We start from the raw sequence: 57,671 nt of genomic DNA on the forward strand, positions 1-57,671 counted from the left end.
TATACTTTCATATGGTGTTACAAGCGTAAACGTAGTTCCACCACTCGTCATAACGATATCTTTAGCCATAATATCACTTGTTGTATCAATTCCATACGTTACAACAGTTGCTGCAGTACTTCTCATATATTCCTCTGTTACAACATCATCATTATTCAGTACCGCGTACTTTTCACGATTATGATTATAACTATTGCCAAGTTGTGCAAATAACAACCCTTTTGCATGTTTATATTCTTCCATCGTTTTATGATAGTCTAAATGATCTTGTGTTAAATTTGTAAACACTGCTACATCGTAATCACATCCGTGTACACGACCAAGATCTAAAGCATGCGATGAGACTTCCATTACTGTGCTATCCACACCATGTTCAACCATTTTTGAAAACGTCTGTTGAAGTGTTAGTGCATCTGGCGTTGTATTTTTCACCTCAAATGTTTCATCACCGATTTTCATATTAATCGTTCCAATTAGCCCTGTTTTATGACCATGTGCGCGCATAATCTCATCCATAATATGCGATGTTGTTGTCTTTCCATTTGTACCTGTAATTCCGATTAAATGTAACTTGTGCGTTGGTTGACCATAAAAATAATCAGCTAAAACCGCTAACGAACGAAAAGTATTTTTCACAAGTACAACTGGAACGTCAACATCAATTGGTCTTTCCGCAACAATAGCAGCCGCTCCTTGTGCCGCTGCTTGCTTAGCAAAATCATGGCTATCAACCGTATATCCTTTCATACATACAAATAAGCTTCCTTCTTTCACTTTACGTGAATCAGCTTCTATAGATGTGATTTCTGGATTTTCTTTTGGAACAACTGGAAAATCATGCAAACATGATACAAGTGTATGCAACTTCATTTCACTAAACCCTCTCTACATTGTGTATTTATCTCTTTTTTTAATAAGCAACACGCTACCTCCTAATTATGTGAAATAGGAGGTAGGTGCTACTGTGTCTAATAAATAGACCTATTTATAACTGAAACCCTTACGGCCTCAAGTTAAGTAACTCTTCTATAAAGAACTCACTTCCACCAATTGTACCATAAAACGTACTAGGTTACCTTTAATTACCGAAGTAAATTCTAATTTTTGAGCCTTCTTTCACTTTAGCTCCTGCTTCTGGGGATTGTTTAATGACTTTCTCTCCATCTCCACTTATATCAAGCTTCAAATCGACGAGTTGCGTCTGTAAGTCTTTCTTTTTCATACCAATTAAATTCGGAACTTCCACAGTTGGTATATCGCCCCATTTATATTCTCTCTCAACTTGTTCTTTTCTCGGTTTCACTCCCATAACAGGAAGTGCATCCCGAAGAATATTCCCAACAATTGGAGCTGCTACTACTCCACCAAATTGCGTTACACCTTTCGGGTTATCAACAGCAACATAGACAACAATCTCCGGATCATCTGCTGGAGCAAATCCGATAAAAGATACTATATAATTATTCTCTAAATATTTACCATCTTTCACCTTTTGAGCCGTACCTGTTTTCCCACCTACACGATACCCATCAATGAAAGCACCTTTACCAGATCCCTTTGCTACAACATTCTCTAATGCATACCGAACTTTTTCTGAAGTTTCCTTGGAAATAACTTTTCTTTTTTCCACAGGTGTCTTTTTACTTACAACTTGATTATTTTTCGGATCAATAAATTCTTTAGCTATATACGGTTGATACAATGTTCCACCATTTACAGCCGCTGCTACTGCTGCTACTTGTTGAATTGGTGTTACAGAAACGCCTTGACCGAATGAAGTGGTTGCTTGTTCGACTGGACCGACTTTATCTAAATTAAATAAAATCCCACTACCTTCACCTTGCAAATCGATTCCGGTTTTCTGCCCAAAACCGAAATTACGAATGTATTTAAACAATCGGTCTTTACCAAGACGATCACCCAGTTCAATAAATCCCGGGTTACAAGAGTTTTGAACTACTTCTAAAAACGTTTGGCTACCATGGCCTCCCGCTTTCCAGCATTTCAATCTAGCTCCACCAACTTCAGCTGCTCCATCATCATAAAACGTATCTTTCTCTAAGTCTACTAAATTTTCATTCAAGGCTGCGGCTAACGTAATGATCTTAAATGTTGAACCAGGTTCATACGTACTCCATACCGGTAAATTTCTATTATACACTTCTGGAGAAACACTTTGAAAATCCGCTGGATCAAAGCTCGGCCGACTCGACATACCTAAAATTTCACCATTTTTCGGATTCATTGCGATTGCAATCATACCATCTGGATTATATGTCGACTCTGCAATATTCATTTCTCTTTCCATAATTCTATTAATACGTGCATCAATTGTTAAGCCTAAATTCAAACCAGCTTCTGGTTTTTTGAAATCATCGCCAACATTAGGCATCCTTTGTCCTTTTGCATCTGCAAAAAAACGCACATGACCATCATCACCATTTAGCTCTTTATCATAATATTTTTCTAGTCCCATAAGACCTTGGTTATCACTACCTGCAAACCCTAATACGTGTGATAAAAAGTTTCCAAATGGATAGTACCGGATAGAGTCCTCTGCGATATAAACACCTTTCAAACTTAATCCTCGTACCTCTTTCGCTTTATCATGTGATATTTTCCTGCCACCCTTATCTAATCTTACAATTGATTCCTTTTTTGTAACCCTCTTATAAATCTCGTCTTTTTCCACACCTAATACTGCAGCTAACTTCTCTGCAGTCTCTGCTGGTTTTTCAATTTGCCTCGGTACAACAAAGACAGTTGGGGCACTTTTATTCGTGGCAAGTTCCACACCATTTCGGTCTAAAATTTTCCCACGTTCAGGTTCAAAAGTAATATTACGACTCCATGAATCCTTCGCACGATCCGTTAACATATTGCCAAGAAAAAATTGCACATATCCAAGACGAATATCGATGATAGTGAAAATAAGTATACCTGATATGAGTATAAAAATAAGTCGTTTTCTAACTGTTACATTTGATACACGCATATTGGAACAAGCCTCCCTTACGCCTAGCTTGTTCCAAATATATGCTTGTACTTATTTAATTAGAACTTCTTCCCTTTTACCATTACGGTTTTTCTGCTTCTTGTTGTGGTTCAAGTGGCGGTACAAGTGTTACACCTAACTCTGTACCAGGTTGCAACAATGTTCCTTCTGCCACACTTTGTTCGGTTACATATCCGGTACCAGTAGGTTTTAAGTTAAGCTTTAATGTTTTTGCTAAATTCATAACATCACGCAATGCCCAGCCTTGTATATTTGGCATTGTAGGTTTATCTCCTACCAAAAAGACTCGGTCACCCTTCAATGTTTGCTCTGTCGCTTTCGGTACTTGTTGCTGTACTTTCCCTTCACCTAATACGATTGGACGAAGTTTTGCTTTATCAATGGCTTTTTTCGCTTCTTCCATCGTTTTTTCAGTTACATCTGGAACAGCAGTTTGTTGCTCTTTCACATATTTCTTCGGATCTTTCACTTCATTAGGCTTAATCTTTAAATACTCTAAACTATTCTTCGTTACATATTTAAAAATATCAGCTAAAGGTTGTGCACCGCTCTCATCATCTTTCAATTTCGGCTTTTTAACAGCTACATACACAACAAGTTGCGGATCGTCCATAGGTGCCATTCCTAAGAATGAGAATATATAATTCTCTCTTCCCGTCATATAGCCACCTTTTCCATCCGGAATTTGCGCTGTCCCTGTTTTACCACCAACTGAATATCCATCGACTTTATAAGCAGTTCCTGTTCCTTTCGGTGATGTAACAACACGCTCTAATAACTGTCTTACTTGCGCTGCTGTCTCTTTTGTAACAGGTTTTCCCACTTCTTCTGGTTTATGTTCTAATTTTACTTCCTCTGTTATCGGATCTACAATTTTATCAATTGTATAAGGTTTCATCATTTTCCCATCATTTGCTATAGCAGTTGCAGCTTGTACAAGCTGAATTGGTGTTACAGTAGAACCTTGTCCAAAAGCTGTTGTTACTTGCTGTATTTGCTGATCGAATACAATGGTATTTGAACCTTCACCAGGTAAATCAATATTCGTTTTTTCATCTAATCCGAAAGCGTGAATATACTTTCGGAAACGGTCTGGACCAAGTTTTTGATCCCCTAAAATTGCAAACGCTACGTTGGAAGATCTCTCTACCCCTTCATCAAAAGTAATAGATCCCCATCCAGCGCCGCCATTATGATCTTTTATTTTTCGATTCCCGACTGGATATGTACCAGACTGATAATAATCTTGTCCCTTATACACACCTTCATTAATAGCTGCCGCTAGTGTGAAAATTTTCATTGTTGATCCAGGTTCAAATGCATTCGCAATTGCGTCATTATAAAAATAATTATTATTCTCTTGGTTCGGATCATAACTAGGCTTACTAGACATCGCTAATATTTTCCCTGTTTTTGGATCCGCAACAATTCCTATTAAGCTTTCTGGCTCATAATGTTTACTCGCTTCTTTCATTGCATCTTCTAAATAACTTTGAATACGCTGGTCAAGTGTTAAATATACATTATCTCCATTTTTAGGTGCCTTCACATTCACTTTTCCACCGTCAAGAGATACGCCTCTACGATCGCCTGTATAAGCTACCTCTCCATTGGAAGCACCTAAATACTTATTCAAACTCTTTTCTAAACCAAATTGACCTACAGCGATTCCCTTTTCATCAGGTCTCGCATGACCTACAACATAAGATGCAAAATCACCGTTCGGATACACTCTTGCATTTTCAGTAATAAAAGATATACCTGGTAATTTCAATGCTTCTATTTGTTCTTTCTGTTCTTTCGTCAAGCCTTTACCTAATTTCCCAAACTCTACTTGACTTCTACCCTCTTTATTTAAAGTAGCTAAAATCTTCTCTTCTTCTGTTCCGAGTACTCCCGCAATTTTCTTAGCAGTATCCTCTTTATTCTCAACAGGCTTCGCACCTTTTAATTCCGCTACAAGTTTATAAGAGTTTGCATCTTGCGCTAACACATGGGAATTTTGATCATAAATCGTCCCACGATTCGCTTCCAGAACTCCTGTTTTACTATGTTTTTGCTTAGCAAGTGTATCTAAATCCTGATTATGCACTGTTCCTGTCGCTTGTATGTAAAAAAATCGGGCTAATAACAGCAAAAAGAGCAGGAGGAATAAAATCATAAAATACCCTGCTCCCTTATTGGTATGAAATTTAGTCATATTTCTCTTCATTTTCCCTTCACACCTATTGCCTTATTTGAGGCCTTTCACATTATTCGCATTAATTTCTAGCCCGTGTTTTTTTGCAACTTCAGAGATTCGTTCATAACGACTTAACTTCTCTACTTCAGCCTGTAACTCTTGATTTTCTTTTTGCTGCTGTACAATTTTTTGTTCTATTGTCGCAGCTTCTACATTAACTTGATAAAGACCTGCTTTATTTCCAATAAACGCTACACAGGCATACAATAAAAAGCCAATAAACGCTACATACAACAGTTTTTCGATTCTTGTAATCTTCGCTTTAGCTTTTGGCTGAACCATCTGCTGTGGGGGCGTTTGAATCTGAACCTCTTCTTGCGCTTGTTGCTTGTACTTTACAGCTAAGTTACTCATACCTCTCTCCCCTTTTTATCGTTTTTCAGCGATTCTCAATTTCGCAGAACGCGCTCGATTATTTTCTTCTAACTCTATATCAGAAGGTAAAATCGGTTTTCTTGTAATAAGCTTTAATTTCGGCTTAAATTCATCAGGAATAATCGGTAATCCTGGCGGCAATTGTGGCGTTGTACTATTTCGCTTAAACGTCGTTTTGCAAATACGGTCTTCTAAAGAATGGAATGTTATAACACTAACTCTTCCGCCTGGCTTGACCATCTCAATTGCAGATTCCAACGCTTCTTCAAATACTTTCAATTCATCATTTACCGCAATACGGATTGCCTGGAACACTCGCTTCGCAGGATGCCCACCCGTTCTACGAGCAGGAGCTGGAATACCCTCTTTAATTAGTTCTACTAATTCTGCTGTCGTTTCAATAGCTTTATTCTCACGATACGCTTCAATTTTCCTAGCTATTTGTTTTGAAAATTTCTCTTCACCATACTGGAAGAAAATCCTTACAAGTTGTTCATATGACCAGCTATTTACAACATCATATGCTGTTAAAGGGGCGTCTTGATCCATCCGCATATCTAACGGTGCATCATGATGATAACTAAAGCCACGCTCTGGTGTATCTAATTGCGGGGATGAAACACCTAAATCAAATAAAATGCCGTCTACTTCTGTTATGCCTAATTCGTGTAGTTTCTCAGATAAATAACGGAAATTACTTTTTACTGTTATGAACTGCTCACCGTATGAAGAGAATTTTTCTTTCGCATTTTGAATCGCTATTTCATCTTGATCAAACGCGATTAACTTTCCGCCTTCAGTTAATTGGGATAATAAATAAGAACTATGTCCTCCTCCCCCCAGTGTACAATCTACATATGTACCATCTGGCTTTATATCTAAGCCGTCTACTGTTTCCTTCAAAAGCACTGTTACGTGTTTAAACATTGTTGCACCTACTCTTTTTCCAATTAATTATGTTGAATGCATCTCCTCCCCTAAACGTACATTTCACGATTAGAGAACGAAATACTATGAAAGAACGACTCATTTAACTTGCCTACAAAGGCAGCATACTATACAAATCGCTATTTTCTTTTATTATATACTAAATTTTATCATCTTTTGCGGGAATTTAAATAAAAAACTGTCGAAAAAGATAATAATACGTTTACATTTTGTGCTATTTTGTCATATATTTAAGTATCCTGCATAATTACGATATCCATTGTTTTAAAATTAATAATTCAGAAAAAAATTCACTTCACAGTAAATTCAACGGGACAAAAATAAAATCCTGCTCCTAAGAGCAAGATTCTATAGTTTTATAACATGATGTTTTCCGTCCCAAGAAAACGGGTTTTCCATTACACGATCAACGAAATCCAAACCAAACTGATTTAAATAGTAACATACATTCCACACACGCTCTTGCGGCGCTCCTAATGGACGAAGTGCAAATTGTATGCGACGGAATTTATTTAGCTGCACTTCATGTTTTTTCTCAATATTTCTTTTCAACATTCTTTCCAACAGTTCTATTTGTTCATTAATTTTGAATTCATTTTTCCCTGCAAACCCACTTAACCCCGGATCTATTTTCTTCACAAACTGTTGTAATGACGTATGAATATCAATTATTTCTTTTTTCGCCTCTACAAATCGTTCATCTATCGGTTCCTCTATTTGATTAGATAACCAGTTTTCACGCAACTTATCTACGTTATTTACAAACGGATCACTCTCTTGCAATTGTAAATCATGTAAATCTGTCGCTATATCTCTCTCTATATAAGTGATTGTAATACGTGGAACGACAGGTGGCATTCGGAAACCGATAGTATGGAAGACTTGTTGCAATTCACTCCAATAAGCTAATTCCCCCGGACCTCCAATAAACGCCAGCGTAGGGAATACATACTCTTGCATAAGAGGGCGCGTTACAACATTATTACTAAAACGTTCCGGGCTTCTTTCCATCTCTTCAATCAATTCTTCATACGAAAAGGAATACGCTCCATCTTTCCCAACAAACTTCCCTTGATCGTCTTCAAGTAACACTCGCTCGTTATCAATTTCCATGAATATATGCACTGCATTAGACTTCGTTTCAATAATCGGTTTATATCCTAATTCTTTAATTACTTCCTGTTGGTTATGAAGCCCCTCTTGCACTTCTTTATACTTACCTACAATTTGTTTGAAAAACGGCAATTCTAGTTTTCTTAATTCTGGATGATGCGAATCGACAAGAATTAAACCAGAATTCACGAACATTTGCATAATAAGATGAGCAAAGAAATCTACATACGTATTCGATTTCCCCAAAGAATCATCAATAAATTGCAGTACATCCTTTGTAAAATTCGTTTCAGGGTATGTTTTGAAAATTTCTTCAATCCACTTTCTACAGTCTTCCAGAGAAAGATCGGACTCTGAAGCACTCGCTTTTTTCGGATTACGATCATGAAAAATAGTCTTTTTTATTTTTTTATTCTTCGTTACAAAAGTATGATTAATTTCATCCATATCATGGTCTTCACCAGCAATCCAGAAAACAGGAACAACTTTAACACCTAAACTTTCTTCCTTTTCCCTCGCAAGCTGTAAAACCGAAATAATTTTATGAATCGTATAAAGCGGTCCAGTTAATAACCCAGCTTGTTGTCCAGCTATAACAACATATGTATTTTCATCTCCAAGCGCTTTTACATTTTGAATTGTAGCTTCTCCCGCTTGTAATTTTGTATTATATTCTAATAAATGCGCTACTAAATCTTGGCGGAAAAACTCCCTCTCACGCAAATCTTGTACACGCTGTTTAAAAGCATCTTCTGTTAACATATAATCAAAACACGACTGTATCTCTTTTTTACCGTTCATATAGTCCGCTACAACACCTTGTTGCGGAACAGAGATTTCTTTTATCTCCATATAATTCTTCCTTTCGTATCCTGTTCTCTCACCAATCCACATTGTAGTCAATGTTTCACGTAAAAGCAAAGAATTACACTTATACTTTTACTTCCAATCCTTTTATTGCATCGAATAAAAATTGAAGTGTCGGAACGGATTGTTGTTGTTTCTTAGCTTCTTCTAATACATATCCAACAATCGCACCAATCTCTGTTTGTCTATTCGCTCTTACATCTGCCAGCATAGATGATGTATTATGAGACGTTTTTTCACATACATGACGTACCATTTCCCATACCATTTCTTTTTCTTCTTTAACGAGAAAAACGACTTCGTGGAATACTTGCTCCATCATCTGATAAAAAAACGGGTTCGTAATCAATTCTCCGTTCTTGACTTGTAATAATGCCGTCAATGGATTGATACATACATTAACTACTAATTTCTTGTGCATAACATCCTTCCAATCATCTTCTATTCGAATCGGAAAATGAGGAAAAGGAAAGCAATTAAATATTTTTTCAAAATGTATAGACCGGCCGTGCACGATTCCAAACTTTGTTACACCTATCCCTGTATGATAAACGGTATGTCTTTCTTCTTTTTTTGCACCATGCTCCACAATTCCAACTGCAATATTTTCATTCTCTATTTTCTGCATAGCATGAAGGTGTGACATCCCGTTTTGCAAAAAGATTAATGAGGATTTCCCTCGCACAAAAGGTAGTATGTCAGTTATATGATATTGCTTAACAGCAATAAATATATAATCTAGCTGCTGGTCTAGCATACTTTCTATCGGCAATACCTGCGGGAATACCGTTTCACGTTTCCCCTCCCTAATACAAGTTACACCCGTTATATTTAATTCTTCAGCCTGCTTAGCTGTCCTTGTAAACAACGTAACATCTTGATTACTTTTTTGTAAATAAAATGTATACAATAGACCGATAGCTCCTGGTCCCACAACTCCGATTTTCATTTTCACACAAGGAACTCATTTGAACACGATACATGAGTCCCTTTTCCCCTCCCCTTTTATTCCGCTATCACCCGATTCGTGCGGAATCATATTTAACTAAAGATGAACAAACGACACCAATTACAGTTTCACTTTATCCTCTTCAATTACATTAACACAGTTTATAACTTCCTTACTTTTTGACAAACAAATGCCACCTCTTCTTCCAATATGTATATACTACTTATTCATATGCTCCTACTCTTAGTTTAGCAAATCCTCAAAAAAATAATAAAAGAAATATACTATCATCTTCATAAAAATAAAAAAATGAGTTATAATATTATTATAAATATTTTTACTTTTCTGCATTCAACAAGATAAGAAAAGGATGTGATGTTATGGGATTCCCAAAAGTTGAGCGCTTGCTCATCAATTATAAAACATTAGACGAGTTTAAAAAATTTAAAGGTTGTGGAGCTCAAGAGCTATCCATGTTAGAAGAATTACAAGCAAATATTATTGAAAACGACAGTGAATCTCCATTTTACGGTATTTATTATGGCGGATCACTAATTGCACGTATGAGTCTATATATGAAAAGGAACGGCGGAGAACCATTCGAAATTACAGGTACTTACCTAGAACTCTATAAACTTGAAGTGTTGCCAACTTTCCAAAAACAAGGATTCGGAGAAATGCTTGTAAATTATGCGAAGGGACTACAGTTCCCAATTAAAACGATCGCACGTATTCATTCAGCTGGTTTTTGGGATAAATTAAATTTCCAACCTATATCAGTGCCTGATGGTGATTTTTATGTTTGGCAACCAGAAACAAATTTGAATGCGGTTACAAATGAAGAATCTGCATAAGAAATAAAAAAAACAGCTACATCGCAGCTGTTTTTTTATTTCTTTAACTTCTCTAATTTCCCATTCGACCGAGCGCTATTTCTTTCTGCTACTATTACACTTCTTTTTTGATCAATATAATCAAGCAATGTTCTATATTCTTCCTCATATACTGATAATCGCTCCAAAAGACGTTCTTTCTCTGTTTGTAACGATTCAATTTGCTGTTGCAACACCATCAAAGAATTTTCATCTTTATAATTTTGCAAGAAATCAATAACATCATTCAATGTAATTGACGCAGGCTCCAATACCTTCGTCTCTTTCACTTCATAATTTTCTACTTTACGCAGTTGCTTCGCTTCTTCAATACGTTCTTTGTATTGCTTTCTAACATAAGAATTCCACCTAAAGCCGCATGCTGCTGGTGTACGAGATAAATGTCTTCCTACTTCTTTAAAGGCAGATAATTGCGTTCCACCTTCTTGAATATGCCGGAGTACTACTTCTGCCAGAAGCAAATCTTCATCATCAGTCCAAGCATCTTGTCTTGTTGTCGCCATATCTCTAGTCCTCCCTATGCATTTTTTATTAAACATATGCAGTTACTAGAAAAGATAGAATACAACAAATAAAGAATAAGACAAAAAAAATAAACGTAGAAGATATCTTCTACGTTTATTTTCCCGCAATTACTTGCTGATTACTTCTTTACCTTTGTAAGTACCGCATGCTTTACATACACGGTGAGCTAATTTCGCTTCACCACAGCTTGGGCACTCTACCATACCAGGTACTGATAATTTGAAATGCGTACGACGCTTTCTTTTTACTGTTTTAGAAGTTCTTCTAAAAGGTACAGCCATTCTTCCCACCTCCTTAAAAGAAATAGTTATTTTCATATGAAGGCCTGAACCAGTCTTCCGATTATTTGTCAAAAAACTTTGCAAGTCCTGCCAACCTTGGATCAACAGGCTTTTCTTTGTTTTCTTCCGAAATCACTTGCCAGTCTTGACCTTGCATCGGTGCTCCACCAGAAACATCATCACTGAAAATTTGCATTGGAATCTCCAAAAGTATATTTTCCTTGATTACGGGCAGTAAGTCAAGTACTTCTCCTTCTAAACAATGAATTTCAGCTTCAGTTTCAAATTCTTCTTGTGAAGTTTGGAACACCTCAGTTGTTTTAATGTCAAATGGTAATGTCACATCTACTAAAGAGCGAGAACATGGTAAAACCATGCTTCCAGTTATATGTAGATGGAACGTAAACTTACCGGAGCCAAAATCAACTCTTCCTGTTACATGAACAGGATTAATTTCACGAATATCTTTCTCGACCTCTTTTAGCTCACTTACATCTACCATCTCATCCAATGTCAATCCTTTATTTCTCAATTTATTCAATTGATGGATGGACCATTTCATATCATATCACCTCAAGGCAACAAACAAAATTATAGCTAGCCATTTTATATTTGTCAATGTTTTTTCTTTACACTATAATGAAGTCATCATAGTAAATAATATATAGAGTATCACGTTTTCCAAAAAGATGCTACATCGAAAGGAGAGATTCCCATAAAAGCCAGTGGTATTGTTGTTGAATATAACCCTTTTCATAACGGTCATGATTATCATGTGCAACAAACAAAAAAGTTAACACACTCTGATATTACAATCGCTGTTATGAGTGGCCCTTTTTTACAACGTGGTGAGCCGGCACTCGTATCCAAATGGTATCGCACCAAAATGGCCTTAGCATGCGGTGTAGACCTCGTTGTAGAGCTTCCGTATGCCTTTTCAACGCAAAAGGCTGAAACCTTTGCAAATGGCGCTATTTCTATTTTAAATGCCCTACACGTTTCTGAAATTTGTTTCGGCAGTGAAGATGGACAAATCGAAAATTTTTATAACACCATCTCTGTGCAAAAAAATGAAGAAGAGACTTTTAATCGTCTTGTAAAGCAATTTATGAACGCAGGTAATAGTTACGCAAAAGCTACATCTGAAGCTTTCCTACACATCTTATCTTCTGAAAAAAATATAGACATTTCACAACCAAATAACATTTTAGGCTTCCAATACATAAAAGCAATACTGACGCAAAATAGTTCTATGCAAGCACAAACGATAAAAAGATTCGCATCTCATTATCATGATGAAACATTTAATGACCAACATATTGCAAGCGCAACAAGTATTCGCAAACAACTTTTTAGCGAAAATAGTTCCTTTACAGAAATTGAGCCTTTTATCCCAACAGCGACTGCTTCTCTTTTAGCAAGTTATAAACAAAACTACGGGACATTACATAATTGGGAACAATACTTTTCATTTTTTAAATACAAACTCATGACGATGTCTCCACAGGACTTACGACATATATATGAAATTGAGGAGGGTTTAGAGCATCGTATTTTATCAAAAATACAAACCAGTTCCTCCTTCCATTCATTCATGGAATCATTAAAAACGAAGCGTTATACGTGGACTAGATTACAAAGAGCTTGTACACATATTTTAACAAATACAACAAAAGAAGAAATACATAGCGCAAATATAGAGCAACATGCACCGTACATCCGTCTACTAGGCATGTCACAAAAAGGACAAACTTACCTTTCAAAAAACAAGAAACAAATAGAGCTTCCAATCCTTACCCATACAAAAACATTTGACCATCCTACTTTACACATAGAGCGAAAAGCCAATTCTGTATATTTCTCCATCATGCAAGAACCATTACGAACACAACTACTAAAACAAGATGCAACACACCATCCAATTCGTTATGATGAAACAACTGCAAAATTCCTATAAAAAAACCTCTCTTTTTCAGAGAGGTTTATTTTTTCTCACCCATTTTTTCCAAATACATTAATGCATCATCCAGTGTATCAACTGGCACAACTTTCATTTTTGTTTTAATATCTTTCGCAGCCTCAAGTGCATCTTTATAATTCGATTTCTCCGCACCTTTTTCATTTGGTGCAAAGAACACTTCAGCACCAGCATCACTTGCAGCAACTACTTTTTGTTGAATACCACCAATCGGGCCAATTTCTCCTTTTTCATTAATCGTACCTGTTCCAGCTATTTCATGCCCTTTTGTTAAATCCTCTTCCACAAGTTGATTATATATTTCTAATGTAAACATTAGACCTGCCGATGGTCCACCTATTTCATGAGAATCAATTTTCACTTTCGGATCTACCACTAATTCTCTTTCCGTAACGATAGAAACACCTATACCAACACGTCCATTTCCATTCGGAATGGTCTTTACATTTAAACTTTCTTTTAATTGTTTTCCATTCCTCTTGTACTCAATATTTACTGTGTCTCCTTCTTTTTTCCCTGTCATATATTCAATAAATTGCTCCGTCTTTTCAAATGTTTTTCCATCGACAGCTATGATGACATCTCCAAGTTTAAGCTTCCCTTCTGACGGCATTCCTTTCGCTACACCAGCAACCAATACACCTTGATTTTCAAAAGAAACCGTACGATTTGCACGTTTATAAGCATTATAGATTGCTGCATTTTGCGAATCTTTCATCGCATAATTTTGGCGAAATTGATATTCTTCATCACTCTCACCTTTTTGCAATATTTCTTCCGCTTTCGAAATATGTGTATATTTATTAAACTGTGCCGCTATTAAATTCACTACATTTGCCGGTCCCATCGAAACCGTAACAAGCATAAAATCACCAGATTCTTTTGTTCCCCCCTCAACTTGAACGTAAGGCTCTAATTTGGCAGCCATTCCTGGTTTTGTTACATAATACGGTAAACGTACATAAACAAGTAACATCGCCAATATAACCCCTATTAAAATTGCATATATAAACCGAAAACGTTTAAACATTATGTTTCTCCTTCCACTGCTCAATTAATAAATAGATATTTGCAACATGTTTTTCCGCTTCTACCTCTCCAACTCGAATAATGTCTTCAATGTTTGTAAAAGCACGCGAACTAAATTGTTCTACAGCTGGTCGCATCATTAAATCAGATGCAATTTGTCGATTCATCACAAGCTCATGTTGCATAATTTCAATACTCTGCATAATCACGTCATAAATAGACGTAACCTCTCCATTTACTTCAATCGGTGATACATCAACAGCAATGACAATATCGGCACCTAACTCTTTCACAACCGATACCGGAATGCGATCAATCACTCCGCCATCCACCAATAACCGTCCATCTATTTTCTCTGGTACAAACACTCCAGGAACAGATATGCTAGCCCTCACCGCATCTGCAACTGGCCCACTTGTAAAAACCACTTTTTCCCCCTTCAATATGTCAGTAGCCACAACAGCCGTCGGGATATCTAACTCTTCTAAATTTTTATTATATGTAAACATTTTAATCATATCTTTGACACGTTTTCCAGCTATAAATCCCATTTTCGGAACCGTAAAATCTAAATAATATTTCCTCTTAAAAACATTTGCCAGTTTATACAATCTTTCAACGTTTGAGCTCGCTGCATAAAATGTACCTACTAAAGCCCCCATACTACTTCCTGCAATCATATGAATCGGTATACCATTTTCCCTTAAAACTTTTATAACACCAATATGAGCAAACCCTTTTGCGCCCCCAGATCCAAGAGCTAAGCCAATTTTCGGTTCTGTCATTTTTCTCACCCTTTAATTTTTTTCATTCCTTTTTCATACTTATGGTCTAAATTCACTACGTATCCACGTATACTGAAATGAACGTTTTTTGGGACAAAGGGGGATTTACTTACATGTATGAAAAATGGAAAACGGCTTTCCTTACCATATCAACACTTTTTTTAACCTTTTCTCTTGTACTTCACCCCCAAGCTGCTTTACAAGCTTCCATTCGAGGGTTAAATATATGGTGGGAAGTTGTATTCCCTTCACTTTTACCTTTTTTCATCATTGCGGAACTTCTTATTAGTATTGGTGTTGTAAAATTTATAGGCGTTATATTAGAACCACTCATGCGGCCACTGTTTCGCGTTCCAGGGATAGGTGGATTCGTTTGGGCAATGGGAATGGCTTCAGGATTCCCTGCTGGCGCCAAATTAAGCGCTAGACTACGCAAAAGCAATCAACTAACACAAATCGAAGCAGAGCGTCTCGTATCTTTTACAAACTCATCTAATCCACTTTTTATTTTCGGAGCTGTTTCTATCGGTTTTTTCAATAATCCGAAATTAGGAATCGTATTAGCTGCTGCACATTATTTAAGTAATTTTGCCGTCGGGTTACTAATGCGTTTTTACGGCAGTAAAAACATTCCCAAGAATGATCAACATACTACTAAAAAACGCCCTTTTCAAAACCCTTTTTCAATCCTACACGAGACGCGCATGCTAGAAAAGAGACCAATAGGAAAATTACTGGGGGACGCTATCGTTTCTTCTATTCAAACACTACTTATGATTGGTGGATTTATTATTTTATTCTCTGTTTTAAATAAAATGATTACTGTATTTCATATTACAGCAGCCCTCTCTTTTATTATGCAACATATTTTATCATTCTTCCAACTAACTACCGAATTTAGTATTCCGATATTATCTGGCATTTTTGAAATGACTCTCGGAAGCCAAATGATTAGTCAAATAAATGCAATACCCCTCCTGCATCAAGCTATGGTAACAAGCTTTATTTTAGCATTTAGCGGCCTTTCTATTCAGGCACAAGTTGCTAGCATATTAGCTGAAACAGACATCAGATTTAAGCCCTATTTTTTCGCACGAATTATCCAAAGTATTCTTGCCCCTATTTTTACTTTTATATTTTGGAAACCATTTTATGAAAAAGTAAGCTCTTTTTCACCTATGCAAAAAGATATCCCCGTCTTTTTATCGAATCACTCTTCTATACTGCATGAAATTTGGACATCTTTTGTACACTATGGACCGATATTTACATTATTTTGTTTATATGTATATGTTATCTTATTATTTTTTCGGAGCCACAAAGAAAAACCCCGTTCACTTTAACGGGGTTTGAAACTTTTCTTTTAAAGCACGTTCTACAACAGGAGGCACAAGATCTACCACGCTTCCTCCATATCTCGCAACTTCTTTCACAATGCTTGAGCTTAAAAATGAATATTGGTTGTTTGTCATAATAAAGAAGGTTTCAATGTTTTCATCTAATTTTCGATTCATAGAAGTAATCTGCATCTCATATTCAAAATCAGAAACCGCTCGTAAACCACGTAAAATTGCATTGGCATTACGCATTTTTGCATACTCCACTAATAATCCGCTATGCGAATCCACTTTTACATTTGGGATATCCTTTGTTGCTTCACGAATTAAATCTAGGCGTTCTTCAACTGAAAAGAACGGTTTTTTTGATGAATTGTTTAAAACGACTACGTACACTTCATCAAACACTTTCGCTCCCCTTTTAATAATATCCAGATGCCCAAGGGTAATTGGATCAAAACTCCCTGAAGAAATAGCTATACTTGTCATTCTGTCTCCTCACCTTCATACTTATAAATCGATATTGCTGTAATCCCATAGTTTTCAGCTCTTACTTTTACAAGATCCCCTATAGAATCAGGTAAAACCACATCATTACCATGCTCTGACATAATTAATCCATCTCTATGTAGCAATCCATGTTGATCTATAACACTAATTAAAGATACAATTTTTTGATCTTTATATGGAGGATCTATTAGTATAAGGTCGAATGACATTTCACGCTTTATGAGTGCTTTGACCGCACGCTCAGCATCATTTCGATATACTTCAGCTTGTTCCTTTATTCTGCAACTTTCTAAATTTTGATGAATGACTTTTATTGCTTTATTATCTCGATCAACAAAAATTGCTTTATCAATCCCTCTACTTATAGCCTCGATTCCAAGACCACCACTACCGCCAAATAAATCAAGAGCAATACCACCATCAAAATAAGGACCTATCATATTAAAAATTGATTCTTTTACTTTATCTGTCGTTGGACGTGTTGTATTACCTGGCACCGCTTTAAGTGGGTGCCCTTTACATTTTCCTGAAACTACTCTCATCTGTTGTCACTACCTTTATTTCAATCTAACGAGCAATTATAGAAAACCCTTCTCTATTCAGTAACCGCTACCAAACTATACTAGTCTGTTCATCTTTCAACGAACACTAAGAGAACTTAGCTTAAAATAACCACTCTGCATTTTTATGTATTCATCTCACCATTCGCTAACACGAATCCATTATGTATATTCGTTTCACTTTATCCCGCGTTAACGCCCAATTGGTGAAGGCTAATAATCAGCAAGGAATACCCCGTCGATTAAAGTTTCACTTTACCTTTTTTATCCTATCATAAAATAAAAAAAAGAAAAATAAAAAGCCCAACATAAAATTTAATTTCATAATGTATATCTTTATTTAGATTGGACATAAATAATTATAACAACATCACCTTCGATGTTGTTGCCAACCGCGGAGAAGACTTACGTTTCCCCATAAGTTCTTCCTCCGGTTTCTCCTCTCCCTTTGCCTTCTTACTAGTATATGCTAGTATAAGAAGGGCCCTGCTTTGCAGGGTTTTTTTTATTTGTCTACTTTTCATTTAAAAAGCGAGATGATACAGTAAAAGAAAGAGGAGGAAAAAATATGATTCAACGCTTTATAGAACTCGGAGAAGGCTACTCTGATTTATATGAATTACTTGAAATTGCCAAAGCAAATCAAGAACGTATAGCACATATGTTACAATTTGAAACGATTAAAAATGAAAAAAAAGTGTGCTCACTTGTTGTAATATTAAAACCAACTACTACTGGTGATTTCCAACCATTATACATATGTCGTGAAGGCATTCCTGTACTTGAAAATAAAAAAAGTAAACGCGTCATTTTATTTGAAGAAACGGCAGAACAACTAGGAAAAAAAGTAACTACCTTTACGGTAAAACCATCCACAACTTTCCCAGAAAAAGAACTGTTTTTCAACCATTTAATTGGTATTTTACGAATGAATAATTTCATTCCTCCAATGAAATAAAGTGTTATTTCAAATGAAAAATCCCCCACTAAAATTAGCAGGGGATTTTTTCTATTAGCTATAATCGTATTCCTTCGCCCGATCAGGACGTGAATTTTCAAATTCCGTTTTTAAATACGGGCGGTACGACTGTTCTATCTTTTTCACAAAAGGAAGTTTATTCAACTTTTGCATCATATGCTCAATTTGTTCCATATCACAATATACTACTGCGTATTTTAAGCGTTTTGATATGTAATGTATGTTACCATATTTCCTTAAAATCTTGGCATGTTTCAATGAATGTAAATAAACAATCATACTTTGTCGTTGCCCGAACATAATCTTCTCCATCTTCTCCTTTTAAAAACATATATTTTATATTTCATGAAAACCAATCAGAAATTTATGACATTACAGGACAAACTCTGTATACGTTTTCTTCTATCTTCTAAAAAACGGGGTAAATTACCCCGTTTTTTTACAGCCGCAACCTCCGCCGGTACCACAACCGCCACCACAGCCACCAGCATCAAAAAATGGATTTCCTGTTGGAACTTTGATGGAAGAAGACACCTCAGAACCGATTGCTACACTAACTTCATCTAACAACTTTTGCAAAGCCGTTTCTACTCGTTTAAAAGCTGCAATCTTATCGTGTAAGTCTACAGAACGCTTTAACTCCCTCATTTTCGTCGAAACGAAAGTATAGTCAGGATGGTATTTACCGAAACGTTGTACTTCTTCATATCGTTCTTTCATCGCTGTAAATTGCTGAATTAACGTCTGAACTTCCATATCTTCATGCAATTCTTTATAACACTTACGATAATCTTCTGCTATATCTGAACAGATGATCGCTTTTGCAAGCTGCTCTGCCTTATCTAATATTAATACGCTTTCTAGCGTCGCTACAATCATGAGAGACACCTCCGAGTACTCATCATACCACATTTAGAATAGAACTACTAATTGAAGTGTCTCACTAAATAGAAAGATATCATTCTAACTATTTTTATATAATGTGAGCACACACTTATACATTAATATGTTCCGCAATATTATATTTAAGGACATCCCATTTCCCACTATTTTCGTTCACATAACTAATACAGGCGTTTTTTAACGGTGTTTTAAACGTAATATCTTCTGGTGCAATTGCATGTAAAATTGCTTTTATCGCATGTGAATGGGCTACAATGATAATACGTTTGCCAGAATGAGTTTCTGCAACATCTTTTACCGCAGCAAAACAACGAGCTACAATCTCTTCATCTTGCTCCATACCTTCTACTTTACCTTCTGCAATTAATTCCCTAACAGTCGCAACCGGCTTCCCAGAAGCTTCACCAAAATTACGTTCAACAAATCGCTCATCTAATAAAATTGATTGTAATCCAGTTGCCCCTGCAATTTCCTTAGCTGTTTCTTGCGCTCTAATTAATGGGCTACTTATAATGATATCCCATGCCTCCGCTTGCAAAGCAGCTGCACTTTGACTTGCTTGCTTCTTCCCCACTTCGTTAAGCGGAATATCTTCACGTCCCTGAATAATCTCTTGAAAATTCCAATCAGTTTGTCCATGTCGTACTAAACAAATTTCCGTCATGCTCATGCTGCAACTCCTTTTTAAATAATCCGCTTCTATTGTATCAAAAGTTCTGCATGACGGACATAGTTTTCCCTTCCAATTATGTTGCATTTTGCTGCTTCATATACTGAAACATATCAATCATAATGGAAGCAACTGCCAATTGATTTTGAAATTTCTCAACTTTATCTGGTATCGTTTTTTTGAAATGTTGCATAGCCGCTAACTCAAATGCCTCTTTTTCTTCAGGGTTTCGCGTTAGTTTTCTATACCAATACGGTTGCTCCCTAATATAGCGAGATAAATCCTCATCAGCCTTTATAAACTCCATAATTTCTGCTCTCATCCTCTTTCCCCCTAATCCTTCTGAAAGAAAAATGGATTATTTTCGGTAGTACTCTCTTCTTGCTGTGTGCGGTTTCCTTGAAATTGTTGAATAACTTGTTGCACACTACCAATAGCACTCGTCACATTGGCTAAATGATGTTGCATTTGTTCCACATCTAGCTTTTTAAAGAAAGAAAGCATTTGTCCCATCACATCAGCAGTTTTTTCCTCTTCAGTTCGATTATCTTTTTCTTTTTCTTTTTTATTTTCTTTTACTGAAGAAAAAGCAGGCGCTCCATCAGGTCTAAAATTTGCCCATATCGGATCTTCCTCACCAAGTAAGTACCATTCCTCATAAAACTGTTGCCAAGTTTTGTGACCACTTCTAACCTCATGAACCATTTTAGGGTGATGGTTTACAAACTCTTTAAACTGTTGAACCGATGGATGTAACGGTCCTTTTGTTGTTGGCATAATCCTCACCTCTTCATGTATATCTACTATATAATAAGAAAAAAAAGGCGCATGGTTCGCCTATTTTTAGACGATTCATGCACCTTTTTATCCTACTATTTGCATAGGGGCAGATTCCCCCCTACAATTCATTGAATATGAAGTCATTATCCGGGAGGTGTCCCTTTCACAACTTACAATCTCAACTTACAATCTCAATTTACTTTCGAATAAAGTTTTGTGTATAAAACTTATCGTATACCCCAACACCTAACCCTGTAAATTGTTCATTCAATAAATTCTTTCTATGCCCCTCACTATTTAACCAGCCTTGCAACGCTGCAATTCCATCACTATGTTGCGCTGCTATATTCTCACCAGCAAGTTGAAATCCTACTTTCCCACGCTGTAAACGATCTCCTAACGTACCTAATGTAGGTGAATCGTGTGAAAAGTAATTATTATCCTTCATATCTTTACTATGACCAATAGCCACATCCGCTGTTTGTTGATCCCAAGCTAACAATGGTAACTTATGACGACTTCGAATAATATTCGTTAAATCAAAAATTTGCTGCATATTCCCATTCTCTATTTGTTTCATTTTATCTGGAGTCAATGGTTGTTCTGCTAGTAATTCCCCCGAATAAACAAGCTGATACGGTCTTTGACGTAATAATGTTTCGTCATCCATATAACGAACACCAACAAGCTCATGTGTAAAATGATCAAAATATAATTGTGCCCAGCCATCTTCTACAGGTATTAATGGTTGTTCCATCACTTCGGTATCAGATAACTCAAATTGATAACTATTTTTCCCTCTTTTCAACGAAATCTCATGAGAAAGTGGATTCTTTTTATACACGTCTTCATACTTTTCATTTATATAATAAGGCGGCACCTTAACTTGCTCACCAGCAACATACGCCGTTACAACTTTACGTTCAGCAACCCCAAATTGAACATACTGAGCTAAATCTTGACTGTATACCCACCATTCATATCCGTAAGCAGATGGCTCTATTCGAGAAGGTTCGCCCCACTTTGCTAATAAATTTTCAGAGTCCCCACCAATCATATTTAAAACAGTATCGGAAGAGTCTTCATTTACTTGTTTTTTCTTTTTCACAATTTTATTTTCTTGCTTTGATTGAGATGGGGTTAATATATATTGTGAAACGAGTAATTTCCCGTATAAATCAACAGCTAAAATTAAAAATGTAATCATTACGATACGCAATAATTTCTTCAATCGATATACCTCCTGCACAAAACATAAAATTGAGATATACACAAATCCTTTTCTTTCCTTTTTTGTGTGTACCGTACTCTTTTCACTATATCATATTTTCGCAAAAAAAGTCTGGATTATCCCTTTTCTCTCAATATGAATTGCACTTTCTTATTATTCATACTATTATAAAAATAATGATGTAACATTAAAAGAGGAGGTATTATATGCAATTTACAAATACGAAATTTAATGGGGCAGTCGTTGATTTAACACTATTAACAGAGATTATGGAAAAGAACCATTTTGTACTTGCTGGACAGTGGGATTATGAACGAGTTACATACGATTATAAATTTGAAATATTAAATGATGTTTATTATTTGCGTGTACAAGGTTTAGCTGTTGAAGGTGACATTGGTAGTAGACACGCTGAAATAAAGCTACTTCCTCCCTTGTTAGGTAAACATTATTATCCTCACGGCGTTGAATATGGTGATGGCGAAACTTTCCCAACGAATGTACTTCAAAAAAGTGAACAGCTCCTACAAAATATCGAAAAAGAGTTAAAAGAATTCGAAATCATTGAATAAAATAAAAGTGAGTGCATCAATATGATGCACTCACTTTTATTTCGTTTGTAAATACGGCGGTAATTTCTGCAACTGCTCTTTATCCTTTTCACGCTCTCGACGTGCCCATCGAAAGAATACATAGCCGATAATTGTACCATACACTATTTCCTGGACAATTTTCATGATAATGCCGCCTGTTTGTTGATCTTGTACGACTGGCATCCAGTGTAAAAATTCTGGTCCAGTTATATTTAAATCTGATAAAGTTCCTGCTGGTACACATAATTCCATCGCCTTCATCCAAGCAGCCGGATCCGTATATGTTGCAAACAGCGGTGCAGTCGCAAAAATGATTAACGCGCAAGCTGGCGTTAATAATATACCATTAGCAAACATATAACCAAGTTTCTTTATATCACTTAACGTTTGATATTCTGGTAATGGATTTAGCATCGGCCACCACATCATGATCGCCGTAAAGAACAATATAGCTAGACAAATAGGATGAGCAATTTGACTTTGTTTTACTGTATCAAAAACAACTGGTAAATGATAAAAAGAAAACAGGCCATTAAATACAAACAATGCAATAAGTGGCTTAGCAAATACCTTTAATATAATTTGAACGAACTTAAAGGAAGTAATATAACGATATAACCAAACTGGTATACCAAGCAACAATAACGGCGGAACTGCAATATACATAACTGCCATTTCAAACATATGTGCACTAAATATAATATGACCAATTAAATCAATAGGCCCTCCCTTTACAAAATACAAAAGAACAATCCCGGTCGTAAAATAGAAAACTTGCTTCTTACTTACCTTTGTCGCATGTTCAAATCGCATTCTATATGGCCCAATAATTAAAAAGTACCCAATAAGGATCGAAAGCATAAATAATAAAAAGATTGGACTCCATAGAGCTTGAAAACCAAATATCCACAAGTTACTCATTGTCACACCTACCTTCTTAAGGTTATCCTTTCACATAATATGAAGAGGGAGCTGTGACAACACAAGCTCCCTCTTCACTTTTCAAATCCATACTATTGTCATAAAAGCTAAAATTGTAATTAACCCGATTAACAGACCAGAATAAAGAAAGAAACTTGCCGCTTCATGTCCTCTATGACTCATATGCATAAAATAATACAATTGAAAAATTACTTGTACCACTGCTAATAGTAAAATAAATGGTACTGAGAAAGTCGGACTAAACGTTTTCGGATATGCTACTGCTACAAATGCAACTAATGTTAAAAAAATCATTAATGCAAATGTAATAACTTGATGCTTCATTTCCTCTGCACTTTTCCTCTTCCGATAAACAAGATCAACTTTAGGATTATTTGTTTGCTTTATCGCCATTTGTTTATCCCACCATTCCCATTAAATATACTACAGTGAAAATAAACACCCAAACTACGTCAATAAAGTGCCAATAAATCGATGCAACATAAAACTTCGGTGCATTGTATAAATTTAGACCCCTCTTCGCATTTCTAAAGATTAATGTTAAAATCCAACACAACCCAAACAATACGTGGAGTCCATGTGTACCAACAAGAGCATAAAACGCGGAACCAAACGCACTACTTCTCATAGTATGCTTAAATTCATGCGTATAATGATAAAACTCATATATCTCAAACCCTAAGAATCCTAAACCTAGCAACACTGTGACTAGTAGCCAAAGTTGCATTTTTTTAAAGTTAAAGTTTTTCATATGATACATCGCATATACGCTCGTTAAGCTACTCGTTAATAAAAGCATCGTCATAATGAAAACGAGTGGCATTTGAAACATCTCTTGAGATGTCGGTCCACCATTTGTAGAATTCTTCAACGCTAAATATGTGCCAAACAAGGAAGCGAACAATACTGTTTCGCCTCCAAGAAATAACCAAAAACCGACAAACTTATTTTTCCCCTCAAGGGTTGCTTTTTCAGGCTCTGCTGGAAATGTTTCATTCGTTAATTTTTCATCTACATGCATTATGCCTTGCCCCCCTTATCTTCTAAATCTTCCTTATGAATATGATATCCATGATCATCTATTACTGAACGTAGGAACATTGTGCCAAATGTAATGATTAAACCAATAATTGCTACTAATAACCAAAACTTATCTTTTCCACCCTGCATATACATTGCACCAAATGCCGCTATAAACAACCCTAACGAAATGATAAATGGTGAAAATGATGGATTTGGCATATGAATATCACCAACTGGTTCCGCCGCTGTCATCTCTTTATTCCCTTCACGTTTTTCAATCCAAAACGGATCTAATCCGCGAACAAATGGTAATTGTTTAAAGTTATATTCCGGTGTAGGTGCTGGCATTGTCCATTCTAATGTACGTGCATCCCATGGATCACGACCAGCCTTTTCTTTTGATACCGTTGTTTTAATTACATTGAATAGAAGAACAATCGTTCCAAGAGCCATAAACACCGCTCCAATAGAACTAATCATATTCCCCATCTCCAATCCTTGCCCTTCAAGATATGTGTAGTAACGACGCGGCATACCAATTAACCCTAGGAAATGCTGAATAAAGAACGTTAAATGGAAACCGATAAAGAATAGCCAAAACGTTATCTTCCCTAACGTTTCATTCAATACTTTATTAAACATGAGTGGCCAATAATAATGAGCCCCTGCAAGTAAACCAAATACAACACCGCCAACGATTACATAATGAAAGTGCGCTACTACGAAATAGTTATCATGAAATTGATAATCAGCTGGTGCAGATGCTAGCATTACACCTGTAACTCCGCCCATTACGAATGATGGAATGAAAGCTACTGCCCACATCATCGGTGTCGTAAAACGAATACTTCCGCCCCACATCGTAAAGAGCCAGTTGAATATTTTAATACCGGTCGGAACCGCAATTGCCATTGTTGCAACTGAGAAAATAGCATTTGCAACTGGACCAAGCCCAACAGTAAACATATGATGCGCCCATACCATAAATCCTAAGAATCCAATTAATACTGTCGCAAACACCATCGACGAATAACCAAATAATCGTTTTTTCGAAAATGTAGCGAAGATTTCTGAGAATATTCCGAAAGCTGGGAGTATAAGAATGTATACTTCTGGATGACCGAAAATCCAGAATAAATGCTCCCATATAATTGTATTCCCGCCCAATGCTGGATTAAAGAAACTTGTTCCAAATAAACGATCTAACATCAAAAGTCCTAATCCTACAGTTAACGGCGGAAAAGCGAATAATATTAACGAAGATGTTACAAATGTCGTCCATGTAAACATCGGCATACGCATATACGTCATTCCTGGCGCACGCATATTAATAATGGTTACAAGAAAGTTAATACCTCCAATTAATGTACCAATACCGGAGATTTGCAAGCCGAGTACATAAAAATCAACACCATGGCCTTTAGAGGCTAAAGCTAAAGATGCATAAGATGTCCATCCTGCATCAGGTGCTCCACCTAAAAACCAACTTAAATTTAAAAATACTCCACCAAAGAAAAACAACCAAAATCCGAGTGAATTCAAAAACGGGAACGCTACATCACGTGCACCAATTTGAAGTGGTACAGCGGCGTTCATAAATGCAAACACGAGTGGCATAGCTGCGAGGAAAATCATTGTTGTACCGTGCATCGTTAATACTTGATTATAAGCATCCCCAACAAGAAAAGCGTTGTTAGGAATCGCTAATTGAAGGCGAATAAATAGAGCTTCTATTCCGCCTATTACAAAAAACAATCCACCTGCAATTAAATAGAGAATGGCAATCTTTTTATGGTCTACTGTCGTTAAATAATCCCATATGACAGCACCCATCCCCTGTTTTTTTGCTACAGAACTCACGTTTTCAACCTCCCCTTCGCGAATAATCCCTCTTTACTTTTCAACTTTTAACGTTTGTAAGTATGCATTTAATGCATCAATTTGATCATCCGTTAAGTTGCCATATTTACCAGTCATTTTATTTCCTGGTTTCATATTTTCAGGATCTTTCAGCCATTTTTTTAAGTTTTCTTCATTGTTTTCGGCAATACCGGCAACCATATCGCGATCCGCAAAGTTTGCTAAGTTTGGTGCGATACGAGCGGAAGGTGGTCTACTATCATTAGATCCAACTGCGTGACAACCAATACAGCTTTTATTAAATATTTCTTGGCCCTCTTGCGCCTTTGTTGAAGCTACTTCTTTCTTCCCATCAATCTTCTTCATATCAGCAAGCCACTTTTTGTACTCGCTTTCATCTAAAGCTTTCACTTTGAATTGCATTAAAGAATGTGATGGGCCGCAAAATTCTGTACAAAAACCATTATAAGTGCCCGATTTGTCTGCTTTTAACCACATTTTGTTCACATTATCTGTATTTGTATCCATTTTCCCAGCTAAAGATGGAACCCAAAATGAATGTTTAATATCGGCACCCTTCAAATTCAAATACACTTTCTTACCTGTGGGGATGACTAAATCTTGAGAAGTTACTATTTTTTCTGATTTATAAGAAAATTCCCACCAATAAAGATTCGCTGTTACATCAACAACGATAGTATCTTTATCAATATTCTTTTTCTCCATCGCACTTACATCAGCAAGTTTGAATGTATATGTAACCGTCGGAACAGCTAAGATTAACAAAAGAATAATCGGAATAACTGTCCATATAATTTCTAGTTTGTGATTCCCTTCAACTTGCTCCGGAATATAATCTTCCTGACCCTTCTTTTGTCGGAAACGCACAATTACATATAAGAAAATAATAGTAACTACTAGTACTACTCCTACCATAATCGCAGTTGCGAGTAAGAGCAAATCATATTGCATTTTTGCTACTTCTCCTTGCGGAATTAAAGTAGATTGAAAGGCTTTACCGCATCCCCCTAACAGTAAAGCCAGCAGTGAAACGAACGAAAGCAGTCGCCACTGTTTCTTCATACAAACAACCCCCACTTTCCTTGTGAATTAGATTGTACTTTATAGTTAAGTAAAGTAAATCTCAACGTAAAGAAATCCAATTATGTCGTTGTCTTAGAAGAATGTAACTACAATCATTGATACAAATAAGATTGTTAAATAATTTAGGGAATAAACAAACATTTGTACGGACCATTTGATGTCATCTTTCTTACGGAAGCCATAAAATCCTAAAATGATCCATCCGATGTTAAGCAAAGTTGCAATTACCATAAATGTTATCCCTAGTCCACTCATATAAAATGGTAGTGGCAATAAACATACTGTCCAAATCATAATTTGGCGTTTCGTAATTTCAAATCCATGAACTACAGGAAGCATTGGGATTCCTGCATTTCGATATTCATCAACACGTTTCATTGCTAATGCAAGGAAATGTGGGATTTGCCAAATAAACATAATCAAAAATAACATCCAAGCAATTGGATGGCCTAAAGATGGATCGATTGCTGCCCATCCAATTAAAGGTGGAACTGCACCAGAGATACTACCTACAACAGTATTTAGTGTATACTTTCTCTTTGTCCATAAACTATATAGAACAACATATGTGAAAGCACCAATAAACCCCATTAACACTGCCATTGGTGTTGTTAATAATAAAAATACAAATCCAAGAAGTAATATAACTAATCCAAATGTAAGTGCAAATCCTGGTTTATACTTTCCAGTAACCGTTGGACGGGTCTTTGTTCTTTCCATTAATGGATCGATGTCTCGATCAATGTAGTTGTTTAAACAACATACCCCTGCCATAACTAATCCAGAACCAACGATTGTAAAAAATAACTTATCCAGATTGTCCATCACACTTAATCCATTAAAGTGTAATGCCAACCAAAATCCTGTAAATACAGTAAGTGTATTTGAGTTTACAATCCCCATTTTAACGAGTGCTTTTAAATCTTGTAACCGAGTTGTTTCCGGTACACTTGTAACAGCAGACTCATCATGCAGCTCACTTGTTGCATGGTTCATCACTTTAACCCCCTCTTAAAACTTTCATCTTTCTTTTTGCGCCTATTTCAAATGAAATATTTCGCTTCTATATAGCAATATTATTACAGTAGAAACATTGTTAACCCATTCTACTACTAATCTACGCCCATACTCCAATATATTAAATCACATTTCCCGAACATTTTGTGAAGAAAACATGAACTTTTTGTGTCGAACATAAAAAACTTAATTCTTACTTGTCCTTATCATAACATGATGTTACCTTCTATCATAAACTTTTTTGTCATATTTAACACGTATTCTCCCCATTTCTTTTCAAAATCGCCTATTTTCTCCCTAAATTTTTCCTTATACATCCTATTTCTACACCCATTTTCTCTCCCCTGTCTTCCCCCGCCATTTCTTTGCTATTTTATTATTTTTTATATATCATAGGAACTAGCGCGTTTTATTCTATACATAATGGAATGAAAATATTTCGCAATAACTTCATAGCAGAAAGATGGTGAACGAGATTGCAACGCTTTATTAAATGGTTAGCAGTCATTACGAGTCTTGATTTATTAATAGTTTTATTAGGAGGCGCCTTAGTTACAAAAACGGGTTCTGGCCAAGGCTGCGGTAAATCATGGCCGCTTTGTAACGGTGAATTTGTTCCATCTAATTTATCAATGGAAACTATTATTGAACTGAGTCACCGCCTTACATCAGGATCCGCAGGAATTCTTGTCACTCTCCTTTGTATTTTGTCCTGGAAATATTATAAACATGTGCGCGAAACAAAAACGTTAGCAATTTTATCCTTCGTATTTTTAGTTGCACAAGCATTAATGGGGGCTGCAGCAGTTGTTTGGGGACAAATGCCAGCTGTACTTGCTATCCATTTCGGTATTTCCTTAATTTCATTTGCTTCTGTTATTTTATTAACGTGTCTTATCTTTGAAATTGACCAAAAATTTGATGCACGTTCACTTATTATGGACAAAAAAATGAAATTTCATATTTATGGTGTAACAATTTACTGTTATCTCGTTGTCTACACAGGAGCTTTAGTACGTCACGAACGAGCTAGCTTAGCCTGTCCAGACTTCCCTTTATGTAGCAAAAATAGACCTATGCCAACTCAACTCCATGAATGGGTTCAAATGGGACATAGAGTTGCAGCAATGTTAATTTTCGCTTGGATACTATACGCGATGATTCTCGCTATACGTCATTACAAGCAGCAACCTGTCGTATACTGGGGATGGATCATTTCATTTATCCTTGTTACACTTCAAGCTATCGTAGGAATTTTAGTCGTATTTACAAATGCTAGTTTAGCAATGGCATTATTACATTCACTATTCATTTCTTGCTTGTTTGCTGTACTATGCTATTTAGTTATGTTAGGTACAAGAAGTAAAGTGAATGCAAAAGAAGCTGAATCAACTTCTAAACAAACAAAATAAATTCACATTAAAATACCTTGCCAAATTGGCAAGGTATTTTTTGCGATAAAGAAAAAGAGCTGCATGTACACAGCTCTTTTCTATTTTAGTGATCTAATTCAATGAGTAAATCACCCGTTTGAATTGCATCTCCATCGTTAACATATACTTTTTTCACTTTACCATTGAACGGCGCTTGAACTGTCGTTTCCATTTTCATCGCTTCTGTAATTGCCATAGAATCGCCTTTTTTCACTTCATCGCCTTCTTTTACAACTACTTTAATTACCGTTCCTGGCATTGTTGCACTAATGTGGTTTGGATTTTCACGGTTTCCTTTCACACGTTGTGCCACTGTTGCTTTCACACTTTCGTCTTTCACAACAATCTCACGTGGTTGTCCGTTAAACTCCAAGTAAAGAACACGATTTCCATCTGGTTGAGGCTCTCCGATTGATACTAGTTTAACCATCAATGTTTTACCTTGTTCGATTTCCACATTGATTTCTTCACCAAGTCTCATACCGTAGAAGAATGTCGGTGTATCAAGCACAGATACACTTCCATAAAGCTCAGCAACTTTTTCGTAATCCATAAATACTTTTGGATATAATGCATATGCAACGACATCAAAAATCGTCACTTCGCGTCCAAGTTTATGGAATAGCTCTTCTTTTAACGCGTCGAAATCTACTGGCTCTAATAATTCACCCGGTCTTACTGTTAATGGTTCTTTCCCTTTTAAAATAATTTCTTGTAACTTTTTCGGGAAGCCACCGTATGGTTGTCCTAAATCTCCTGAGAACATTTCAACGACAGACCCTGGGAAGTCCATAGAATGCCCACGCTCTAAAACATCTTGTTCTGTTAAGTGATTTTGAACCATAAATAATGCCATATCACCGACAACTTTAGATGATGGCGTTACTTTAACAATATCGCCAAACATGTCATTCACACGGCGGTACATTACTTTCACTTCATCGAAGCGATCTCCTAAACCAACCGCTTTCGCTTGTTGTTGTAAATTACTATACTGTCCGCCTGGCATTTCGTGCATATATACCTCTGTATGAGGAGCATTCATACCACTTTCAAACGGTGCGTAGTATTTACGTACATCTTCCCAGTAATGAGATAATTTTTCTAATGATTCTATATTAACGTCTGGCTGTCTTTCATTTCCGCCTAACGCATAGTATAGCGTGTTCGCACTTGGTTGTGACGTTTGACCAGCCATAGAACTTACCGCTACATCGACAATGTCAACACCTGCTTCAATTGCCTTCGTATACGTTAATATACCATTGCCACTCGTATCGTGTGTGTGCAGGTGAATCGGAATCGATACCGTCTCTTTTAATGCTGAAACCAGATCATATGCTGCATTTGGTTTTAATAACCCCGCCATATCTTTAATACCTAAAATGTGAGCCCCTGATGCTTCTAACTCTTTTGCTAAGTTTTTATAGTAATTTAAATCATATTTACTACGTAACGGATCATGAATATCTCCTGTATAGCACATTGTTGCTTCTGCAATTTTACCAGTATCTCGTACAGCATCAATTGCAACTCTCATACCTTCTACCCAGTTTAAGCTATCAAAAATACGGAACACGTCAATTCCAGCTTGCGCAGAACATTCCACAAACTTTTGAATTAAATTATCCGGATAGTTTTTGTAACCTACTGCGTTTGAAGAGCGAAGTAACATTTGGAATAAAACGTTTGGCATTTTTTCACGAAGATCTAGTAATCGTTCCCATGGATCTTCTTTTAAGAAACGATATGCAACATCAAACGTTGCACCGCCCCACATTTCCGCTGAGAATAAATTCGGTAACATTCTCGCTGTCGGCTCTGCAATTTGATGTAAATCTTTTGTACGAATACGCGTTGCAAGTAATGACTGATGCGCATCACGGAATGTTGTATCCGTTAAAAGTACACGTTTTTGATCTTGTACCCATTTTACTAATCCGTCTGCTCCACGCTCATCCAAAATTTGTTTCGTTCCGTTTTGGATTGGCTCTGAGTGTAATACATTCGGTATACGAGCATCCGGGAAAATTGGTTTCTCTTTTTTCCCTACTCCTGGGAATCCATTTACTGTTACTGTCCCAATGTAATTTAACATTTTCGTTCCGCGGTCTTTACGTTTCGGGAACAAGAATAGTTCAGGTGACGCATCAATAAATGAAGTGTCATATTCCCCTGATAAGAAGTTTTTATGTTTTACTACATTCTCTAGGAACGGAATATTAGTTTTAATACCACGAATACGGAATTCTTTTAAGTTACGTTCCATTTTTGCAGCAGCTTGTTCAAAAGTAAGCGCCCATGTTGTAACTTTTACAAGTAAAGAATCATAGTACGGTGTAATAACAGCACCTTGGAAACTATTACCTGTATCAAGACGAACCCCAAAGCCACCACCTGATCGATATGCCATAATTTTTCCAGTATCCGGCATGAAATTATTTAGTGGATCTTCAGTCGTTACACGAGATTGTATTGCAAATCCATGTACAACAACTTCCTCTTGCTTTGGAACGCCTACCAATTTGCTATGTAATGCATGTCCATCAGCTATTAAAATTTGTGATTGAACGATGTCTACTCCTGTAATCATTTCTGTAATTGTATGTTCTACTTGAACACGCGGATTTACTTCAATAAAATAGAAATTATCATCTTTAACAAGGAATTCAACTGTTCCTGCGTTTAAATAGTTTACATTTTTCGTTAACTTCACAGCAGCATCACAAATACGTTGACGTAAATCATCTGAAAGTGATACACTTGGTGCTATTTCTACAACTTTTTGATGACGACGTTGTACAGAACAATCTCGCTCGTATAAATGAACAACATTGCCCTCTTCATCTGCTAAAATTTGAACTTCTATATGTTTAGGTTTTTCAACGAATTTCTCAACGTATACTTCATCATTACCAAAGGCTGCTTTCGCTTCTGACTTCGCTCGATTATACGATTCTCTTAATTCTTCACTAGTACGTACAATACGCATACCACGGCCGCCACCACCAAGGGAAGCTTTAATTATAATCGGGTAATCATACTTTTCAGCAAATTCTTTAACTTCTTCTACCGAATCTACTGGACCATCACTACCAGGAATAACTGGAATTTGTGCTAGCTGCGCTTGTGTTCTTGCTTTCACTTTATCTCCAAACATATCTAAATGCTTACTTTTTGGACCGATAAAGATAATTCCTTCTTCTTCACAACGTTTTGCGAATTGAATATTTTCTGACAAGAAACCATATCCAGGGTGAATTGCATCTACATGATTACTTTTCGCAATCTCAATAATGCCCTCAATATCTAGATAAGCATCAATTGGCTTTTTCCCTTCCCCAACTAAATAGGACTCATCGGCTTTATAACGATGATAAGAACCACTATCCTCTTTAGAATAGATTGCAACTGTTTTTAATCCAAGCTCCGAACAAGCTCGAAACACACGAATTGCAATCTCTCCACGGTTAGCTACCAATACTTTTTGAATACGTTGCAGCTTTGTCATGATTTTCCCCCTCTACTTTCCTACCACTCTAGAGATAAAATATATACACACCCTAAAGAGCGTGAAGTTCTTCACTTTCTACATTATATTATACTTAGAAAGCTTCACTTTATTTTTATCCATCATACCTTATTTTTTAACAAATGATAAGTTTTCTGATTAATTTGTTTCACAAAAACAGTATAGCATACCTCTTCCTTTTCTAACAACTTAATTGTATATCACATTCGATTCAATGTGATATATTTTTTATTATAAATACTAATTAATGTATCACATTTAATATTTCTAAAAAAAAACACATCGCGCTCTAAAGCACAATGTGTTTTTTATTTTACAACTACAAGACGTGGTCCATCTTGTTCTCTTTCTTTCATTATCTCATTTTGTTGTTTCTCTTGTCGTTTTACATGACTAGCAACATTTAATAATATACCCATCGCAATTAGATTAGCCAATAAAGAACTACCACCATAACTAATAAACGGTAAAGGTACCCCTGTAAGCGGTATTAATCCAGACATACCACCAACATTAACAAATGTTTGTATTCCAATTAAACTTGCAATTCCGATTGCAATTAAACTTCCAAATGGATCTTTACATTTTTGTGCCACTCTAAACGAACGAATGATAATAAGTAGTAAACAGATTAAAATGATAGCTACACCTATAAAACCTAGTTCTTCAGATATAATCGCCATAATAAAATCCGTTTGCGGCTCTGGTAAGTAGCCATACTTTTGTATACTATTTCCTAGTCCTCTACCATTTAACCCACCTGAGGCAATTCCAATAAAGGAATTAATTAATTGGAATCCATCATTTTGGGGATCGTTAAACGGATCAAGAAAAACTGAAAATCGCGCTTTTTGGTATTGACTCAATTTATAGTTTCCAATAAAATACAACGCTGGAATCCACACGACAGATGTTAATAAAAATCTTTTTATCCACAAGTTAACATTAACTCCTGAACAGAAGAACATAATTAACACTGTTCCACCTATTAATATGTCAGTCCCTAAGTCATTTTGTAATAAAATTAATACCATCGATCCACCGACCACAAATAAGGGAGGTATTATCCCTTGAAAAAAAGGGGTTTGCCTCTCTTGTTTCTTAGCAAAAAAACTTGCTAGCGTAATAATAACTGCTATTTTTACAAACTCAGCTGGCTGTATACCTAGTATCCATCCTTTTGCACCATTGATTACCTTACCGAAAAGGAAAGCTGCTGTTAGTAAACCAATACTTCCTAACCCCATCGCTGCAAGAATTATTTTTTTCCTCCACAATTTGTAAGGAATTATAACTACAATCACAAGTATTACCGTTCCAATAGCAAGAGCAACTAATTGTTTTTTAAAAAAGTGATCTGCTGGCCAGTTATTTTTCGACGAAATCGCGACAATGGAACTAGAACTATATACCATTATAACTCCTAACACACATAAGATAACAAGAGGAAGTAATAATGAATAATCCATTGATTTCCATACTCTTTTCATTTCATTTCCTCTCTCTGTTTCAATTTAATTATTGTTGTATTCCATATGTACATTGATTCTTCCTGCTTTATTATACAAATAAAAAGCCCAAACTTTTTCAGTTTGAGCCCCCCTATTTGAACCCGTTATTGTTGTTTGTTTGTAAATGCTTCATGAAGTGCAGATAACTCACGTTCAAGCTCTCCTAGCATTGCTTTCCCTTGTTCTTCTGCAATAAGACCAAGGCGAACTGCAAAATCGACTTCGCGGGATAGTCCAAACATTTGCGTGTCTAACACTTCTTCATATAATGGACATTGCGGCATTGTAAGATGGTCCATTTGCACCTTAATAAGTCTTAAAATCTTCTCCGCATCCGCTTGTAGAAGGGCTAGTGCCTTTTCCTGATGATTTGATACTGTCTCAGACGCCAAATTGATTCCCTCCGTTTCCGTCCTACTCTCTCCTATCTATTAATATTAGCGATAGTTTTAATAAATTGCAATAGAAACATTTTTTGTGACAATAGTGTCTAATACTATTATACTGAAAAGTGGGAGTATAACACAAATGGGGGAACAACAATGAGCGAAATTTTATTTATCAATGGAAAAGTTCGTTTTCCAATCACTATCGATCCAACCGTTTGGATCTTTGATGATCGAAAAGTAGATTTGACAACTTACTTTGATGAAACGAGAGAAAACACTTCAGAACTAGAAGCTTATTTAAAAAACACTTCAGAACATTGGGATCGCGAAATCCGTGATGGTGCTGCCTTCCCGCCGATACAACAAAGTGTAAAGAAATATAAAAAAGAACAGCTAATTACCGGAACGTTCGGTATACCCTTTCATCCCTTCCTTGCTAATGCCGAAATTTCAGATGACGCTACGCAAGTCGAGATTGAAACAGTAGATCATACAATAACGCTTCCATTAGAAACTGTCAAAAATGCTATTCTTGGTTTTTCAAAAGAAGGAAAACCATTAAAAGAAGATGGACCTGTTCATTTATATTACAATGACGGATCTAATAGACAAAATCCAATCCGTAACATCCGTAAATTTACAATTATTTAAAGTGTATACCTGACAGAAAAAAGGAGTGAGCCTCAGCTCACTCCTTTTTATAATAAATCTGCAGCTAGTTGAGCTAAATTAGATCGCTCCCCTTTAACAAACTTTACATGACCACTAATACGTTGCTCTTTAAACTTCTCTACAACATATGTTAAACCGTTATTATATTCATCCAAATACGGATGATCGATTTGCTGAGGATCTCCCATTAATACAATTTTACTTTTTTCTCCTACCCTTGTTAATATCGTTTTCACTTCATGTTTCGTTAAATTTTGTGCTTCGTCAATTATAATGAACTGATCTGGAATACTTCTTCCGCGTATATAGGTAAGAGCTTCTACTTCAATCGAGCCCATTCCAGCTAAAATAGCATCTAACTCTCCGGGCTTTTTCGTATTAAATAAATACTCTAGATTATCAAAAATCGGTTGCATCCACGGTCTTAACTTTTCTTCTTTTTCTCCTGGTAAATAACCGATATCTTTTCCGACTGGAACAATTGGCCTTGCAACGAGTAGTTTTTTATATAGCCCTAAATCTTCCGTTTGCATGAGCCCCGAAGCCAACGCGAGTAATGTTTTTCCTGTACCAGCTTTCCCCGTTAACGTTACTAGCGGAATATCTTCACGAAGCAACAATTCTAATCCCATAATTTGCTGTACATTTCGTGGTCGTATTCCCCATACTTGTTCATTGTGAAAAATAAGTTTCTTTACCTTCTTACCTAAGTGATCAACAATGCCAAGTGCTGAACTAGATCCTCCTAATGCATCTTTCATTACTACAAATTGATTTGGATAAAAAGGATGATTTGCAATTTCGGATAAAGGCAATTCGCCTTTTTCATAAAAATAATCCAATTGCTCTTTTGATATATATCCTTCTAAAAATCCTGAATATATATTATCTACTTCAATTACACGATCACTTAAATAATCTTCCGCCTTCAAACCAATCGCATCAGCTTTTACCCTTACGAGCACGTCTTTACTTACTAAAATAACAGACTTCCCGTCCTCTTTTTCTTGTTCTTCTAAAGATAGATTTTTTGCTACAGCTAAAATTCGATTATCATTTGTTTTTTCTACAAAAATATCTTGTAGTTGAACAAATGAACGATGATTTAATTCAATACGAAATGTACCGCCGTTTTCTAGCGGAATACTTTCATGCAGCTTTCCTATTTCACGAAATTTGTCTATTAACTTAGATACATAACGAGCGTTTCGTCCTACTTCATCCATATAACGTTTTTTCGAATCAACCTCTTCTAATACAACTGCTGGAATCACTACTTCATTGGTTTCAAATGAAAAAATAGATAAAGGATCCTGCAAAAGTACATTCGTATCTAACACATAAATTTTATCCAACCTGTTACCCCCTGACTCCACTTTTAAATTTGTAGAACAAGGGTTTCATCCAGAAAATATGGACGAACCATTGTTATAATTATATGTACCGTATAAACGAGGTAGAATCGAAATTTATAGCCATTAAACCTTTTATTTATTTTTTATTCATTTCTATTCAATATATTACTTTTAATTATAATTATTAACATAAAATCACAATAACTAATTACAAAAGTTACTAACTGGCTTTCTTATTTATCGCATTTATAATTCTTTCATTCCTACTAACACTTGGTTATCGAGCTTTTTTGCTGCCCGAAGATCATATGTTTTTTCATATGTTGGTTCAGTTGCAAGTTTTGCACCATAAAACATAACATCACGTACTTCTTGTACATTTACTTCTATTACAGTTAATTTTAGAGGAATGCCTTCCATTCTATCAGTCAAAATTTCACCTGCACCACTTATGGAAAATACGGAATCATTCGCCATTATAGTCAATACCACCCCTGTACTATGCCGTATATTTTCCACAATACGTGAACGTTGATCTACTGCAAATCGAATACTAGTTTTACTCACTGCATACACCCAAGAAATAGCACTTACGTTAGGAACTTGTTTTTCAAAATCTGTTGTTGCTACCATAACAATACACTCTTTACGTAACGATTGTACTAAATCATCTGTTAATGTAGGCTCTACTACATTCGCCATATTTCCACCTCCAAATATACTTAATATATCCTTATCATAACTTATTTTTAGAATTGCGAAAATATTATTTTTTCCCGCTATTATTCAAAAACATTACACTTCCATGATATACTTATACTGATAGAATTCGTATTGAGGTGACGACATGAGAGTCAAATGTATGATTTGTGATAAAAAAGATATGTTAGATGATGAAAATCCTATGGCAAAAAAACTGCGTAATCGCCCTATTCATACATATATGTGCATGGAATGTTCGGAACGAATTGCAGAACGTACGATGGAACGTCATGCAAGTGGTAGCTTCCGTTTATACCGTGATAAAAAAGTCGAAGACGATTGGTAAAATATAAATAAGTCCTTAATCATTTAGATAAGGACTTATTTATATTTTTCAGGCTCACTATTCATCTGATCCAAGAAACAATCAATAGCTTCTAACGGAAACCTTGCAAATTTTCTTTCTCCATTCATTTCATATGTAATCAAATACATTTCCTCGTTCTTTTTAACTTCCACATTCCTCAATTTGTGTTCTTCATATATCATATTTTGAAATAACAAATACGTTTCTTTTGCAGCATTATCATCTGGACGTGCTTCGGCAACTGTTTTAATTGTTAACCAATTATATAATGCATCTTGTACTGAACGCATAAAACTTCGCCCCCTCACCCTACTTTTTGTTGTCTTGCTTGACGTAATCGTAACCTATAAATCCCAAGTACAATTGCCGCTACAACAAGTCCCTCTCCAACAGGTAAAAAAACTGCAAAGAAAGTTAACACTGTACATCCAATCGCTAACGATATATATATCACTATATTTTTTATTATTGATAGTTTTCTTGCAAAACCTAAATTATACACAAGTGCACTTAATATAATAATGATGCCATACAGTAACCACATCCCTAGTTCTGGATTTTCATCAACTTTACATAATTTCGCAAAAAAAGACATTCTTTCTAACACTATTTATCCCCCCTTCTCATAAAAAACAAAATTTCTTTATGTACTTAATACAAGAGTAACCCGTGAAAAAAATACTGTCCACTAAAAAGAGTAAATATTCTAAAAAATAAACATAAAAAAACAGCTACCTTAATTTAAGGTAGCTGTTCTATTTTTTACGCTTCTACAGATTTCTTTTTCTTAGCAGCTCTTTCACGTTCGCTCTTATCAAGAATCTTTTTACGTAAACGAATTGATTCTGGAGTTACTTCACAGAACTCGTCATCGTTTAAGTACTCTAATGACTCTTCTAGAGTCATTAAGCGTGGTTTTTTCATTGTTGAAGTTTGATCTTTCGTTGCAGAACGAATGTTAGTTTGTTGTTTCATTTTCACAACGTTAACTGTTAAGTCGTTCTCACGAGTGTGTTCTCCTACGATCATACCAGCATATACTTCTGTACCTGGTTCAACGAAGATTACACCACGGTCTTCAACTTGCATAATACCGTATTGTGATGCTTTTCCTGTTTCAAGTGAAACTAGAACACCTTGGCGACGTCCACCAACTTGTCCAGCGTGTACTGGTTGGTAACAATCGAATGTATGGTTTAAAATACCGTAACCACGAGTTAATGTTAAGAATTCTGTTGTGTAACCAATTAAACCACGTGCTGGAACCATGAAAGTAAGGCGAACTTGACCGTTTCCGTTATTCACCATATCTAACATTTCACCTTTACGTGCACCCATAGATTCCATAATAGAACCAGTGTATTCTTCAGGTACATCGATTTGTACGCGCTCTACAGGCTCACATCTTACGCCATCAACTTCTTTAATGATTACTTCCGGCTTAGATACTTGTAACTCATAACCTTCACGACGCATGTTTTCGATTAAGATAGATAAATGTAGTTCCCCACGTCCAGATACGATCCACGCATCAGGAGATTCTGTATTATCTACACGTAAACTTACATCTGTTTCTAACTGTGAACGAAGACGCTCTTCAATTTTACGAGATGTAATGTATTTACCTTCACGACCTGCAAATGGGCTGTTATTTACAAGGAACGTCATTTGTAATGTTGGCTCATCAATACGTAATAATGGTAACGCATCTTCATGCTCAACCGGACATACCGTTTCACCAACGTTAATGTCTTCCATACCAGAAACAGCTACTAAATCTCCAGCTTTTGCTTCTTCAATTTCTTGACGTTTTAATCCAATGTAACCGAATAATTTCGTTACGCGGAATTGTTTTACACTTCCGTCAACTTTCATTAATGCAACTTGTTGTCCAACCTTCATTGTACCGCGGAATACGCGTCCAACTCCAATACGTCCAACATAGTCATTGTAATCAAGAAGTGCTACTTGGAATTGAAGTGGCTCTTCGCTGTTATCAATTGGTGCAGGAATATGTTCAATAATTGTATCAAATAATGATTTCATATTCTCTTCTTGATTTGCTGGGTTTGAATCTAAACTTGCCGTTCCGTTCATTGCTGATGCAAATACAACTGGGAACTCTAATTGATCTTCGTTTGCACCAAGTTCGATGAATAAGTCGATTACTTCATCAACTACTTCATCAGGACGAGCGAAGTCACGGTCAATTTTGTTTACAACTACGATTGGAGTTAAGTTTTGCTCAAGAGCTTTCTTTAAAACAAATCGTGTTTGTGGCATACAACCTTCATATGCATCAACAACAAGTAAAACGCCATCAACCATTTTCATAATACGTTCTACTTCTCCACCGAAGTCAGCGTGACCTGGTGTATCTAAAATGTTAATTCGTTTATCTTCATAGTGAATCGCAGTATTCTTCGCTAAAATTGTAATACCGCGTTCTCTTTCTAGATCATTTGAATCCATTGCGCGTTCTTCAACGTGTTCGTTCGCACGGAAAGTCCCCGCTTGACGTAATAACTGGTCAACAAGTGTTGTTTTACCATGGTCAACGTGGGCAATAATTGCTATATTACGTAAATCTTGTCGTTTTTTCAACATGTCCAACTCCTAATGTCTTTTTAATCCTTCTCTATTATAAGAGCGAAGGGGATACAATGGCAATCAAAATAAAATCAAGAATGAAAATATAGTTGTATTCTTACTTTTGTGAAAGTAAAATGAAATTGGAGGGTGAAGAAATGGAACACATTCAATATCGCTTTTTATTAACTGCAATTATCGGTGTTATTTTCTTAATCGGTATCGGCATTATGGTTGCTGAAAATAGTCCCATCGGTATTATTATTTGCATTATCGGCACATTTGTTACAGTTGGATACGGTTTTGTAACAAAAAGAAAAATGCGCAAATCGCAATAACGTCAAAAAGTAAGAAGCGAGTATACAGCCTCTTACTTTTTTTGTTACTCAGATATAAATCGTAACACCTCTTCATACACCCCTGGTTTTGCAACTAATACGCTGCTTTTCTCTACGATAGAAAGCGGTGTCCCAGAAAATGTTGTCACCTTGCCTCCAACTTCCTCTACAATTATCTGTCCCCCGCCAAAATCCCACGGTGATAATCTCGGCGTTACATATGCATCTATTCTTCCTGTTGCAACGTATACCATCTCTAACGCTGCACAGCCATATGATCTCGTGCCCCTTGCTTTCTTAACAAGTGCCATCATACTTTCCATATTAAGCAATGGATTGTCGGTAAGCCATATCGCATTTAAAGCTATAATACCTTGCTCTACAGTCCCTTTTTCCAATAAAGTTATTGGTACTTCATTACAAAATGCTCCAGTCCCCTTTAACGCATGATATAATTCATCATGAACTGGATCATAAATAAGTCCAATCTTTCCGATACCGTTCTCATAAATTCCAATTGAAATTGCAAAATTTCTCTTTTGATGAACAAAGTTCATTGTGCCATCAATTGGATCAATTAACCAAACAACCCCATCAGAAGAAGTTACCTCATCTCCATAACCTTCTTCCCCTAAAATACTATGATTCGGGAATGTTTCTTTAATTTTCCCAATTAAAAACTGTTCTATTTCTCGATCCATATTTGTTACTAAATCAGCTGCATTGGATTTCGTTTCTATAATAAGTGCTTTTTTCATTGATGCCATTAAACGCTCTCCCGCATCTCGAATCCACTGCTTGGCGTGTGCATCGATGTCTTTCCATACTTCTTGCATGTTTAAACACTCCGATCTATACTGTTCACAGAAAAAACGAACCCTTTATAAGGTTCGCACCAACTAATTTTTTATACATATACTATTATTACGCTTCTAAACGAATCATTTCAAGTCTTAACACTTCTAACTTTTGTACACACTCTTCTTTTTTCTGTTTATCATTTTCCATCATTGCATCGTATAAAGTCGCTAATTCATAATCTAGCTCCAAACGTAGCACCGGTATTCTCTTTTCAGCATCTGTTCTCTTTAACGCATTAATCACCTGTCTCATATTATTTGCCTCCTCCCAATATTCGTCTGCCCTCGGACTAGAATTGATTCAATTTTCTGATTTTTTGTTTTATACTATACTATGTTGGATAAATCATCTATGCAACAAAATTATATTTTTTTATTTAAATTTTTTTGTGCTGTTTTTTTTTATGAATAGTACAAGCTATGCTAAAATAAAAGCAAAATAGGAGTTGGAGGAACAATCATGACACTACAAACATTCAAATCAACTGATTTTGAGGTCTTTACAGTTGATGGTCTCGAAGAACGAATGAGTGCAATTAAAACGAACATTCATCCTAAGCTAGAAGCTTTAGGGGAACAGTTTGCAGCGTATTTATCCAAACAAACTGATGAGAACTTTTTTTATCATGTAGCAAAACATGCACGTCGCAAAGTCAATCCACCGAACGATACTTGGGTTGCTTTTTCAACAAATAAACGGGGATATAAAATGCTACCACATTTCCAAATTGGATTATGGGGTACTCATGCCTTCATATACTTTGGTTTAATCTATGAGTGTCCACAAAAAGTGGAGACGGCTCACGCCTTCTTAGAACATTTAAATGATTTAAAAACAAATATTCCAAATGACTTCGTTTGGTCCATTGACCATACTAAACCAAGTGTAAAATTACATAAAACACTCGAGACAGAAGACTTACAAAAGATGATTGAACGGCTAGCTACTGTGAAAAAAGCAGAATTATTAGTTGGTATTCATATATCACCAGAGGAGTTTTCAGCAATGACCAACGAACAATTCCTTGCTAAGATTGAATCTACGATGCAATCACTCCTTCCTCTATATTCTCTTTGTAATCGATAGTAGAAAACGGACAATTTATATTGTCCGTTTTTAGTTGTTATCACATTATATCACTTCAGTTTTTATTTTTCAAAATATTTTTACATTTTCACAAGCTTTTGCTCTTCGATTTCTTTAGCCCTTTGAATCGCACGGTATATAGAATATCCACTTACTTCTTGAAACTCCTTATCAATTTTCTTTTCTTCTGCTTTCGATGGAACAATCTCTTTAAAACGACGATATAACCCCATTAATTCTTCTCTTATAATTCCTTTTTCATATGCTTGCTCAATCGCTTCATAAAACTTCACAATTGTAACCATTTCCTCATTTGACCAATCGTAATCTAACGGATATTGATATTCCATTTTGCACCTCATTTATCATTTCTTCTTATTTCAATACGCTATTTTAAAGAGTTTTTTTCTTCTTCACTATAGCCACTTTGCATTATACACTATTTACTCATTTTAATGGAATTGTCTTCCTCTAGAAGCTAGTAGGAAACAATTATTTAACATACTCACCGTAAAAATATTTTTTGCTATACATCTATAATTATTGGTGATATAATGCTTTTGTTTTATAGAAAATAAAGTGAAGCTCCCATCTCAGAAAAGCTTTTGTGAATGGCAGAAAAACAAGTCTCATTCTAAAAAAAACTTAACTTTTTTAGAACAAGATTATATAAAACAAACTCTAATAAATATTAAAAAAAGAAGGGGTGTATAGATTGTCCCAATACGAAACACCATTGTTTACCGCTTTAGTTGAGCACAGTAAGCGAAATCCAATTCAATTCCATATTCCAGGTCATAAAAAAGGACAGGGCATGGATCCTGAATTTCGCGAATTTATTGGGCATAATGCATTAGCAATTGATTTAATTAATATTGCGCCGCTCGATGATTTACATCATCCAAAAGGTATGATTAAAGAAGCACAAGATTTAGCAGCCGCTGCATTTGGTGCGGATCATACTTTCTTTTCTATTCAAGGTACAAGTGGTGCAATAATGACAATGGTGATGAGCGTTTGCGGTCCTGGTGACAAAATACTAGTGCCACGAAACGTGCATAAATCAGTAATGTCAGCTATTATTTTCTCAGGTGCAAAACCTATTTTCATGCATCCTGAAATCGATCCAAAACTTGGTATTTCACATGGAATCACAATTCAATCTGTCAAAAAGGCACTTGAAGAGCACTCAGATGCGAAAGGCTTACTTGTTATTAATCCAACATACTTTGGCTTTGCTGCGGACTTGGAACAGATTGTACAATTAGCACATTCTTACGATATCCCTGTACTCGTTGATGAAGCACATGGTGTTCATATTCATTTTCACGATGAACTGCCGATGTCAGCGATGCAAGCCGGTGCAGATATGGCAGCAACAAGTGTTCACAAATTAGGTGGATCTTTAACGCAAAGTTCTATTCTAAATGTAAAAGAAGGTCTTGTGAACGTAAAACATGTTCAATCTATTATTAGCATGCTTACGACTACATCAACTTCCTACATCTTGTTAGCATCCCTAGATGTTGCTAGAAAACGTCTTGCTACAGAAGGAACGGCACTCATAGAACAAACAATACAATTAGCGGAACAAGTTCGTGATGCTATAAATGCTATTGAGCATCTTTACTGTCCTGGTAAAGAAATGCTAGGTACGGATGCTACTTTTAACTATGATCCTACAAAGATAATTGTATCTGTGAAAGATTTAGGTATTACAGGCCATCAGGCTGAAGTATGGCTTAGAGAGCAATATAACATTGAAGTAGAACTCTCAGATTTATACAACATACTATGTCTTGTCACTTTTGGGGATACTGAAAGTGAGACAAATACACTTATTGCAGCATTACAAGATTTAGCAGCAACATTTAGAAGTAAAGCTGATAAAGGTGTTCAAATACAAGTAGAAATTCCAGAAATACCAGTGTTAGCACTTTCTCCTCGAGATGCTTTTTATTCTGAAACAGAAGTCATCCCATTTGAAAATGCAGCAGGTCGTATTATAGCTGATTTCGTTATGGTTTATCCGCCAGGGATTCCAATCTTTACTCCGGGGGAAATTATTACACAAGATAACTTAGAGTATATTCGTAAAAACTTAGAAGCGGGTTTACCTGTACAAGGTCCTGAAGATATGACATTACAAACATTACGTGTGATTAAAGAGTACAAGCCTATCAGTTGATAGGCTTTTCTTTCACCCTTTTTCCCTTTTCTCATACGATATTGAGTAATGTAATGTATAGGTGGGGATACTATTATGATTGTAATAGGCCGTTCTATTGTACATCCTTATATCACAAATGAATATGAGCCATTTGCAGCTGAGAAACAACAAATTTTATCTATAATGGCAGGAAATCAAGAAATTTATTCCTTCCGGACATCTGATGAACTCAGCTTTGACCTAAATTTACGAGTTAATATTATTACTTCTGCATTAGAACTTTTTCAAAGTGGATTTCAGTTTCGCACATTTCAGCAATCCTTTTGCAACCCTCAGTATTGGAAAAGAACGTCCCTTGGAGGATTCGAGCTCCTTCCAAACATACCCCCTTCCATTGCCATACAAGATATTTTCAAAAACGGAAAACTATATGGAACTGAATGCGCCACCGCTATGATCATTATTTTTTACAAAGCTTTACTCTCCTTGTATGAGGAGGAAACTTTCAATCGTCTCTTTGCAAATCTTTTACTTTATACGTGGGACTACGACCAAGATTTAAAGCTCATAACAAAAACGGGTGGCGATCTTGTCCCAGGTGATCTCGTTTATTTTAAAAATCCACAAGTGAATCCAGCTACAATTGAGTGGCAAGGGGAAAATACAATCTATCTAGGAAATTTCTTTTTTTACGGACATGGCGTAGGTGTAAAAACAAAAGAGGAAATTATATACTCGTTAAATGAACGACGAGTCCCTTACGCTTTTATTTCAGCTTTCTTGACCGATACTATCACCCGTATTGATAGCCGTCTCATGAGCCACTACACCTCTCCTAACACTCCACAGACATCCATAGGATTTATTCCGATTAGAGATGATGCAATCGTTGCAACAGTAGGTCATACGACTACAATTTATTAAAAAAAGCACCTACACATGTAGGCGCTTTTTTTCTTATTATTAAGCTTTTGTATGTTCTTTATGAGTACAGTCGCAATGAGATCCGCATTTTCCGTATAGCACTGTTGATTTTTCATCTTCAAAATGTCCAATTGTTCCTTCACATACTTGGCATACGATTGTTCCCATTTTTCATTTCCCCCTGAGTTTTTATAGTAATCTACTTATTTATCATTAAGCTTTCGCATTATCTCTATTAGCACAGTCACAATTTGTTCCACATTTTCCGTAAAGTACTGTCGTTTTCTCATCCTCAAAATGTCCGATTGTTCCTTCACATACTTGGCATACGATTGTTCCCATTTTTCATTTCCCCCTAAGTTTATGGTCCTAAAAACTTTTAGCTGTCCATTTCCTATCCATTATTGGGCTTTTGTATGCTCTGTGTGATCACATCCGCAAGATCCACATTTCCCGTAAAGTACCGTTACTTTTTCATCCTCGAAGTGCGCAATTGTACCTTCACATTCTTGACATACGATCGTTCCCATTTTTCATTTCCCCCTAAGTTTATAATCCCAAAAACTTTTGTAACCGCTTAACTTTCTGTCTTTATTTTAATATGTTATACTTTTTACGTCAATAGGTTTTTAGTATAACACATTAAATATTTTATTTTTTAATTAGTATGCGATATTCAAATAAAAAAACAGCCATATTTATACGTACGACTGTTTTACATTAATTATTCTTCATATTCCGCATGCAAAGAAGTAGATGGAACTAGAAACGAGAAAAACTGAGCTAATTCCGCTGCTTCACCTTCTGATCCTAATTTAAAAATTTCCTGCAAATATTGAACATTCTCTACATCATCTCGTCCAAGTAAAGTAGATCTTCCTGTTTGCATGCAAACAATGAGTGGCTTTCCAAAAAACATATTTGTATAAATAATACCAAAATCATAACGAGTATCATGTGTCATAACCCCCAAAAATCGTACCTTCACACTTTCATGCTCATCATACAATTTTTCAAACATTGGTTTCCACCTTTCCACATCACCTTTCATTAGTATATTAAACAAAAAAAGGAATACTCCTTTTAATTGTCAAAAAATTCAGTAGGATGTAAAATAATAGTATTCTACTAAGTTAGGGGGAACTTATATGCAACATGCCTTTATTACGCTTGTACCTAAATCCAATCAACAATCTGTTTCAATAGATGATATAAAACAACTTTTTCATTATTATAAAACAGTTACTTCCAAAACTGGTGTTCAAATTAATTACACTTATACAAATACCGCTTTTCCTTATGAAATTTTAGATACATCAGCAACAACATTAAAACTACAATCTACTCACGATCGATATGACTCCATTTATGTTGGTGTTGGTATAGAAAAGGAACAATCTTTTATTCAGATTTCTTTACCACCTAATGCAACATTTGGTGATAAAGGAAAAGCAAATGAATTTTGCCGTTTTCTAGCGAAGAAATTAGAAGGAGAGTTACAACTATTTAATGGAAGAACAATGTATTTCTATAAACGTTAATTTAAAAAATAGAAAATATAATTAAGAAAAGTATGCAATTTGAACACGTAAGGAATAATGCTTGCTTTCTAATTTGCAATACAAAATATGCGATCACATATGCTAAATAAAGAAATACAAAAAATAGAATGACTTTGTAATGCAACTTATCACCATTTGACAATGATAATACAACGGAAAAACCACTCCATAATAAAAAATGATAAAATATAACATGTAATATTCTCATGGAACCTTCTCCTTTGACATGCTCTATTTTATTAATATATGGGATTAAGTTTGAATCAATTACATATTATACGAAAGCATATATGGCTTTTGGATTAACATATGTTCTAACGATTCAATTCAAGTATTATATATTCATTCGACAAGTACATATAAAGACCTTGCAAGCCATTTTATTAAAATAAAAAATAGCCCATCTCTTTAAATAAGAGATGGGCTATTTTCATTGCTTAAATTATTTTACAATGTGAATTGGCATTCCAAGAGCAACTTCAGCTGCTTCCATTGTGATTTCACCTAATGTTGGGTGAGCGTGGATTGTTTGAGCGATATCTTCTGCTGTCATTCCAGCTTCGATAGCTAAACCAATCTCAGAAATAATATCAGAAGCGCCTGCACCTGCAACTTGAGCACCTACAAGAAGACCATCTTCTTTACGTGTTACAAGTTGTAAGAAACCGTCAGTGCTGTTTAATGATAATGCACGACCGTTAGCAGCGAATGGGAACTTAGATACAGTTACTGTCATTCCAGCTTCTTCAGCTTGTTTCTTAGTGTAACCAACAGATGCTAATTCTGGATCAGTGAAGCATACTGCAGGAATTCCGATGTAATCGATAGCTGACGCATGGCCACTAATTGCTTCAACAGCTACTTTACCTTCGTAAGAAGCTTTGTGAGCTAATGGTGGTCCAGGAACGATATCACCGATTGCATAGATGTTTGGTACGTTTGTACGACATTGCTCATCGATTTCGATGATGCCGCGGTCAGTCATTTTAACTCCAACTTGCTCAAGACCGATTTCTTGAGTGTTTGGACGACGACCTACAGTTACTAATACGTAATCTGCTTCTACAGTTTGGATTTCACCTTTAACTTCGAAGCTAACTTTTACGCCAGTTTCTGTTTCTTCAACGCCTTTAGCCATAGCTTTTGTATGGATATTTACGTTACCTTTTTTCTGTAGAGCACGTTTTACAACAGAGCTCATAGCTTTTTCGAAACCAGCTAAGATTTCGTCGCCAGCTTCTACTACAGTAACTTCTGTACCGAAGTTAGCATATGCAGTACCTAATTCCATACCGATGTAACCGCCGCCGATTACAACAAGTTTTTTAGGAATTTCAGGTAAGCTTAAAGCGCCTGTAGAGTTGATAACACGTTTAGAGTATTTGAATCCTGGAATTTCGATTGGTGTAGAACCAGTTGCAAGAACAGCATTTTTAAACGTATAAGTTTGAGCTGCATCTTCAGTCATTACGCGTAATGTGTTAGCATCTACGAAATAAGCTTCACCGCGAATGATTTCAACTTTGTTACCTTTAAGAAGGCCTTCAACACCGCCAGTTAATTTCTTAACTACGCCGTTTTTCCATTCTTGAACTTTTGTAAAGTCAACTTTTACGTTCTCTGCAGTGATACCCATGTCATCAGAATGCATTGCATTCTCATAACGATGACCTGCATTGATTAACGCTTTTGAAGGAATACATCCAACGTTTAAGCATACGCCACCAAGGTTAGCTTTTTCAATGATTGCTACCTTTTGACCTAATTGTGCTGCACGAATTGCCGCAACGTATCCACCAGGACCTGCACCAACAACGACTGTATCTAATTCAATTGGGAAATCTCCTACTACCATTGTTATTACGCCTCCATTACTAATAATTGTGGGTCATTCAATAGACGTTTAATTTGGTTTAATGCTTTTTGAGCAGTTGCGCCGTCAATTAAACGATGGTCAAAGCTTAGAGATAATGCTAATACTGGAGCTGCAACGATCTCACCGTTTTTCACAACTGGTTTCTCAGCGATACGGCCGATACCAAGGATTGCTACTTCTGGGTGGTTGATAACTGGAGTGAACCATTGTCCACCTGCAGAACCAATGTTTGTAATTGTGCAAGAAGCACCTTTCATTTCAGTTGGAGCTAGACGACCTTCACGTGCTTTACCAGCAAGATCATTGATCTCGTTAGAAATTGTGAAGATAGACTTGCGATCTGTATCTTTAACAACTGGTACTAATAAACCTTTGTCTGTATCAGCTGCGATACCGATATTGAAGTAATGTTTATGAACTACTTCTTGAGAAGCATCATCTAAAGAAGTGTTTAACATTGGGTATTCACGTAATGCAGATGTTAAAGCTTTAACAACGTATGGAAGGTAAGTTAATTTAATACCTTTGTCAGCTGCAACAGCTTTGAACTTCTTACGGTGAGCAACAAGTTCTGTTACATCTACTTCATCCATTAATGTTACGTGAGGAGCTGTATGCTTAGAGTTAACCATTGCTTTTGCAATTGCTTTACGGATACCACTCATTTTCTCACGAGTTTCTGGATATTCACCAGCTGGGATTGGTTGTGCTTTTGGTGCTTCTTCTTTCGCTGCTGCTGGAGTAGCTTCTACTGCTGCTGGAGCCTCAGTTGCTGCTACTGCTTGTCCACCATTTGCAAATGCATCGATGTCAGCTTTTACGATACGACCGTTCTTACCAGAACCAGCTACTTTATGAATGTCTACGCCGTTTTCACGAGCATATTTACGAACTGATGGCATAGCGATTACGCGCTCATTTACTACTTCTGCAGTTGCTGCTGGAGTAGCTTCCGCTGCTGGAGCTTCTACCGCTTCTTCAGCTTTTGGAGCTGCATCATGATCGTCACCTTTAAATTTAAGGTTTTCGTATCCAGGAGCATCAAATTTAATTAATGTATCTCCTACAATTGCAACTGTTCCTTCTTCTACAAGTACTTCAAGTACTTTACCTTTAACAGGAGAAGGGATTTCTACTACTGCTTTATCATTTTGTACTTCAAGAAGTACATCGTCTTCGTTTACTTCATCGCCTGGTTTAATAAACCATTTTACGATTTCACCTTCGTGGATACCTTCACCGATATCTGGTAGTTTAAATTCAAATGCCACGGAATTCAGCCCCCTGATTCATTTCATTATTATGGAATATGTACAAAAGAAACCAGCATGTGCTGATTTCTTTTGCACATGAAAAGCTAAAAATTAGAAGTTCATTACTTTGTTAACAGCTTCAACAATATCTTTGTGGTTTGGTAACCATACGCTCTCAGCTTGAGAGAATGGGAATACTGTATCAGCAGCTGCAACACGTACAACTGGAGCTTCTAAGTTTAAGATTGCACGGTCGTTAATTTCCGCTACAACGTTAGCTGCAATACCAGCTTGTTTTTGTGCTTCTTGAACTACAACTACGCGGCCTGTTTTTTCAACAGAAGCGATGATTGTTTCGATATCTAATGGTTGAACTGTACGTAAGTCAACAACCTCTAAAGAGATACCTTCTTTTTCAAGTTCTTCAGCAGCTTTTAATGCAGCGTGAACCATAGCACCGTAAGCGATAACAGATACATCTGTACCTTCACGTTTGATATCAGCTTTGCCTAAATCAATTGTGTATTCGCCTTCTGGCACATCTTGACGGAATGAACGGTACAATTTCATATGCTCTAAGTAAATAACTGGATCGTTGTCACGAATCGCAGAGATTAAAAGACCTTTTGCATCATATGGAGTTGATGGAATAACAACTTTTAGACCAGGTTGTTGAGCCACTAATCCTTCTAAGCTATCAGCATGTAGTTCAGGAGTATGAACACCACCACCGAATGGAGAACGAACTGTTACTGGAGCAGTCCAACGTCCACCAGAACGGTAACGCATACGAGCTAATTGACCAGAAATTGAATCCATTACTTCATAAACGAAACCGAAGAATTGGATTTCTGGAACTGGACGGAATCCTTCAAGTGCAAGTCCAACTGCAAGTCCACCAATACCAGACTCTGCAAGTGGAGTATCCATTACACGGTCTTCACCGAATTCAGCTTGTAAACCTTCAGTAGCACGGAATACACCGCCGTTTACACCAACGTCTTCACCAAACACAAGTACGTTAGGATCATTTTTCATTTCAACGCGTAAAGCATCAGTGATTGCTTGAATCATTGTCATTTGAGCCATGGCTTACTTCGACTCCTTTTCTTTGTAAATTTCATATTGTTCAGCTAAGTTGTAAGGCATTTTTTCGTACATGATTTCCATTAAATCAGTAACTTTTTGTTTTGGAGCTTGGTCAGCCTTAGCGATTGCTTGTTTGATATCTTCTTTCGCTTCTTCGATTACTTTCTCTTCAACTTCTTGAGACCATAAGCCTTTGTTTTCTAAGAAAGCACGGAAACGTACGATTGGATCTTTTTGTTCCCATTCGTTTTCGATATCTTTTGTACGGTAACGAGTTGGGTCATCACCAGCCATTGTATGTGGACCGTAACGGAATGTTAAAGTCTCGATTAAAGTAGGACCTTCGCCATTTACTGCGCGCTCACGAGCGAAAGCAGTTGCTGCGTATACAGCTAATGGATCCATACCGTCTACTTGAATTCCGTAAATACCTGCTGCTACTGCTTTTTGAGCTACAGTTTTAGCTGCAGATTGCTTTTCTACTGGAGTAGAGATTGCATAACGGTTGTTTTGTACAACGAAGATTGCTGGAGCTTTGAATGCACCCGCAAAGTTCATACCTTCGTAGAAGTCACCTTGTGAAGCACCACCGTCACCAGTGTAAGTAATTGCAACAGATTTTTTACCACGTAGTTTCATACCTAACGCAACACCAGCAGTTTGGATGATTTGCGCACCGATAATGATTTGTGGAGCAAGTGCATTTACGTTCTCAGGCATTTGGTTACCCATGAAATGTCCACGAGAGAATAAGAATGCTTGGTATAATGGTAAACCGTGCCATACTAATTGTGGCACATCACGATATCCTGGTAAGATGAAATCTTCTGCTTCAAGTGCGAAATGACTTGCTAATTGAGAAGCCTCTTGTCCAGCTGTTGGTGCGTAGAAACCTAAACGTCCTTGACGGTTTAAAGAAATAGAACGTTGATCTAGTACGCGAGTATACACCATACGGCGCATTAATTCTTTTAATTGATCATCAGATAATTCAGGCATAGCTGCTTCATTCACAACTTCGCCTTTTTCATTTAAAATTTGTAATGTTTCAAATTGAGCTGCGATAGCTTTCATTTGCTCATCAACATTAAATAGGGTCTTTTTTGTTTTAGTACCCATTCCGTTCACCTCTTCCTCTCTTGAACCATATTCTGAAACGCTTTCACTATCTATTAGCTAGACTGAAAACGCAACAATGTAAACCAACAAATTTATCTGTCGGTTGAGAATAATTTTGTGTACCTAACAATCTGTACTAATGTTTTTTCAGAAACATATTAATACAATCTTGATCACGTTTTTTAGTTTACAACTATTCTAATTACGATGTCAATTACTTTGAATACGTTTTTTTATAAATAATCTGCAGGTCTCTTCTACACAAACGTGTTTTTATTTTTCACATCTGTATTAGTAAGCATTAACCCGCTGTTATATTATTCCCTTTTTCACTTATTTTTTCTCTTAGAATAATATGTAAACGATTTAATTCTCTTTAGTTTTTCTCTCTTCTTAACAAAAATATACAAACTCTCCTTCCTTTTATAGGTAATTACCCATACATTTCTACCCTTCGCTCCATACATTATAGTAACCGCAGTATTAGCGGGAAATGATAAAGGAGGTCATCTCATGTACGGATACTCATATTGCTATCCAACTTGTTCATATCCTTCCTACGGTTATGGCGGTTCTTGTGGCGGGTCTGGACGCGGCTTCGCCTTAATCGTTGTGTTGTTTATTCTTTTAATTATCGTTGGTGCTGCTTGCATTCGCTAATGTAAAATGAAACAACTATGGAAAGAAACAGACGGCTTTGCCGTCTTTTCTTTTTATTACATACATATTCTATAGTAGAACGCTTTCCAAAGCGCTTCCCCTTACTTGCCGATGACTTTTTCCATCTCCTTTGGTAGACTAAGGGGGAAAGGAGAGATTACATATGCTTACAATGAAAGAGGTAATTCGCGAAGGAGATCCTATTTTGCGAAACGTTGCAGAAGAGGTAGTAATACCAGCGAGTGAAGAAGATACAAATACACTTAAAGAGATGATTGAATTTGTAATAAATAGCCAAGATCCTGAACTGGCTGAAAAATATAGTTTACGCCCTGGAATCGGATTAGCAGCTCCACAAATCGGTATTTCAAAGAAAATGATTGCAGTTCATGTAACAGATACGGACGGTACGTTATATAGTCATGCATTATTCAACCCAAAAATCATTAGTCATTCTGTTGAACGTACATATTTACAAAGTGGTGAAGGCTGTCTATCAGTAGACCGTGAAGTACCTGGTTATGTCCCTCGTTACACAAGAATTACCGTGAAAGCAACATCTATCAACGGCGAAGAAGTAAAATTACGTTTAAAAGGTTTACCAGCAATCGTATTTCAGCATGAAATTGACCATTTAAATGGTATTATGTTCTATGATCACATTAATAAAGAAAATCCATTTGCTGCTCCTGACGATTCAAAACCTCTGGAGCGATAATAAAAAAAGGCGGAGTTAATCTTCCGCCTTTTTTTATTATGAAATGGGTTTCATATTCATTTATAACAATCCGGCCCATTTTAATCCATGATATATGCCGTCTTCACTAACATCCTTTGTCACGTGATTTGCAAGTTTTTTCAAATCCTCATGACCATTCCCCATCACAATACCTGTCCCAACTGCTTCAATCATTTCTAAATCATTTAAGCCATCTCCAAATGCATACACTTGTTCACGGTTAAACCCTAACTTCTCAATGAATTTCTCAATCCCTTTTGCCTTAGATCCACCATTTGGAATGATATCCATTGAATACGCATGCCAGCGAATAAAATGAAAGTCCGGGTACTGATTAATAAACTTTTCCTCTTCATTGACTTCACAGAAAAGCAGAGTTTGATAAATATTACGCTTCTCATAAAAATCAGGTTCATATGCCGGATGTTCAAAGTTTAAACTCCCAAAACCTTCTTTCACATAATCATGATATTCTACTGACGCTCTCATTTCTTGATGATCAAGATATACAAGTGGATATCCTTCTTGTTTTGCAAACTGAGTAAACTTATGCAGGGCAGCCGAATGTAACGGATTATTGAATACTACCTCATCCTCAAATACAACGTATTGTCCATTAAAACTAACATAATTATGTATATTAAGTTCCTTACGAATATCTTCAAACATAAATGGCGCACGTCCTGTCGCAATTGCTACATGCACACCTTTTTCTTGTAAATGTCTTACTGCATCTCGTGTAGATTGCGGAATTTTTTTATCATGATCTAATAATGTTCCATCAATATCAAAAAAGACAATTTTATCATTCATTTGTCAAAATCCTTTCTGTTACTCTATATTCCTATTTTGATTATCGCTTTTCAAATGCTAAAAAAAAGTATAACATATTAAACATCTGTGAAGAAAGCGTTCACTTTCTGACCTTATTTACGAAACCTGCATATATATATTAGTAAAAAATGTGGATACTTGTTCGTATGAATTTTCTTTTCTATTCTTTCTCATACTATACCTATAACTAACGGCTACTAATCGTTACTATAAAATAACTTTCCCTGTATGAGAAAGGACAAGATTCAACATTCACTTTTGTCCTCTTTCTTATATCAGAGACGGAGTTTTCACTAGTAATATGCATGTTCAAAATAAGGAAAGGAAGGAGTAATCATGCTGAAGAAGCTGAAGAAAAAGCTCAAGCGTTATTTAAATGATTTAGTCCGTAAAAAGACAATCGCTTAAATTGTGCCCATTTCGGGCTTTTTCTTCATTCTCATTCGAAAAAACATGAAAATCGTGACTGTTTGCTTTATAATAAGTAACAGATAATGCAAAACATAGACAAGGAGAGGTTTTCCAAATGATTTTTAAAGTATTTTATCAAGAAAAATTAACTGAGGTTCCAGTACGTGAAAATACAAAGGTTTTATACTTAGAGGCTACGTCTCAAAAGGATGTTCGTAAAAAATTAAATAAGTTCGCATATAATATTGAGTTTGTTCAGTCTGTTACTGGTAATCATCTTGAATATGAAAAACAAAACGCTGATTTAATATTAGCGGAAATCGTATAGTCATATGAAATTTCTAAAGAATGATCAGGCTGCCGTTTTTGCTTTAGGTGGACTTGGTGAAATCGGTAAAAATACATATGCTGTTCAATTTCAAGATGAAATTATTATAATTGACGCTGGAATTAAGTTTCCAGAAGACGAACTCCTCGGAATCGATTATGTAATACCAGATTACACTTATTTTGTGCGAAACGAAGATAAAATTAAAGGATTATTCATTACACATGGTCACGAAGATCATATTGGTGGAATTCCTTACCTATTACGTCAAGTGAACATTCCGATTTATGGCGGAAAATTAGCAATTGCACTAATCAAAAACAAATTAGAAGAGCACGGATTACTTCGTAAAGCAAAACTTTATGAAATTCAAGAAGATGATGTTATTAAATTTAAAAAGACATCTGTTTCCTTCTTCCGTACAACTCACAGTATCCCAGATTCATACGGAGTTGTTGTGAAAACACCTCAAGGACAAGTGGTTCATACTGGCGATTTCAAATTTGATTTCACTCCAGTCGGTGAACCAGCAGACTTAACAAAAATGGCTGAAATCGGAAAAGACGGTGTACTTTGTCTCTTATCTGACAGTACAAACAGTGAAGTTCCAAACTTTACAATGTCTGAGCGCCGTGTTGGTGAGAGTATTCAAGATATTTTCCGCAAAGTAGAAGGACGTATTATCTTTGCAACCTTTGCATCAAATATCCATCGTCTACAACAAGTTGTTGAAGCAGCTGTTGAAAATAATCGTAAAGTGGCTGTATTTGGTCGAAGTATGGAAGCAGCGATTGAAATCGGACAAAACCTTGGTTATATTCGCTGTCCAAAAGATACATTCATAGATACATCTCAACTAAACCGCCTACCAGCTAATAAAGTTGTTATTTTATGTACAGGTAGTCAAGGTGAACCAATGGCAGCACTTTCACGTATTGCTAATGGTACTCATCGTCAAATTCAAATCATTCCTGGCGACACAGTTGTTTTCTCTTCTTCACCAATCCCTGGTAATACCATTAGTGTAAGCCGTACAATTAACATGTTGTATCGTGCTGGTGCTGATGTAATCCACGGAAAACTGTCAAACATTCATACGAGTGGACATGGCGGACAAGAAGAACAGAAACTAATGCTTCGTCTAATTAAACCGAAGTATTTCATGCCAATTCATGGTGAATATCGTATGCAACGTATGCATATGAAGTTAGCAAATGATTGTGGCATTCCAGAAGAAAACTGTTTCATCATGGATAATGGAGATGTTCTTGCCTTGCGTTCTGATGAAGCAAGTGTAGCCGGTAAAATACCATCTGGATCTGTCTATATTGACGGAAATGGTATTGGAGATATCGGTAATA

Annotated in this window: 64 protein-coding genes (2 of these 64 cut by a window edge); 17 read left to right on the forward strand and 47 right to left on the reverse strand. The window is 36.1% G+C overall.

Features of this window, described 5'->3' with window-relative positions; genetic code table 11:
- The 7 genes from murE to panE form a co-directional block, all read right to left on the reverse strand.
- Window positions 1–870, reverse strand: partial view of a UDP-N-acetylmuramoyl-L-alanyl-D-glutamate--2,6-diaminopimelate ligase gene (gene murE / locus DN390_RS10095; protein ID WP_060632040.1) — the 5' portion only. It extends 606 nt beyond the left edge of the window; only the first 870 of its 1,476 coding nucleotides appear in the window; it begins with the start codon at window positions 868–870; its stop codon lies off the left edge, out of view.
- 208 nt (window positions 871–1,078) lie between these two features.
- Complete coding sequence (locus DN390_RS10100) at window positions 1,079–2,995, reverse strand: stage V sporulation protein D (protein ID WP_097950728.1); 1,917 nt, start codon at window positions 2,993–2,995, stop codon at window positions 1,079–1,081.
- Window positions 2,996–3,077: 82 nt separating this feature from the next.
- Window positions 3,078–5,228 carry a penicillin-binding protein gene (locus DN390_RS10105; RefSeq protein WP_098264579.1) on the reverse strand — a complete coding sequence of 717 codons (2,151 nt, stop codon included), beginning with the start codon at window positions 5,226–5,228 and terminating at the stop codon, window positions 3,078–3,080.
- Window positions 5,229–5,249: 21 nt separating this feature from the next.
- Window positions 5,250–5,612: a cell division protein FtsL gene (gene ftsL / locus DN390_RS10110; RefSeq protein ID WP_000067082.1), complete on the reverse strand. Its 363-nt coding sequence runs from the start codon at window positions 5,610–5,612 to the stop codon at window positions 5,250–5,252.
- 15 nt (window positions 5,613–5,627) lie between these two features.
- The gene (gene rsmH, locus DN390_RS10115) at window positions 5,628–6,560 is read right to left on the reverse strand and encodes a 16S rRNA (cytosine(1402)-N(4))-methyltransferase RsmH (protein WP_060632043.1); all 933 of its coding nucleotides are present in this window, start codon (window positions 6,558–6,560) and stop codon (window positions 5,628–5,630) included.
- A 369-nt stretch (window positions 6,561–6,929) separates the two neighbouring features.
- Window positions 6,930–8,546, reverse strand: a complete 1,617-nt coding sequence (gene bshC / locus DN390_RS10120; protein ID WP_147807288.1) for a bacillithiol biosynthesis cysteine-adding enzyme BshC — start codon at window positions 8,544–8,546, stop codon at window positions 6,930–6,932.
- 79 nt (window positions 8,547–8,625) lie between these two features.
- Complete coding sequence (gene panE / locus DN390_RS10125; RefSeq protein ID WP_147807289.1) at window positions 8,626–9,516, reverse strand: 2-dehydropantoate 2-reductase; 891 nt, start codon at window positions 9,514–9,516, stop codon at window positions 8,626–8,628.
- A gap of 374 nt (window positions 9,517–9,890) precedes the next feature.
- On the opposite strand from panE, the gene DN390_RS10130 reads away from it, so the two are divergent.
- On the forward strand, window positions 9,891–10,364 hold the full coding sequence (locus DN390_RS10130) for an N-acetyltransferase (protein ID WP_063221181.1): 474 nt from the start codon (window positions 9,891–9,893) through the stop codon (window positions 10,362–10,364).
- A 35-nt stretch (window positions 10,365–10,399) separates the two neighbouring features.
- Here DN390_RS10130 and DN390_RS10135 read toward each other — a convergent pair whose 3' ends face one another.
- The 3 genes from DN390_RS10135 to DN390_RS10145 form a co-directional block, all read right to left on the reverse strand.
- Entirely contained in the window at window positions 10,400–10,906 is a 507-nt protein-coding gene (locus DN390_RS10135; RefSeq protein ID WP_060632047.1) for an RsfA family transcriptional regulator, read from the reverse strand.
- Window positions 10,907–11,035: 129 nt separating this feature from the next.
- The gene (gene rpmF, locus DN390_RS10140) at window positions 11,036–11,209 is read right to left on the reverse strand and encodes a 50S ribosomal protein L32 (protein ID WP_001984764.1); all 174 of its coding nucleotides are present in this window, start codon (window positions 11,207–11,209) and stop codon (window positions 11,036–11,038) included.
- A gap of 61 nt (window positions 11,210–11,270) precedes the next feature.
- A complete protein-coding gene (locus DN390_RS10145) occupies window positions 11,271–11,771 on the reverse strand; it encodes a YceD family protein (protein ID WP_048550548.1) in 501 nt (166 codons plus the stop codon).
- A 153-nt stretch (window positions 11,772–11,924) separates the two neighbouring features.
- On the opposite strand from DN390_RS10145, the gene DN390_RS10150 reads away from it, so the two are divergent.
- Window positions 11,925–13,166, forward strand: a complete 1,242-nt coding sequence (locus tag DN390_RS10150) for a nucleotidyltransferase (RefSeq protein WP_370513473.1) — start codon at window positions 11,925–11,927, stop codon at window positions 13,164–13,166.
- A 25-nt stretch (window positions 13,167–13,191) separates the two neighbouring features.
- Here the strand turns inward: DN390_RS10150 and DN390_RS10155 are convergent, their stop codons facing one another.
- A complete protein-coding gene (locus tag DN390_RS10155) occupies window positions 13,192–14,217 on the reverse strand; it encodes a SepM family pheromone-processing serine protease (RefSeq protein WP_060632049.1) in 1,026 nt (341 codons plus the stop codon).
- On the reverse strand, window positions 14,210–15,001 hold the full coding sequence (locus DN390_RS10160; RefSeq protein WP_098264583.1) for a patatin-like phospholipase family protein: 792 nt from the start codon (window positions 14,999–15,001) through the stop codon (window positions 14,210–14,212). The genes DN390_RS10155 and DN390_RS10160 overlap by 8 nt, the downstream gene beginning before the upstream one ends.
- Before the next feature lie 113 nt (window positions 15,002–15,114).
- Here DN390_RS10160 and ylbJ point away from each other — a divergent pair, with 113 nt between their 5' ends.
- Complete coding sequence (ylbJ, locus tag DN390_RS10165) at window positions 15,115–16,344, forward strand: sporulation integral membrane protein YlbJ (RefSeq protein ID WP_147807291.1); 1,230 nt, start codon at window positions 15,115–15,117, stop codon at window positions 16,342–16,344.
- Here ylbJ and coaD read toward each other — a convergent pair.
- Window positions 16,336–16,827, reverse strand: a complete 492-nt coding sequence (gene coaD / locus DN390_RS10170) for a pantetheine-phosphate adenylyltransferase (protein WP_000200598.1) — start codon at window positions 16,825–16,827, stop codon at window positions 16,336–16,338. The genes ylbJ and coaD overlap by 9 nt on opposite strands.
- Entirely contained in the window at window positions 16,824–17,390 is a 567-nt protein-coding gene (gene rsmD, locus DN390_RS10175; protein ID WP_097950723.1) for a 16S rRNA (guanine(966)-N(2))-methyltransferase RsmD, read from the reverse strand. The genes coaD and rsmD overlap by 4 nt, the downstream gene beginning before the upstream one ends.
- A 586-nt stretch (window positions 17,391–17,976) precedes the next feature.
- On the opposite strand from rsmD, the gene DN390_RS10180 reads away from it, so the two are divergent.
- Complete coding sequence (locus tag DN390_RS10180; protein WP_001972633.1) at window positions 17,977–18,366, forward strand: DUF7147 family protein; 390 nt, start codon at window positions 17,977–17,979, stop codon at window positions 18,364–18,366.
- 54 nt (window positions 18,367–18,420) lie between these two features.
- Here DN390_RS10180 and DN390_RS10185 read toward each other — a convergent pair whose 3' ends face one another.
- The 6 genes from DN390_RS10185 to DN390_RS10210 all read right to left on the reverse strand — a co-directional run bounded on the left by DN390_RS10185 (window position 18,421) and on the right by DN390_RS10210 (window position 21,971).
- Window positions 18,421–18,687, reverse strand: a complete 267-nt coding sequence (locus DN390_RS10185) for a YlbG family protein (protein ID WP_002080814.1) — start codon at window positions 18,685–18,687, stop codon at window positions 18,421–18,423.
- 126 nt (window positions 18,688–18,813) lie between these two features.
- Window positions 18,814–19,266: a YlbF/YmcA family competence regulator gene (locus tag DN390_RS10190; RefSeq protein ID WP_000634353.1), complete on the reverse strand. Its 453-nt coding sequence runs from the start codon at window positions 19,264–19,266 to the stop codon at window positions 18,814–18,816.
- A gap of 115 nt (window positions 19,267–19,381) precedes the next feature.
- Window positions 19,382–19,954, reverse strand: coding sequence for a histidine phosphatase family protein (locus tag DN390_RS10195; protein WP_060633175.1), 573 nt, complete (start codon window positions 19,952–19,954; stop codon window positions 19,382–19,384).
- An 82-nt stretch (window positions 19,955–20,036) separates the two neighbouring features.
- Window positions 20,037–20,282: a YlbE-like family protein gene (locus tag DN390_RS10200; protein ID WP_001200990.1), complete on the reverse strand. Its 246-nt coding sequence runs from the start codon at window positions 20,280–20,282 to the stop codon at window positions 20,037–20,039.
- An 11-nt stretch (window positions 20,283–20,293) separates the two neighbouring features.
- Window positions 20,294–20,737: a YlbD family protein gene (ylbD, locus tag DN390_RS10205; protein ID WP_147807292.1), complete on the reverse strand. Its 444-nt coding sequence runs from the start codon at window positions 20,735–20,737 to the stop codon at window positions 20,294–20,296.
- A gap of 199 nt (window positions 20,738–20,936) precedes the next feature.
- Complete coding sequence (locus tag DN390_RS10210) at window positions 20,937–21,971, reverse strand: CAP domain-containing protein (protein ID WP_060632056.1); 1,035 nt, start codon at window positions 21,969–21,971, stop codon at window positions 20,937–20,939.
- Between the two features lie 206 nt (window positions 21,972–22,177).
- On the opposite strand from DN390_RS10210, the gene DN390_RS10215 reads away from it, so the two are divergent.
- On the forward strand, window positions 22,178–22,543 hold the full coding sequence (locus tag DN390_RS10215) for a YugN family protein (RefSeq protein WP_060632057.1): 366 nt from the start codon (window positions 22,178–22,180) through the stop codon (window positions 22,541–22,543).
- Between the two features lie 36 nt (window positions 22,544–22,579).
- Here the strand turns inward: DN390_RS10215 and ctaG are convergent, their stop codons facing one another.
- From ctaG to ctaB, 6 genes are all read right to left on the reverse strand, one after another.
- Complete coding sequence (ctaG, locus tag DN390_RS10220; RefSeq protein ID WP_060632058.1) at window positions 22,580–23,485, reverse strand: cytochrome c oxidase assembly factor CtaG; 906 nt, start codon at window positions 23,483–23,485, stop codon at window positions 22,580–22,582.
- A gap of 81 nt (window positions 23,486–23,566) precedes the next feature.
- A complete protein-coding gene (ctaF, locus tag DN390_RS10225; RefSeq protein WP_060632059.1) occupies window positions 23,567–23,899 on the reverse strand; it encodes a cytochrome c oxidase subunit IVB in 333 nt (110 codons plus the stop codon).
- Window positions 23,900–23,903: 4 nt separating this feature from the next.
- Window positions 23,904–24,527, reverse strand: coding sequence for a cytochrome c oxidase subunit III (ctaE, locus tag DN390_RS10230; protein ID WP_000557861.1), 624 nt, complete (start codon window positions 24,525–24,527; stop codon window positions 23,904–23,906).
- On the reverse strand, window positions 24,527–26,362 hold the full coding sequence (ctaD, locus tag DN390_RS10235; protein WP_170955056.1) for a cytochrome c oxidase subunit I: 1,836 nt from the start codon (window positions 26,360–26,362) through the stop codon (window positions 24,527–24,529). Before ctaD ends, ctaE begins: the two co-directional genes overlap by 1 nt.
- Window positions 26,363–26,422: 60 nt before the next feature.
- On the reverse strand, window positions 26,423–27,472 hold the full coding sequence (coxB, locus tag DN390_RS10240; protein WP_000745278.1) for a cytochrome c oxidase subunit II: 1,050 nt from the start codon (window positions 27,470–27,472) through the stop codon (window positions 26,423–26,425).
- Window positions 27,473–27,565: 93 nt separating this feature from the next.
- On the reverse strand, window positions 27,566–28,489 hold the full coding sequence (ctaB, locus tag DN390_RS10245; RefSeq protein WP_060632060.1) for a protoheme IX farnesyltransferase: 924 nt from the start codon (window positions 28,487–28,489) through the stop codon (window positions 27,566–27,568).
- Between the two features lie 497 nt (window positions 28,490–28,986).
- On the opposite strand from ctaB, the gene ctaA reads away from it, so the two are divergent.
- Window positions 28,987–29,922, forward strand: a complete 936-nt coding sequence (gene ctaA / locus DN390_RS10250) for a heme A synthase (RefSeq protein WP_098264586.1) — start codon at window positions 28,987–28,989, stop codon at window positions 29,920–29,922.
- An 85-nt stretch (window positions 29,923–30,007) separates the two neighbouring features.
- On the opposite strand, the gene pyc is transcribed toward ctaA, so the two are convergent.
- The 3 genes from pyc to DN390_RS10270 all read right to left on the reverse strand — a co-directional run bounded on the left by pyc (window position 30,008) and on the right by DN390_RS10270 (window position 35,378).
- A complete protein-coding gene (pyc, locus tag DN390_RS10255) occupies window positions 30,008–33,454 on the reverse strand; it encodes a pyruvate carboxylase (protein WP_097950719.1) in 3,447 nt (1,148 codons plus the stop codon).
- Between the two features lie 329 nt (window positions 33,455–33,783).
- A complete protein-coding gene (ftsW, locus tag DN390_RS10265) occupies window positions 33,784–34,965 on the reverse strand; it encodes a putative lipid II flippase FtsW (RefSeq protein WP_097950718.1) in 1,182 nt (393 codons plus the stop codon).
- Window positions 34,966–35,090: 125 nt separating this feature from the next.
- The gene (locus DN390_RS10270) at window positions 35,091–35,378 is read right to left on the reverse strand and encodes an Fpa/YlaN family protein (protein ID WP_000135695.1); all 288 of its coding nucleotides are present in this window, start codon (window positions 35,376–35,378) and stop codon (window positions 35,091–35,093) included.
- Between the two features lie 150 nt (window positions 35,379–35,528).
- On the opposite strand from DN390_RS10270, the gene DN390_RS10275 reads away from it, so the two are divergent.
- Window positions 35,529–36,026: a molybdopterin-binding protein gene (locus DN390_RS10275; RefSeq protein ID WP_097950717.1), complete on the forward strand. Its 498-nt coding sequence runs from the start codon at window positions 35,529–35,531 to the stop codon at window positions 36,024–36,026.
- A gap of 47 nt (window positions 36,027–36,073) precedes the next feature.
- On the opposite strand, the gene DN390_RS10280 is transcribed toward DN390_RS10275, so the two are convergent.
- On the reverse strand, window positions 36,074–37,402 hold the full coding sequence (locus DN390_RS10280; RefSeq protein WP_000358079.1) for a PhoH family protein: 1,329 nt from the start codon (window positions 37,400–37,402) through the stop codon (window positions 36,074–36,076).
- Window positions 37,403–37,648: 246 nt separating this feature from the next.
- Window positions 37,649–38,104, reverse strand: a complete 456-nt coding sequence (locus tag DN390_RS10285; RefSeq protein ID WP_097950716.1) for a pyridoxamine 5'-phosphate oxidase family protein — start codon at window positions 38,102–38,104, stop codon at window positions 37,649–37,651.
- A gap of 145 nt (window positions 38,105–38,249) precedes the next feature.
- On the opposite strand from DN390_RS10285, the gene DN390_RS10290 reads away from it, so the two are divergent.
- Window positions 38,250–38,450: a YlaI family protein gene (locus tag DN390_RS10290; RefSeq protein ID WP_060632065.1), complete on the forward strand. Its 201-nt coding sequence runs from the start codon at window positions 38,250–38,252 to the stop codon at window positions 38,448–38,450.
- Between the two features lie 35 nt (window positions 38,451–38,485).
- On the opposite strand, the gene DN390_RS10295 is transcribed toward DN390_RS10290, so the two are convergent.
- From DN390_RS10295 to typA, 3 genes are all read right to left on the reverse strand, one after another.
- Window positions 38,486–38,761 (reverse strand): hypothetical protein, encoded by a 276-nt coding sequence (locus tag DN390_RS10295; protein WP_097950715.1) that lies wholly within the window; start codon window positions 38,759–38,761, stop codon window positions 38,486–38,488.
- Between the two features lie 14 nt (window positions 38,762–38,775).
- On the reverse strand, window positions 38,776–39,078 hold the full coding sequence (locus DN390_RS10300) for a YlaH-like family protein (protein ID WP_060632067.1): 303 nt from the start codon (window positions 39,076–39,078) through the stop codon (window positions 38,776–38,778).
- A gap of 155 nt (window positions 39,079–39,233) precedes the next feature.
- Window positions 39,234–41,078, reverse strand: a complete 1,845-nt coding sequence (gene typA, locus DN390_RS10305; protein ID WP_000914761.1) for a translational GTPase TypA — start codon at window positions 41,076–41,078, stop codon at window positions 39,234–39,236.
- 140 nt (window positions 41,079–41,218) lie between these two features.
- Between typA and DN390_RS10310 the strand changes: the two genes are divergently transcribed.
- Entirely contained in the window at window positions 41,219–41,398 is a 180-nt protein-coding gene (locus DN390_RS10310) for a DUF5325 family protein (protein ID WP_000400129.1), read from the forward strand.
- Window positions 41,399–41,442: 44 nt separating this feature from the next.
- Here DN390_RS10310 and DN390_RS10315 read toward each other — a convergent pair whose 3' ends face one another.
- Window positions 41,443–42,234, reverse strand: a complete 792-nt coding sequence (locus DN390_RS10315) for an inositol monophosphatase family protein (RefSeq protein ID WP_147807293.1) — start codon at window positions 42,232–42,234, stop codon at window positions 41,443–41,445.
- 88 nt (window positions 42,235–42,322) lie between these two features.
- Window positions 42,323–42,511 (reverse strand): hypothetical protein, encoded by a 189-nt coding sequence (locus DN390_RS10320; RefSeq protein WP_001250168.1) that lies wholly within the window; start codon window positions 42,509–42,511, stop codon window positions 42,323–42,325.
- A 207-nt stretch (window positions 42,512–42,718) separates the two neighbouring features.
- Here DN390_RS10320 and DN390_RS10325 point away from each other — a divergent pair, with 207 nt between their 5' ends.
- On the forward strand, window positions 42,719–43,345 hold the full coding sequence (locus DN390_RS10325) for a YktB family protein (RefSeq protein WP_060632069.1): 627 nt from the start codon (window positions 42,719–42,721) through the stop codon (window positions 43,343–43,345).
- Between the two features lie 80 nt (window positions 43,346–43,425).
- On the opposite strand, the gene DN390_RS10330 is transcribed toward DN390_RS10325, so the two are convergent.
- Window positions 43,426–43,695: a UPF0223 family protein gene (locus DN390_RS10330; protein WP_060632070.1), complete on the reverse strand. Its 270-nt coding sequence runs from the start codon at window positions 43,693–43,695 to the stop codon at window positions 43,426–43,428.
- 365 nt (window positions 43,696–44,060) lie between these two features.
- On the opposite strand from DN390_RS10330, the gene speA reads away from it, so the two are divergent.
- Both speA and DN390_RS10340 read left to right on the forward strand, forming a co-directional pair.
- On the forward strand, window positions 44,061–45,533 hold the full coding sequence (speA, locus tag DN390_RS10335; protein WP_141439200.1) for an arginine decarboxylase: 1,473 nt from the start codon (window positions 44,061–44,063) through the stop codon (window positions 45,531–45,533).
- Between the two features lie 75 nt (window positions 45,534–45,608).
- Window positions 45,609–46,439: a protein-glutamine gamma-glutamyltransferase gene (locus DN390_RS10340; RefSeq protein WP_060632072.1), complete on the forward strand. Its 831-nt coding sequence runs from the start codon at window positions 45,609–45,611 to the stop codon at window positions 46,437–46,439.
- 39 nt (window positions 46,440–46,478) lie between these two features.
- On the opposite strand, the gene DN390_RS10345 is transcribed toward DN390_RS10340, so the two are convergent.
- From DN390_RS10345 to DN390_RS10360, 4 genes are all read right to left on the reverse strand, one after another.
- A complete protein-coding gene (locus tag DN390_RS10345; RefSeq protein WP_063223152.1) occupies window positions 46,479–46,607 on the reverse strand; it encodes a GapA-binding peptide SR1P in 129 nt (42 codons plus the stop codon).
- Between the two features lie 45 nt (window positions 46,608–46,652).
- A complete protein-coding gene (locus DN390_RS10350; RefSeq protein WP_060632074.1) occupies window positions 46,653–46,781 on the reverse strand; it encodes a GapA-binding peptide SR1P in 129 nt (42 codons plus the stop codon).
- Window positions 46,782–46,840: 59 nt separating this feature from the next.
- A complete protein-coding gene (locus DN390_RS10355; protein ID WP_060632075.1) occupies window positions 46,841–46,969 on the reverse strand; it encodes a GapA-binding peptide SR1P in 129 nt (42 codons plus the stop codon).
- Between the two features lie 194 nt (window positions 46,970–47,163).
- Window positions 47,164–47,460, reverse strand: coding sequence for a DUF3055 domain-containing protein (locus DN390_RS10360; RefSeq protein ID WP_147807294.1), 297 nt, complete (start codon window positions 47,458–47,460; stop codon window positions 47,164–47,166).
- Window positions 47,461–47,587: 127 nt separating this feature from the next.
- On the opposite strand from DN390_RS10360, the gene DN390_RS10365 reads away from it, so the two are divergent.
- Window positions 47,588–47,980 (forward strand): DUF1885 family protein, encoded by a 393-nt coding sequence (locus DN390_RS10365; RefSeq protein ID WP_097950712.1) that lies wholly within the window; start codon window positions 47,588–47,590, stop codon window positions 47,978–47,980.
- A 1-nt stretch (window position 47,981) separates the two neighbouring features.
- On the opposite strand, the gene DN390_RS10370 is transcribed toward DN390_RS10365, so the two are convergent.
- The 5 genes from DN390_RS10370 to pdhA form a co-directional block, all read right to left on the reverse strand.
- On the reverse strand, window positions 47,982–48,209 hold the full coding sequence (locus DN390_RS10370) for a hypothetical protein (RefSeq protein ID WP_001221351.1): 228 nt from the start codon (window positions 48,207–48,209) through the stop codon (window positions 47,982–47,984).
- A 234-nt stretch (window positions 48,210–48,443) separates the two neighbouring features.
- Window positions 48,444–49,856 (reverse strand): dihydrolipoyl dehydrogenase, encoded by a 1,413-nt coding sequence (lpdA, locus tag DN390_RS10375; RefSeq protein WP_000260104.1) that lies wholly within the window; start codon window positions 49,854–49,856, stop codon window positions 48,444–48,446.
- A 5-nt stretch (window positions 49,857–49,861) separates the two neighbouring features.
- Window positions 49,862–51,148 (reverse strand): pyruvate dehydrogenase complex dihydrolipoyllysine-residue acetyltransferase, encoded by a 1,287-nt coding sequence (gene pdhC / locus DN390_RS10380; protein WP_060632079.1) that lies wholly within the window; start codon window positions 51,146–51,148, stop codon window positions 49,862–49,864.
- 93 nt (window positions 51,149–51,241) lie between these two features.
- Window positions 51,242–52,219, reverse strand: coding sequence for a pyruvate dehydrogenase complex E1 component subunit beta (gene pdhB, locus DN390_RS10385; protein ID WP_000068166.1), 978 nt, complete (start codon window positions 52,217–52,219; stop codon window positions 51,242–51,244).
- Window positions 52,220–52,222: 3 nt separating this feature from the next.
- Window positions 52,223–53,338 (reverse strand): pyruvate dehydrogenase E1 component subunit alpha, encoded by a 1,116-nt coding sequence (pdhA, locus tag DN390_RS10390; protein ID WP_000536893.1) that lies wholly within the window; start codon window positions 53,336–53,338, stop codon window positions 52,223–52,225.
- Between the two features lie 513 nt (window positions 53,339–53,851).
- Here pdhA and DN390_RS10395 point away from each other — a divergent pair.
- Window positions 53,852–53,998 carry a YjcZ family sporulation protein gene (locus DN390_RS10395; RefSeq protein WP_000274562.1) on the forward strand — a complete coding sequence of 49 codons (147 nt, stop codon included), beginning with the start codon at window positions 53,852–53,854 and terminating at the stop codon, window positions 53,996–53,998.
- 163 nt (window positions 53,999–54,161) lie between these two features.
- Window positions 54,162–54,716 (forward strand): peptide deformylase, encoded by a 555-nt coding sequence (gene def, locus DN390_RS10400; RefSeq protein ID WP_097950711.1) that lies wholly within the window; start codon window positions 54,162–54,164, stop codon window positions 54,714–54,716.
- A 60-nt stretch (window positions 54,717–54,776) separates the two neighbouring features.
- On the opposite strand, the gene DN390_RS10405 is transcribed toward def, so the two are convergent.
- Complete coding sequence (locus tag DN390_RS10405) at window positions 54,777–55,550, reverse strand: Cof-type HAD-IIB family hydrolase (protein WP_060632081.1); 774 nt, start codon at window positions 55,548–55,550, stop codon at window positions 54,777–54,779.
- Window positions 55,551–56,097: 547 nt separating this feature from the next.
- On the opposite strand from DN390_RS10405, the gene DN390_RS10415 reads away from it, so the two are divergent.
- Both DN390_RS10415 and rnjA read left to right on the forward strand, forming a co-directional pair.
- The gene (locus DN390_RS10415; protein WP_060632082.1) at window positions 56,098–56,310 is read left to right on the forward strand and encodes a DNA-dependent RNA polymerase subunit epsilon; all 213 of its coding nucleotides are present in this window, start codon (window positions 56,098–56,100) and stop codon (window positions 56,308–56,310) included.
- 4 nt (window positions 56,311–56,314) lie between these two features.
- Window positions 56,315–57,671 carry the 5' portion of a ribonuclease J1 gene (gene rnjA / locus DN390_RS10420; RefSeq protein ID WP_060632083.1) on the forward strand. Its footprint extends 311 nt past the window's final position, so only the first 1,357 of its 1,668 coding nucleotides appear in the window; its start codon is at window positions 56,315–56,317; its stop codon lies off the right edge, out of view.

Origin of the sequence: Bacillus sp. SH7-1 (assembly GCF_008042405.1) — a bacterium.
In the GTDB taxonomy this organism is placed as follows: Bacteria; Bacillota; Bacilli; order Bacillales; family Bacillaceae_G; genus Bacillus_A; species Bacillus_A thuringiensis_N.

Coding starts and splice junctions, on each gene's coding strand:
- DN390_RS10100 (WP_097950728.1), bottom strand. CDS start 2,995: ATGCGTGTATCAAATGTAACAGTTAGAAAACGACTTATTTTTATACTC.
- DN390_RS10105 (WP_098264579.1), bottom strand. CDS start 5,228: ATGAAGAGAAATATGACTAAATTTCATACCAATAAGGGAGCAGGGTAT.
- ftsL (WP_000067082.1), bottom strand. CDS start 5,612: ATGAGTAACTTAGCTGTAAAGTACAAGCAACAAGCGCAAGAAGAGGTT.
- rsmH (WP_060632043.1), bottom strand. CDS start 6,560: ATGTTTAAACACGTAACAGTGCTTTTGAAGGAAACAGTAGACGGCTTA.
- bshC (WP_147807288.1), bottom strand. CDS start 8,546: ATGGAGATAAAAGAAATCTCTGTTCCGCAACAAGGTGTTGTAGCGGAC.
- DN390_RS10130 (WP_063221181.1), top strand. CDS start 9,891: ATGGGATTCCCAAAAGTTGAGCGCTTGCTCATCAATTATAAAACATTA.
- DN390_RS10135 (WP_060632047.1), bottom strand. CDS start 10,906: ATGGCGACAACAAGACAAGATGCTTGGACTGATGATGAAGATTTGCTT.
- rpmF (WP_001984764.1), bottom strand. CDS start 11,209: ATGGCTGTACCTTTTAGAAGAACTTCTAAAACAGTAAAAAGAAAGCGT.
- DN390_RS10145 (WP_048550548.1), bottom strand. CDS start 11,771: ATGAAATGGTCCATCCATCAATTGAATAAATTGAGAAATAAAGGATTG.
- DN390_RS10155 (WP_060632049.1), bottom strand. CDS start 14,217: ATGTTTAAACGTTTTCGGTTTATATATGCAATTTTAATAGGGGTTATA.
- DN390_RS10160 (WP_098264583.1), bottom strand. CDS start 15,001: ATGACAGAACCGAAAATTGGCTTAGCTCTTGGATCTGGGGGCGCAAAA.
- ylbJ (WP_147807291.1), top strand. CDS start 15,115: ATGTATGAAAAATGGAAAACGGCTTTCCTTACCATATCAACACTTTTT.
- coaD (WP_000200598.1), bottom strand. CDS start 16,827: ATGACAAGTATAGCTATTTCTTCAGGGAGTTTTGATCCAATTACCCTT.
- rsmD (WP_097950723.1), bottom strand. CDS start 17,390: ATGAGAGTAGTTTCAGGAAAATGTAAAGGGCACCCACTTAAAGCGGTG.
- DN390_RS10180 (WP_001972633.1), top strand. CDS start 17,977: ATGATTCAACGCTTTATAGAACTCGGAGAAGGCTACTCTGATTTATAT.
- DN390_RS10185 (WP_002080814.1), bottom strand. CDS start 18,687: ATGTTCGGGCAACGACAAAGTATGATTGTTTATTTACATTCATTGAAA.
- DN390_RS10190 (WP_000634353.1), bottom strand. CDS start 19,266: ATGATTGTAGCGACGCTAGAAAGCGTATTAATATTAGATAAGGCAGAG.
- DN390_RS10195 (WP_060633175.1), bottom strand. CDS start 19,954: ATGACGGAAATTTGTTTAGTACGACATGGACAAACTGATTGGAATTTT.
- DN390_RS10200 (WP_001200990.1), bottom strand. CDS start 20,282: ATGAGAGCAGAAATTATGGAGTTTATAAAGGCTGATGAGGATTTATCT.
- ylbD (WP_147807292.1), bottom strand. CDS start 20,737: ATGCCAACAACAAAAGGACCGTTACATCCATCGGTTCAACAGTTTAAA.
- DN390_RS10215 (WP_060632057.1), top strand. CDS start 22,178: ATGCAATTTACAAATACGAAATTTAATGGGGCAGTCGTTGATTTAACA.
- ctaG (WP_060632058.1), bottom strand. CDS start 23,485: ATGAGTAACTTGTGGATATTTGGTTTTCAAGCTCTATGGAGTCCAATC.
- ctaF (WP_060632059.1), bottom strand. CDS start 23,899: ATGGCGATAAAGCAAACAAATAATCCTAAAGTTGATCTTGTTTATCGG.
- ctaE (WP_000557861.1), bottom strand. CDS start 24,527: ATGCATGTAGATGAAAAATTAACGAATGAAACATTTCCAGCAGAGCCT.
- ctaD (WP_170955056.1), bottom strand. CDS start 26,362: ATGGGTGCTGTCATATGGGATTATTTAACGACAGTAGACCATAAAAAG.
- coxB (WP_000745278.1), bottom strand. CDS start 27,472: ATGAAGAAACAGTGGCGACTGCTTTCGTTCGTTTCACTGCTGGCTTTA.
- ctaB (WP_060632060.1), bottom strand. CDS start 28,489: ATGAACCATGCAACAAGTGAGCTGCATGATGAGTCTGCTGTTACAAGT.
- pyc (WP_097950719.1), bottom strand. CDS start 33,454: ATGACAAAGCTGCAACGTATTCAAAAAGTATTGGTAGCTAACCGTGGA.
- ftsW (WP_097950718.1), bottom strand. CDS start 34,965: ATGAAAAGAGTATGGAAATCAATGGATTATTCATTATTACTTCCTCTT.
- DN390_RS10275 (WP_097950717.1), top strand. CDS start 35,529: ATGAGCGAAATTTTATTTATCAATGGAAAAGTTCGTTTTCCAATCACT.
- DN390_RS10285 (WP_097950716.1), bottom strand. CDS start 38,104: ATGGCGAATGTAGTAGAGCCTACATTAACAGATGATTTAGTACAATCG.
- DN390_RS10290 (WP_060632065.1), top strand. CDS start 38,250: ATGAGAGTCAAATGTATGATTTGTGATAAAAAAGATATGTTAGATGAT.
- DN390_RS10295 (WP_097950715.1), bottom strand. CDS start 38,761: ATGCGTTCAGTACAAGATGCATTATATAATTGGTTAACAATTAAAACA.
- typA (WP_000914761.1), bottom strand. CDS start 41,078: ATGTTGAAAAAACGACAAGATTTACGTAATATAGCAATTATTGCCCAC.
- DN390_RS10310 (WP_000400129.1), top strand. CDS start 41,219: ATGGAACACATTCAATATCGCTTTTTATTAACTGCAATTATCGGTGTT.
- DN390_RS10315 (WP_147807293.1), bottom strand. CDS start 42,234: ATGCAAGAAGTATGGAAAGACATCGATGCACACGCCAAGCAGTGGATT.
- DN390_RS10320 (WP_001250168.1), bottom strand. CDS start 42,511: ATGAGACAGGTGATTAATGCGTTAAAGAGAACAGATGCTGAAAAGAGA.
- DN390_RS10325 (WP_060632069.1), top strand. CDS start 42,719: ATGACACTACAAACATTCAAATCAACTGATTTTGAGGTCTTTACAGTT.
- DN390_RS10330 (WP_060632070.1), bottom strand. CDS start 43,695: ATGGAATATCAATATCCGTTAGATTACGATTGGTCAAATGAGGAAATG.
- DN390_RS10340 (WP_060632072.1), top strand. CDS start 45,609: ATGATTGTAATAGGCCGTTCTATTGTACATCCTTATATCACAAATGAA.
- DN390_RS10345 (WP_063223152.1), bottom strand. CDS start 46,607: ATGGGAACAATCGTATGCCAAGTATGTGAAGGAACAATTGGACATTTT.
- DN390_RS10350 (WP_060632074.1), bottom strand. CDS start 46,781: ATGGGAACAATCGTATGCCAAGTATGTGAAGGAACAATCGGACATTTT.
- DN390_RS10355 (WP_060632075.1), bottom strand. CDS start 46,969: ATGGGAACGATCGTATGTCAAGAATGTGAAGGTACAATTGCGCACTTC.
- DN390_RS10360 (WP_147807294.1), bottom strand. CDS start 47,460: ATGTTTGAAAAATTGTATGATGAGCATGAAAGTGTGAAGGTACGATTT.
- DN390_RS10365 (WP_097950712.1), top strand. CDS start 47,588: ATGCAACATGCCTTTATTACGCTTGTACCTAAATCCAATCAACAATCT.
- DN390_RS10370 (WP_001221351.1), bottom strand. CDS start 48,209: ATGAGAATATTACATGTTATATTTTATCATTTTTTATTATGGAGTGGT.
- lpdA (WP_000260104.1), bottom strand. CDS start 49,856: ATGGTAGTAGGAGATTTCCCAATTGAATTAGATACAGTCGTTGTTGGT.
- pdhB (WP_000068166.1), bottom strand. CDS start 52,219: ATGGCTCAAATGACAATGATTCAAGCAATCACTGATGCTTTACGCGTT.
- pdhA (WP_000536893.1), bottom strand. CDS start 53,338: ATGGGTACTAAAACAAAAAAGACCCTATTTAATGTTGATGAGCAAATG.
- DN390_RS10395 (WP_000274562.1), top strand. CDS start 53,852: ATGTACGGATACTCATATTGCTATCCAACTTGTTCATATCCTTCCTAC.
- def (WP_097950711.1), top strand. CDS start 54,162: ATGCTTACAATGAAAGAGGTAATTCGCGAAGGAGATCCTATTTTGCGA.
- DN390_RS10405 (WP_060632081.1), bottom strand. CDS start 55,550: ATGAATGATAAAATTGTCTTTTTTGATATTGATGGAACATTATTAGAT.
- DN390_RS10415 (WP_060632082.1), top strand. CDS start 56,098: ATGATTTTTAAAGTATTTTATCAAGAAAAATTAACTGAGGTTCCAGTA.